This window comes from Nocardia sp. NPDC058114 (assembly GCF_042884695.1).
Taxonomy (GTDB): Bacteria; Actinomycetota; Actinomycetes; order Mycobacteriales; family Mycobacteriaceae; genus Nocardia.
Genome location: NZ_JBHVTK010000017.1, coordinates 1 through 56,465, shown reverse-complemented (window position 1 = coordinate 56,465; position 56,465 = coordinate 1). Strand labels below are relative to the sequence as shown.

Here is a 56,465-nt window from a genome sequence, read left to right as displayed (position 1 = left end):
ACCAGTGCGGTGGTGTTCTCACCGACACGCACGGGCGGACCGGTGTCGCCGGGCTCTACGCGGCGGGCGAGGTCGCCAGGACCGGGCTGCACGGTGCCAACCGGTTGGCCTCCAACAGCTTGCTCGAAGGGCTCGTGGTGGGTGAGCGGGCCGGTGCGGCGGCGGCCGAGCGGGTCGGGGTTCGTGCTCGGGTCGAGGAGATCTCCTCGTGGACAGTGGAATTCGCCGACCGTTCGGTGGTGCAACAGGCGATGACCGCGCATGCCTCCGTCGTGCGTGACGGCGACGGACTCGCGCGGGCACGCAGGCGGATCGACGGTGCGATGTCGGCAGTGTCGTCGCTCGACTCGGCTTCTGCTGATTCGCCGGCAGCGGCACAGCAACTGCGCCGGATCGAGGACGCGGCGCTCACCTTGACCGCGCGTGCGCTGCTCGGTGCGGCGGCGGCGCGCACCGAGAGCCGAGGGTGCCACACGCGCGCGGAGTCGCCGGGCGCGGTCGAGGATCAGCGGCACAGCACGGTGATTCGGCTCCGGCCGGAGGGCACGCTCGAACTGTCCACTATGCCCGCGGAATGCGGTTCGGTGCCCCTCGGCGTGCGTTGACCAGCGACGTTCCCGGCCGAGTTCACTCGAATCGGGTGGGTCGCAGCTGGAAATCACAGTCGGACAAGCAATATCGGTGGAGTGGTGATCTGCTCCGCCGCTTCGACCGAGGCGCACTGTGCGCCCGAGAATTAGGAGTGCGGTGATGGCTTTGGACGCCACTCTGGACCGTGACGAGCTGCTGACGCTGATCGGCAACGCCCTCGACGAGGACCTGCGCTACGGGCCCGACGTCACCACGATCGCCACCGTTGCCGAAGACGCGGTGAGCAAAGCCTCGGTCGTCTCGCGCCAGCACGGCACCGTCGCGGGCCTGGATGTCGGGCTGCTCGTGCTCGACGAGGTCCTCGGCGCGGGCACCTACGAGATCACCGCGCGGGTCGCCGACGGCACCCGGGTGGAGCCGGGCACCTCGGTGCTGAGCATCGTCGCCCCCACCCGCGGCCTGCTCACCGCCGAACGAACCATGCTCAACCTGGTGTGCCACCTGTCGGGCATCGCCACCGCCACCGCCGCCTGGGTCGACGCCGTCGACGGCACCGGATGCGAGATCCGCGACAGCCGCAAGACGCTGCCCGGCCTGCGCGCTCTGCAGAAGTACGCGGTCCGCGTCGGCGGCGGCGTCAACCACCGCATGGGGCTGGGCGATGCCGCCCTCATCAAGGACAACCACGTGGTGGCCGCCGGTTCGGTCGTCAACGCCCTGCGCGCGGTCCGCGCACTGGCACCCGACATCGCCTGCGAGGTGGAGGTCGACAGCCTCGAACAACTCGACGCTGTCCTCGCCGAAAACGTCGAACTCGTCCTGCTGGACAACTTTCCCCTCTGGCAGACCCAGGCCGCCGTCCAGCGCCGCGATGCCGCGGCCCCCGCGACGAAACTCGAGTCCTCCGGCGGACTTTCACTCGACCAAGCCGCCGAATACGCGGGCACCGGCGTCGACTACCTCGCCATCGGCGCCCTCACCCACTCGGTCCGCGTACTCGATCTCGGCCTGGACATGTGAGGTCATCTCGAAGCGATGCAGACCTGCGGACCGGCTCTCGTGGTCGGTCGACAGCTCAGGTCTGTGCCCAGGGGCTGCGGTCGGCGGCCGCATGCCACCAAGCCGGTGGTGACGGGTGTGTCGGCTGCGCGTCCGGTTGGTCGGGATGCAGGCCCAGGGGGGCGCAGGGCCGCGCTACGGATGGCGATACCGATGTACCCGTTACGAGTCGAGCGCCTGCTCCAACTCTGCGCGGCGCACGCGTAGCTCACGTCGAGTCCTGTTCAGCGGTGAACCGGTAAACGGAAGTCGGTCGAGATCGACGGCTGCGGCTGCGCGGAGCGCGAGTTGTTGTGCCGAGTTTGCAGCTTTGGGTGGCAGGCCGATTTCTGTGGCGAATTCAGCCCAGTGCGATGCTCGTAGGCGCATGGTTCGTCCAGCGATGGGTAGTGCCATCGAATCGTCGTCATAGATCAAGGTGCAGGGAACGTCGTAGAGGGGAGCGACATCCCAGCGTCCCTCGCTGTCCTGCAACACTCCGACATTCTTCCCGTGCAGGTCGTCGTTACCGGTCAACCATGCGAACAGGAACTGCAAGTAGAGATTTCGCGCTGCGATCAGAGGGGCGCGCACGATGCCGGTTATGGCTTCCACGATCTGAACCGCGTCGACGTTGTACTTTGCCGATGCAGCACCGTATCGGCAGGATATTGCCGAAATTGTTGCCGCTAGGCGGTGAGTTCGCGTTGTAAGGGGGTCCGGAAGCGGGGGATGGCGCGGATGTCGCCGAACCAGGTTGTGGTGCGGTCTGTTTCGGCGTCGATCAGCTTCTGGGTGTGGGGGTCCACGTCTTCGAGGAGGCGGGTGACCACTTCGCCGTCGGGGCGTTGGGCCCAGCCGCCTACTATGCGGCCGTCGGCCCAGATGGAGGGGCCGATATTGCCGTTGGTGTCGAAGAGGGCGGGGGCGTGGGGGCCGAGGAACCAGTCCCGGGATTGCCAGCCCATGGGGGTGGGGTCCAGGGCGGGGAGCAGGGCTGCCCAGGGTTCGGGGGTGGGGACGGGGGTGAGGTCGTCGGCGAGGATCAGGCCGGGGGTGCCGTCGAGGTCTACGTCGACTGTGTCGACTTCGGCCAGGGCCTTCCGGACTTCACCGAGGGTCCAACCGGTCCACCATTTCAGGTCGGTGATCGGGGCCGGGCCGAAGGCGTACAACCACTGACGTACCAGTTCGACGCGGGCCTCGGCGGCGGACAGCGGTGAAAACCCCTGGGGTAGCCAGGTTTCCACGGGGGCCCAGGTGTACTGGCTGCTGGTCCAGCTGCCGTTCGGGCGGCCGCGCACTATCCGGCCCTCCGCGCCGAGCACCACCAGTACCCAGGTGGTGATGCTCGTCGGTTTGGAATAGGACTTTCCGGGGGCGGTGTCGATCTGGGTGCGCAGCCGTGGCACATCTTTGCTCAGCTGGACACCGGTCGCCGCGCCACGGGTCAGCAGCGCCGCGTGCGTCTCGGCTTCGACCTCGGCCAGCCACGTCGAGATGTCACCGTCGACGACGCCCGCCTGCTCGATGAAGCGGCCGTACGTGCGGCGTTGCTTGTGGGCCAGCGCATCGCAGGTGGATGCCTGCAGAACCGGGAGCAACTCGGTCGGCGCGACGAACATCGTGCGGCGCATGGCCAGCATGCGAAGCAGAGCCCGGTCGTCGTAGAGCGCCTGCTCGACATGGGCCGGAGTGAGGTCGATGCCCCGAGCACCGACCGACAGGTACACCGTCGCCGGATCGGTGGCATGCAGAACCACCATCGAACGGGCGATGTCCACGGGGTCGGTCGAACGCGCCGACGGCGCGAGGCGATGTCTGGTGGCCACTCGGGCGCGACGCTGCGCGGTATCGATCGAGAGCATGAGCGGATCGTAGGCGGGGGCACCGACAATCGCGGGGCACGCCCGGTTGCGTGGGCAGTGACAGCCGAAGCGGTTACGTCGGCGGTGGTGCTCAGGCGAGACCGTCGAGGAACGCCGCGGCCTCGCGCCGGGAGCCCAGCCGGACGAAGGTGAGATCCCGGAATGCCGGATCATGCTGTGCCGCAAGGTAGCTCGCCCGGTTCTTCGCATGGGTCGTCCAGGCCCACATGATCACCGATCGTGCCGGGTCGAGCGAGATCATCTCGCGCCAGCGCTCCCGGTTGCCGTTCCACAGCTCGCGCCCGGTCAGCGCCCGGCCCACCGTCCGGCCGACGATCTGGCGCATGACCAGCGACCGTGGCAGATCGAACCAGGCCACCGTATCGGCACGTCGCCACACCAGATCGCCGAGTTTGCCCCGGTAGTTGCCGTCGACCACCCAGGCATCCCCGGCGATCCGCTCGGCGACCGCGGCCTGGAATTCGGGCGCGGCCATCGGTGTCCAGTTCGGCTGATGGTGGATCGAGTCGAGCTCGATGTGCGGGATGTCGAGCCGGTGCGAGATCTGGCGGGCCAGCGTGCTCTTGCCCGATCCCGAAGTCCCCACCACCACGATTCGTCGCATCACGGCCACCACGACATTATCCACGCCGGTTCGGCCTGGAACCACGGGTTATTCGGCCCGCCACGTGCGGACGAGGTCGAGGAGGCCGGGGAATCGGGCGTCGAGGTCGGCTACCCGGACCTGGCTGCGGCGTTCGAGGCCGTAGCGGTGCTGACGGGTGATGCCCGCTTCGCGGAGGGCGCGGAAGTGGTGGGTGAGGGTCGACTTGGGGCGGTCGATGCCGAACCAGCCGCAGGGGCGGTCGAGGTCGGGGGATTCGGTGAGCAGCTTCTGCACGATGCCGAGGCGGAGCGGATCGCTGAGTGCGCCGAGGACGACATCGAGGCGCAGGTCGGCGCGCGGTGGCTCGGGAAGTCGTTCGGCTTCGGTCGTTGCCTGCATGGGACACCTTCAGGTCGGGGCTTGTACGAATCTTATCGTACTGAGTATGTTCGACTTCTGTCGTACTGGTACGAGATAAGTCGAACTAAGGAGTGGGCATGACGATCCGGGCAGCGGCGCCACGGGTGCGCGATGGGGCGATCTGGGCGGCAGCGTGGCCGGTCCTTGCGGTGTTCGTGCTCTCGAACGCCGCCACGCCGCTCTACGTCGTGTGGCAGCGGGAGATGGGATTCTCCTCGGGCACGCTCACCCTCGTCTTCGCCTGCTACATCGCGGGATTGCTCGGGGCGCTGACCGTCGCCGGCGTGGTCTCCGATCGGGTGGGGCGTAAGCCGGTGCTGCTACCCGCGATCGTGCTGGCGATGGTGGCCTGCGTGCTGTTCGCCTGCGCCGGTTCGGTTCTCGTGCTCGCGCTGGCGCGATTGCTCACCGGCGTCGCGGTGGGCTGTGCGGTCTCGGCGGGGATGGCGGCGGTGACCGATATCGCGGGCCGAGAGCGCTCGGCGAAAGGAGCGTTGGCGGCTTCGGTGGCCATGGTGCTGGGCGCCGGTCTCGGTCCGCTGCTGGCCGGGGTCTTGTCGGAGGCCGCGCCCGGTGCGACGGTGACCGTGTTCGTGGTCGAAATCGCGCTACTGGCAGTGGCTTTCGTCGTGGTGTCGCGGCTGGATCTGCCGAGCGGGGTGGGCGGGCGCGGTCCGTGGATCCGAGTGCCCGCGGTACCGGCGCGGGGCAGGACGGCGGTGCTGCTCGGGATTGTCGCCTTCGCCCCCGGCATCACGGCCACGTCCTTCGTCCTGTCGCTGGGCCCGTCGGTTCTCGGGATGCTCGGATCGGCGAATCGGGTCGTGGCGGGTGCGCTGGCCTTCGTGATGTTTCTGGCCGCGACGGGGATCCAGTTCGCGGTGCGGCGCAGGAGTATTCGCGTGATCCTGCTCGGCAGCTCGGTGGCGACGGTGGGGAGTGCGGTCGCGCTGATCGGCGCGGTCGCGACGGCGGCGGTGCCGGTGTTCGGCGTCGCCGCGGTGCTGGCCGGGATGGGGCAGGGGCTCGGGCAACTCGGCGGTTTGACCGCGATCGGATCGGCGGTGCCGCCGGATCGGCTGGCCGAGGCCAACGCCGCGCAGAACGTGGGCGGTTATCTCCCCGCCGCGGTGTTGCCGCTGGCGACCGGTTTTCTCGGCGATGCGGCGGGGTTGGCCACGGCCACCGTGGTATTCGCGATCGTTGTCGCGGCCGCCGCCGCAGCGGGCGCCACCTTCGCGCTGCGCCGAGGTGCGGAAGTGGATCGTGGGACCACACAGCGGTGAGCGCCACCCGCGTAGTGTCCATTTTGTACAGACTGCCCGGTTGTCGATTTCGTCACCGGCCGTGAATCTCGTTGCTATCGTCCGCTCATGAACGCAGCGCCACCGGTTGTCACTGCGGCTGAGCTGGGGGTGGACGACGAGGAGCGGCCCGCGCGGGTGCTCTCCGGATTCCCCGGTCGGCTGGTCGGCGGCGTCGCGCTCGGGCTCGCGCTGCTGTCGGTGTGGCAGGTGTTTCGGCCGCTGGCGCAGGGCAGCCAGTACTACCTGGTCATCTTTCTGGCTGTCGCGCTGCCGCTGGTGTACCTGAGCTATCGGTCGTGGTGGGGTCCGCTCGATCGGGCCGACGGACCATCCGTTCTCGACTGGCTACTGGCGGCGATCACCCTGGTGGTGTGTCTGTATCCGGTGCTGCCGATTCGAATCGGTGACGCGGGTGGGGGATACGACGCGTTTCTCGATCGGCAAGGGATGCTCGCGCCGCTCGATGTCGTGATGGGCGGGTTGCTGCTGGTGCTCGTGCTCGAGGCGTGCAGACGCACCACCGGGGTGATCCTGCCGGTGGTGTGTCTGGTGTTCCTCGGGTACGGGTACTACGGCGGTCTGCTGCCGCAGGACTGGTCGATCGCGCACGCGGGCCTCGACGTCGATCAGATCGTCGACGCGCTGTACAACTCCGGCAGCGGCTTCTACGGCACGCCCCTCGACGTCGCCGCCAGTTACATCGTGTTGTTCACGCTCTACGGAGCGGTACTCGAATTCTCCGGCGCGGCACGGTTCTTCGTCGATCTGTCGGTGTCACTGTTCCGGCGCTCGCACAGCGCGGCAGGGCGCACGGCAGTGGCGTCGGGATTCCTGCTCGGGACCGTCTCGGGCTCGGGAACCGCGACCGCGGTGAGCACCGGCGCGGTGACCTGGCCGATTCTGCGTAAGGCCGGCTACCGGCCCGAACAGGCGGGTGGGATGCTCGCGGCGGCGGGCGTCGGTGCGATTCTGTCGCCGCCCACGCTGGGAGTGGCGGCATTCATCGTCGCCGAATATCTCGACGTGTCGTATGTGACGGTGCTGGGGTGGGCCCTGATCCCGACGCTGCTGTACTACCTGGGCATCCTGCTGTCGGTCGAGATCGACGCCCGCCGGATCCACGCGGACGGGCGCGCGCCCGTGGATCTGGCCGACGGTCCGCGGCCGACGCCGTGGTGGAAGCTGCTGGGGCGCTTCGGGTATCACTTCTCGTCGCTGATCGTGATCGTCGTGCTCTTGCTGGCCGACGTGAGCGCGACCCGCGCGGTGGTGTACGCGACGGCGCTCGCGCTGCTGCTCGCGATCCCGGACCGGATGCTGCGCAGTGCCGCGGCGACCGATGCGGCCTCGGCCACCGATCTCACGAAAACGCCCGCTGAACAGAGCACGACGGAATCAGTTGAGGGCGGCTCGGTGCGAGCGGAGGGGCACCGCTGGTCACGCAAGAGCGTGGGGCAGTTCGTGATCGAAGCCTTGCGCTCGCTGTCGTACGGGATGCGCTCGGCGCTGCCGGTGGTCGCGGTGTGTGCGGCGGCGGGCGTGATCACCGCGATGACCACCAAGACCGGCCTCGGTGCGCAACTGGCCGCGCTGCTGGTCAAGGCCGGATCGGCGCTGTCGGACGATCCCGCCGTCGTGCTGGCGACCACCGCGGTGCTGGCGGCGATCGCGTTGTCGCTGCTGGGTCTGGCGGTCCCGGTGACGGCGTCGTTCGTCATCGGCTGGGTGATCATCGGGCCCGCGCTGCTCGACCTGCACGTCGCCGCACCCGCCGCCGCCATGTTCGTCTTCTATTTCTCGGTGCTCTCGGAGGTGACGCCGCCGACCGCGCTGGCCGCCGTCGGCGCGGCCGCGGTGACCGGGGCGAAGGCGATGCCGACGATGTGGCACGCCCTGCGGTACGCGCTGCCCGCGTTCCTGGTGCCGCTGATGTTCGTGCTCACCGACTCCGGGGAGCATCTGCTCGGCCGCGGTGCGGTGCTCGACGTGCTGTGGGTCAGCGCGGCAGCCTGCGTCGGCGTCGCGGCGCTGGCGGCGGCGACCGGCGGGTGGCTGTTCGGAATCGGCGCGATCGGCCCGATCCCGCGCGTCATCGCCGCCGGCGCGGGACTGATTCTGCTGTACCCGAATCCGGTCGCCACCGGGCTCGGACTCGGGGTGCTGGTCGTCGCCGTGCTGGCGGGCCTTCTCGACCGGGCGAACAGAACATCCACGGACACACCGTGATCCGCGGGAATCGGCAGGCGGCCTGGCCGTCGACGGAAGGGGACCTGATGGTCAGAACAATTGTCGCGGTGGTCGCGGCCGCCGCGTTACTCACCGGCTGCGGTGGCCGGCAGGACACCCCGACCGCCGACGCGGGCGGCGAAGTGACCTGTGCAGTGAAGCAGGACACCAGGATCGGCATCGCCACCGGAAACGCGACCGGCGTGTACTTCGCGCTCGGCAACGCCTACGCCGAGCAGATCTCCGCCGCCACCGGCGGGACCGTGAAGGCCACCGCGGCCGAGACCGGCGCCTCCGTACAGAACATCCAGCAGGTGGTCGGCGGCACCTATCAGGTCGGCTTCTCGCTCGCCGACTCCGCGGCCGACGCGGTCGCGGGCACGGGCAGCTTCACCAGCGCGCAGCCGATCCGCGCGCTGGCTCGGCTCTACGACAACTACACCCAGGTCATCGTGCGCACCGACGCCGGCATCAACTCCCTCGCCGACCTGCGCGGCAAACGGGTCTCCACCGGCTCACCCAAATCGGGAACCGAGGTGATCGCCCAGCGCGTGCTGCAAGCCGCGGGGCTCAACCCCGACAGCGACGTCGCTGCCCAGCGCCTCGACCTGACCAAGACCGTCGACGGTCTCAAGGACGGCTCCATCGACGCGATGTTCTGGTCCGGCGGCCTGCCGACGCCGGGCATCACCGACCTGTTCACCACCGCCGAGGACAAGGTCCGCTTCCTCGACATCACCGGTGTGCTGCCGAAGCTGAAGCAGATCAACCCGGTCTATGAGACGGGCTCGATCCCGGCCGCCACCTATGGGCTGCCCGCCGACGCGCCGACCATCGTGGTGCCCAACCTGCTCGTGGTGCGCGACGATCTCGACGCGAACCTGGCCTGCGTGCTGACCAAGACGCTGCTGGATCGCAAACCTCAACTGGAACAGGCGAATCCGGCCGCCAAGGGAATCAACGCCGACACCGCGAGCAAGACGGCGCCGGTGTTGTTGCATCGCGGGTCGGAGGTCGCGCTGCGCTGACGTCACCACGAACGGATCCACGCCGACACGTGGGTTCCGGTGGTCCCCGCAACCCCTGCACTGTGGGGGCCGCGGGGACCGTGCCGTGTCGGCGTGGGAACGCGCGACGATGTGCTGGACCCCCGTCCACCGGTGGCGGACAATCGCGACATGAAGCGGGTCGGGGTCGTCGTGGCGGTGTGCGCGCTGCTGGTCGCGATATCGGCTGCGGCCGGACCCGCCCCGCACGGGCAACCGCCGTGCGCACCGGGTGTCGACCTGCGACAGGTCGCGATCACCGTGGACGGCGAGCGTGCGACCGGGCGCGTATACGAGCCGTTTCGCTGTGTTCCCGGCGATATCGCGGCCACGAAGCTGGTGGTCGCGGTGCACGGGCACGGTGGGTCGTCGGCCGATTTCGCCCCGTATATGTCCGCGCTCGCGCGCACGGGCGGGTCGCCGATTCTGCTCATGGATCTGCGCAGCGCCGACGGACCGTGGCGCACCGGCGACTGGAACCTGTGGACGGGCTGGCACGACCTGGTGGCAGCCACGCAGTGGTATCGCGGCGAGCATCCCGCTATCGCGTCCACCGTGCTGTGGGGGTGGAGTCAGGGCGGCATCACCAGCGGGCTCGCGGTGGCACACGGGCCGCCCGGGCTGTTCGACTACTGGGTCGACAACTACGGCCCCTCCGACGATTTCACGATGTGGGCGGCCGGTGGCTCGGTGGATCCCGCACTGCCCCGCCAGATCGAACGTGACGCGGGCGGCTGCGCGCCGATGATCTGCCCGCTCGCCTACATCGAGCGTTCGCCCGCGCTGCTCGCCGACCGGCTGACCATGCGCCGGGCCTTCCTGATCCACGGCACCGCCGACGCCATCGTGCCCTTCGTGACCAGTGTGGAACTGCGCGCGGCGCTGACTGCGGCAGGGCAAGCGTTCTCCTTCTACACCGTGGTCAGCGGGCGTGACCTGACCGGCGCCATCGTCGCGGGTGATCACTCGGTCGGACCCGCGCTGTTCGAGGGCGGATGTGTGGTGTTGCGCCTGCTCGCGGGAACCGAGCCGCTCGCGCCGCAGGTCATCGACTATGTCGTCGATGTCGAGCACGGTTCGGTCACCGCGCCCCCGGCCCCCGCGGGCGCGAAGTGCGCGGCCTGAGACACGCGGGAACAAGGTTCGGCGAACCGCGGTTGTGCGAGAAGACACCGACCGGAGCGAGGATGCGATGACCGACGTAGTGCCCGACGATCACGGCTGGCAGGGTGCCGAGCTCGATCTGGACGCCTATCTGTCCAGGATCGGCTACGACGGGCCGCGCACGGCATCGGTCGACACCTTGCGCGCCTTGGTGCGCGCCCACACGACCACCATCCCGTTCGAGAATCTGGAGATCATCCTCGGCCGCGGCATCCCGCTGGATCTGAACTCCTTGCAGGACAAGCTGATCCGTCGCAGGCGCGGCGGCTACTGCTACGAGAATGTGGGAATCTTCGCCGCCGCGCTCGAACGGTTCGGGTTCGGTGTCGCGGGACTCAGCGGCCGGGTCACCTACGGTGTGGCCGACACCGGCGCCCTGCGGCCGGCGACCCATGCCCTGCTGCGCGTGACCACGCCCGACGACGATCGCGTCTGGATCTGCGATGTCGGTTTCGGTTTCGGCCCCTTGGCGCCGTTCGAACTGGTCGACAGCAACGGCGAATTCGCGCTCGGTGACTGGCGCTACCGGCTGGAACGCCGGGCCGGTGACCTGTGGGTGCTGTTCCAGTTCAGCCGCGACGGCTGGATCGACCGCTACACCTTCACCGAGAACCCGCAGTTCCGTATCGACTACGCGGTCGGCAACCACTTCGTGTCGACCTCGCCACGTTCGCCGTTCACCACGCGACCCTTCCTCCAGCGATTCCTGCCCGGCGTCCACCACGTGCTCGATGACCTCACGCTGAGCTCGGAATACCCCGACGGCACTGCCACTTCGCGTGATCTCGATCCCACCGAGCTGCCCAAGGTGCTGGCGGAAGTCTTCGACATCGACCTCGGCGAAGACGACGCCGCCACTGTGACGACCACGCCCTGGCGAACCGGATAGCACCCTCCCCACACGGCACGGCGGTTTGCTTCCTGGGTGGCGCTACGGCAAATTGATGGTTACTTGCCGGGAAACAATTCCTTTGTGGGGGCCGATTCTGTGGGGTCGTTGGTGCCGAATGTTCGGACCGCATCGCCGGGTGCGGCGGTCCGTGGCACCGTCGAACGCCGCCGGGATCTGGACGGTCTGCGCGGGATAGCGATCGCGCTCGTGGTGGCGTTCCATGTGTGGGCCGGCCGCGTATCCGGCGGTGTCGATGTCTTTCTGGTGCTGTCGGGGTTCTTCTTCACCGGGGCCGTGGTGCGCGGGGTGGAGCGGCGCGGCGGGGTGTCCGCGGCAGAGACCGCGCGACGGACCGCGCGCAGGTTGATGCCGTCGTTGGTGGTGGTGTTAGCGGCGATTCTGCTCGCGACGGTGGTGTTGCGCCCGTACACCCAGCTGGGCGAAGCCGCCGCGCAGACGTTGGCGTCGATGTTCTACGGCCAGAACTGGTATCTGGCCACCGCCGAGCTCGACTATCTCTCGCCCGATCCGTCGGTGAGCCCGCTCCAGCACCTGTGGTCGATGTCGGTACAGGGGCAGTTCTACCTGGCGATCTTCGTACTGCTGGCGGGGTGGGCCTGGTTGCGCAGGCGCGGTTCGGCCGGGCGGCTCACCTTGCTGATCGTGCTGGCCGGGCTGGCGTCACTGTCGTTCTGGTACGCGGCGTCGGGCACCGCACAGCACCAGGCCTGGACCTATTACGACAGCGTCGCGCGCGGCTGGGAGTTGCTGGCCGGGGCGATGCTGGCCGTCGCGGCGCCCTGGCTGCGGATACCGAACCGGCTGCGGGGGCTCGCGGCCGCGCTCGGTCTGGCCATGGTGCTGTCGTGTGGGCCGCTGTTCGACGGCGCGAATCAGTTCCCCGGCGTCGCGGCGCTGTGGCCGGTGGCGGCCGCCTGCCTGGTGATCGCCTCCGGGTTCGGCGTGGCCGCGCGGTCGTGGCCGAACCGCCTGCTGGGCGGACGGTTCTGCACCGAACTCGGCGCGCTGGCCTACCCGCTGTACCTGTGGCACTGGCCGATCCTGATCTTCTACCTCGGCGAGACCGGGCGGGCGAATGCCGGCATCGTCGACGGTGTGGTGGTGATCGGCGCCTCGCTCGTCCTGGCCTACGCGACCACGCGTCTGATCGAGTCGCCCTTGCGCATGCCACCGCGCGGCCAGGAGGTCGAGAACCGCAGGCTGACCGGGGCACTGGTCACCGCCACCGCGGTCGCGGTGTTGATCGCCTCGCTGGGATGGCAGGTGGTGCTGGTGGCCAACCCGGCCGTGCCGCCGCAGGCGCTGGACACCCACCGCTATCCGGGCGCCGCCGCGTTGCTCTCCGGTGCCGAATACTCACCGGAACCCATGCGGCCCACCGTCTTCGAAGGACAGGCCGACACTCCGCCGCCGACCACCGACGGCTGCATCACCCCCAACCGGGAAGTCCGCGTCTGTACCTACGGCGACCCCACCGCCGCGCGCTCGATCGCGCTGGTCGGTGGGTCGCACTCCGAGCACTGGCTGCCCGCGCTGGAACCACTCGCCCTCGAGCACGGGTTCCGGGTGGTCTCCTACCTCAAGGAAGGCTGTCCGGTCGTCCTCGCCGATCAGCCGTCCTACGCCGAGTGGCCTTTCCCCGAGTGTCACGAATGGTCGGTCGAGGTGCTCGACCGGCTGGCCGCCGACCCCCCGAACTGGGTGCTGACCCTGTCCACCCGCTACCGCCAGAACGGCACGGGCGACGAGGTGCCCAACGAATACCTCGAAGTATGGACGGCGTTGCAGGACCGTGGCCTCAACGTGCTCGCCCTGCGTGACACGCCTCGATTACGCCGCGACGGCGTCCTCTACCGCGCCACCGACTGCCTCGCCCACCGCGGCGACCCCGACAGCTGCGGGCTCGATCGTGCCGATGTGCTCGACCCGCGCGATCCCGCCCAGGAGCCGGCGGCCGGCTACCCGAACGTCCATCCGCTCGACCTGTCCGACGCGGTCTGCCGACCGCAGCGCTGCCGGGTGGTCGAGGGCAATGTGCTCATCTATCGCGACGAGCACCACCTGACCGCCAGCTACGCCCGCTCGCTCGCCCCCGAACTCGGCCGCCAGATCGGGGCGATCACCGGCTGGTGGTAGCGGACGGGCTCGTCACAGCAGAAACGACAACCCCACCGGTACCACGGATCGAGCTAGTCTCGGACTCGTGCGCACACCACGGAAGGTATCGGTCCTGCTCGTCGCGCTCGCTGCGCTGCCCCTCGCGTGCTCCTCCGGACCCGACCAGCCCCAGACCGTCGCCGAGTCCTTCGCCGCCGCGCTCACCAGCGCAGACGCATCCGCCGCCGCCGCACTCACCGACGCACCGGAGCAGGCCCTGCCGGTCCTCACCGCGCTGTTCGAGAACCTCGGCAAGAACGACACGGTCCGGGTGTCGTCCACCGACGACAAGTCCTTCACGCTGGAATCCACCTGGAAATTCGGCCCCGACGGCCGCAACGCGTGGACCTACTCGAGCGCCGGAACCACCACCGGCGACGACGAGTGGAAGATCGCCTGGCAGCCGACCACCGTCGCGCCCGGCCTCGACCTCGGCGCGCTCAGCTACAGCCCGGTCGCGGCGAAACCGGCGCGGGTACTCGACGCCTCCGGCGGCGACCTGATGACCCAGCAGGTGGTGACGCTGGTGAACGTCGCGCCCGACGCCGACCTACCCGCCGCCGCCGCGCTGCTCGCGCCGCAGGGCGTCACCGAGACCACGCTGCGGACGGATCTCGCCGCGGCACAGGGTAAACCGATCACCGCCGTGGCACTGCGTGATGCCGACATCGCACCGGTGCAGCAGGCGCTGACGGGCGTGCGCGGGGTGACGCTCGCGCCACAGACCCGGTTGCTCACCGTCGACAAGACTCTCGCCGGACCCACCATCGGGGGATTGGCCGAGATCTGGCAGGAACAGGCCGACACCGCCGCGGGCTGGGCGATCCGCGCGCAGACCGCCGAGGGCACCCAGCGCATCGCCGGACCCGACGCGAAGCCCACCGCCGACATCGCCAGCACCCTCGACATCGATCTACAGCACGCGGCCGAGGACGCACTGACCCCGATCACCACTCCGGCCGCCATCGTCGCGCTGCGCCCCTCGACCGGGGAGGTGCTGGCCGTCGCCCAGAACGCGCCCGCCGACGCCCAGGGCCCGATCGCGCTCACCGGTCTCTACCCGCCGGGCTCCACGTTCAAGACCGTCACGGTCTCGGCGGCACTGCAAGCAGGCGGGGTCACGCCCGACACCGTGCTGCCGTGTCCCGGCCGCGCCACCATCGAGGGCCGCACGATTCCCAACGACAACGGCTTCGACCTGGGTATGGTGCCTCTGCACACCGCGTTCGCACGCTCGTGCAACACCACGATGGCCGAGCTGGGAGTGAAATTGCCTGCCGACGGACTCACCGCGGCGGCTCAGCAGCTGGGTCTCGGGGTGGACTATGTGACACCCGGCTTGACGACTGTCACAGGGAAAGTTCCACCCGCCGAAAGTCCGGCGCAACGGGTCGAATCGAGCATCGGACAGGGCACGGTGACGGCGTCGCCGTTCGGAATGGCGCTCGTCGCGGCCGCCCTCGCGCACGGTTCCGCGCCGGCTCCGAGCATCATCCGCGGCCGTCCCGGCACTCCCGACCGGCCTTCGGCGCCGGTGCCCGCGACGGTGACGTCGCAGCTAGAGACCATGATGGGGGAGACGGTGAGTGCGGGTACGGCCACCGCCCTGCGTGACATCCCCGGCCTGCTCGGCAAGACCGGTACCGCCGAGTACCTCGACGACACCCACGCCCACGGCTGGTTCGTCGGCATCGACGGTGACCGGGCGTTCGCGGTGTTCGTCGCGGACGCCGGAAGCTCCGGACCGGCGGTCGAGGCAGCGGGACGGATGCTACGTGTGACACCATGAGTCGTCTTTCCCCCCGCAGGCGAGCAATCCCCCCGCTGCCGCACGCGGTCATCACCCAGCCAGCTACACTCGGCGGCGGACCATACCCATGGTCAATACGCGGGATGTCACAATTTCGAGAAGGTTCGGAGTAGGCGCCATCGATACCGGTCAGAAGATCGCGGAGCATTACCGCCTGGTCGAGCGTATTGGTAGCGGCGGCACAGGCGTTGTATGGCGTGCTGTCGACGAACGCCTCCAACGCTCCGTGGCAGTGAAGCAGATCCACATCAAACCCAGCTTGCCCGAGGGCGAGCGGGATGTGTTGCGCCAGCGCGCGATTCGGGAAGCCCGCAACGCGGCACGCTTCCAGCACCCCAATGCCATCGTCGTATTCGACATCACCGAGCACAACGGTGATCCGTGCCTGGTGATGGAGTACCTCAAGTCGGTCAGCCTCGCGGGTGAGCTGGGCCAGAAGGGCCCGCTGCCGCTGCTCGAGGTCGCCCGCATCGGGGAGAAGGTCGCCTCCTCCCTGATCGCCGCCCACCAGGCCGGCCTGGTGCACCGCGACGTGAAACCGGGCAATATCCTGCTCGGCGACCACGGTGAGGTGAAGATCACCGACTTCGGCATCTCCCGCGCGGCCGGCGACGTGACGCTCACCGAGACCGGGCTGATCTGCGGCACCGCCGCCTATCTGGCACCCGAGGTCGCGCGCGGCTCCGATCCGACCCCTGCCGCCGACGTATTCGCCCTCGGCGCAACGCTCTTCCACGCGCTGGAAGGCGAACCCCCCTACGGTGCCAACGCCAACCCGCTCGCGGTGCTCTACGCCGCCGCCAACGGACAGGTACGCGAGCCCCACAACGCGGGCCCGGCCACCGACTTCCTGCTCGATCTGCTCAGCCCGGACCCCCTCGACCGTCCGACGATGACCGAGGCCCGCGACGCGCTGGCCGCGTTCGCCGAGGACGAGAACGCGGTGCCCGCCGGATTCGTCCCCGCCAGTGAGGCTTTCAACCGCCGTAACTCCGCGGCCACCACCCAGGTGATCCGGCAGTCCGGTCGCCGGGCCTCCCACGCGGGCGCGTCCACCGCCACGACCCGTCAGATTCGCTCGAACCCGCGTCCGCAGGTCCGTCAGGACACCGCGGCGCACCCGCACACCCAGGCTCAGCCGATGCCCGCCCCGCGCAAGCAGGCGGGCAAGGGCCGTGCGGTGCTGATCGGGTCCGCGGTGGGTGCGGTGGTCGCGGCGGTCGCCGTGGCGTTCAGTGCCTTCAACAGCTCCGACTCGGATTCGCCGCAGGTGCAGGCCGGTCCGCAGACCTCGGCGCAGTCGTCGGCGGCACCGAAGCCCAGCGCGGCGGTTCCGCCGCTCGGGCAGGCCAGCAATGTCGGCACCGTCGATATCGGATCGGCGGGTCTGCTGGTCGAGAACTTCTTCAGTGATCCGGCCGGTTCGTGGTCGCTGCTCACCCCTGCCGCACAGCAGGTCTACGGCAGCGAGTCCGCGTTCCGCGAGTACTGGAACGCCCGCACCGTCGACACCTTCGCCAGCATCACCGCGGTCAGCGGCAACAACGCCGACGGCTCCACGAATATGCGCCTGGCCAGCATCACCATCAACGGCTCGACCAAGGCCATGGTCATGCGCGTGGTGAGCTCCGGCGGCAGTCTGCGCATCGACGGGGATACCCGCTAGCTGGTGTTCGCGACGGATCCGCCGGTCGGGTCCGTCGCCTCGGTGGGATGTGGGTGGAAAAGCGATGGCGGCCGACCATTAGGCTGGTAGCTGACCTGAGCCCCAGCACAGAACAGGACCGTACCCCGATATGACTTCCCGCATCGAGCTCGCCCGCGTCGATCTGCGCGGTCGTACTCCTTCCGCTGCCGAGCTGCGCACCGCGCTGCCGCGCGGAGGGGTCGACGTGGACTCGGTGCTGCATCATGTGCGGCCGGTCGTCGAGGACATTCGGGACCGGGGCGCCGAGGCGGCGCTGGACTACAGCGAGAAGTTCGACGGCGTGCGGCCCGCCGTGGTGCGGGTACCGGCCGGCGAGCTGACCAAGGCGCTCGCCGAGCTGGACCCGGCGGTGCGCGCCGCACTCGAGGTGGCGATCGAGCGGACCAGGAAGGTGCACGCCGATCAGCGGCGCACCGACACGGTGACCGAGGTCGTGCCCGGTGGCACCGTCACCGAGAAGTGGCTGCCGGTGGAGCGGGTCGGGCTGTACGTGCCCGGCGGCAACGCCGTGTACCCGTCGTCGGTCGTCATGAACGTGGTGCCCGCGCAGGCCGCCGGTGTCGAGTCGCTGGTGGTGGCCTCGCCGCCGCAGGCGCAGTTCGGTGGGCTGCCGCACCCGACGATCATGGCGGCCGCCGCGCTGCTCGGCGTCGAGGAGGTGTGGGCGGTCGGCGGTGCGCAGGCGGTGGCGCTGCTGTCCTACGGCGGTGTCGATACCGATGGCGGGGCGCTCGAACCGGTCGACCTGATCACCGGGCCCGGCAATATCTATGTCACCGCGGCCAAGCGGCTGTGTCGTGGGCTGGTCGGCATCGATGCCGAGGCGGGCCCCACCGAGATCGCCGTGCTGGCCGACGCCACGGCCGATCCGGTGCACGTGGCCGCCGACCTGATCAGCCAGGCCGAGCACGATGTGCTCGCCGCCAGTGTGCTGGTCACCGATTCTCCCGCGCTGGCCGACGCGGTCGACGCTGCCGTGAACGCTCAGCTCGCCGTGGTCAAACACCACGATCGCGTGCGGGAAGCGTTGAGCGGCAAGCAGTCCGGGATCGTGCTCGTCGACAACATCGCGCAGGGTCTGCGGGTGGTCGACGCCTATGCCGCCGAGCACCTCGAGATCCAGACCATGGACGCCGCCGCTGTCGCCGCGCGGGTGCGCAGTGCCGGTGCGATCTTCGTCGGCCCGTGGGCGCCCGTCAGCCTGGGTGACTACTGCGCGGGTTCGAACCACGTGCTGCCGACCGCGGGGTGTGCGCGGCACTCCTCGGGACTGAGCGTGCAGACGTTCCTGCGTGGCATCCACATCGTGGAGTACACCGAGGCGGCGCTGAAGGATGTCGCCGGACACGTTGTCGCCCTGGCGAACGCGGAGGATCTGCCCGCGCACGGTCAGGCCGTGCAGGCGCGTTTCGAGGCGCTGTCATGAGTACTCCCACCGTGCCCGGCGCTTCGGCGACCCTGGACCAGCTACCGCTGCGCGACAACCTGCGGGGCAAATCGCCTTATGGCGCACCGCAATTGACGGTGCCGGTGCAGCTCAATACCAACGAGAACCCGCACCCGCCCAGCAAGGCGCTGATCGACGATGTCGCCGAGTCGGTGCGCGCCGCCGCCGCCGATCTGCACCGGTACCCGGATCGCGACGCTGTCGCGCTGCGCCACGACCTGGCCGAGTATCTGACCCGTCAGACCGGTGTCGCCGTCGACACCGCGAATGTGTGGGCGGCCAACGGCTCCAACGAGATCCTGCAGCAGCTGTTGCAGGCGTTCGGCGGACCGGGCCGCAGCGCGCTGGGTTTCGTGCCCTCGTACTCGATGCACCCGATCATCTCGGAGGGCATCGACACCGAGTGGGTCGAGGCCAAGCGCAGTGGTGACTTCTCGCTCGACATCGACTACGCGGTGGCCCAGATCGCCGAACGCCGACCCGACGTGGTGTTCGTGACGAGCCCGAACAACCCGACCGGGCACAGCATCCCGATCGCCGAGCTCGAGCGGATTCTCGAGGTCGCGCCCGGCATCGTCGTGGTGGACGAGGCGTACGGCGAGTTCTCCGCGGCGCCCAGCGCGATCACGTTGATCGACCGTTTCCCGACCAAGCTGGTGGTCACCCGCACCATGAGCAAGGCGTTCGCGTTCGCGGGTGGGCGCCTGGGCTACCTTGCCGCCTCGCCCGCGGTGATCGACGCGATTCTGCTGGTGCGCTTGCCGTATCACCTGTCGGTGGTCACCCAGGCCGCCGCGCGCGCGGCATTGCGTCACGCTGACGAAACCCTCGGCAGCGTGGCGGAATTGGCGGCTCAGCGTGATCGGGTCGCCGCCGCACTCGCCTCGCTCGGGTTCGACGTGATCCCCAGCGACGCCAACTTCGTGCTGTTCGGCCGGTTCACCGACGCGGGCGCCGCGTGGCAGCACTACCTCGACGCGGGTGTGCTGATCCGCGATGTCGGCATCCCCGGGTACCTGCGCGCCACCATCGGCCTCGCCGCCGAGAACGACGAATTCCTGCGCGTGAGCCGCGATATCGCGGGCACCGACCTTACTCACTGAATCCACCTGTGGAGGAACACAATCATGAGCAGAACAGCGCGGGTGGAACGCGTCACCAAAGAGTCCTCGATTCTGGTGGAGCTGAACCTCGACGGCACCGGGCAGACCGAGATCGCCACCGGAGTGCCGTTCTACGACCACATGCTGACCGCGCTCGGCGCGCACGCCGGGTTCGACCTAGTGGTACGGGCCGAGGGTGACATCGAGATCGAAGCGCACCACACGGTCGAGGACACCGCGATCGTGCTGGGACAGGCGCTCGGGCAGGCGCTGGGCGACAAGAAGGGGATCCGCCGCTTCGGCGACGCGTTCATCCCGATGGACGAAACCCTCGCGCACGCCGCCGTCGACGTGTCCGGCCGGCCGTACTGCGTGTTCACCGGCGAGCCCGAACACCTCGTGCACACCATCATCCCGAGCGCGGGCCCCGGCGCGTCGTACTCGACGGTGCTCAACAAGCACGTCTTCGAGTCGATCGCGCAGAACGCCCGCATCGCGCTGCACGTGCGGGTGCTCTACGGCCGCGACCAGCACCACATCACCGAGGCCGAGTTCAAGGCTGTCGCGCGGGCTCTGCGCGCCGCCGTGGAAATCGACCCCCGGGTCAGTGGTGTGCCGTCCACGAAGGGTGTGCTGTGAAATCCGTTGTGCTGCTGGACTACGGCTCCGGCAATCTGCACTCCGCCGAACGCGCGCTGGTGCGTGCCGGTGCGCAGGTGGAGGTCACGGCCGACCCCACCGCCGCCTTGGCCGCCGACGGGCTCGTCGTCCCCGGCGTCGGTGCGTACGCCGCCTGTATGGCCGGGCTGCTGTCGGTGCGCGGTGATCGCATGATCGGCCAGCGCCTCGCCGGTGGACGTCCCGTGCTCGGCATCTGCGTCGGCATGCAGATCATGTTCGACCGCGGCGTCGAGTTCGGTGTCGAGACCGAAGGCTGCGGCGAATGGCCCGGCACCGTCGCGGGACTGGACGCTCCCGTCCTTCCGCACATGGGCTGGAACACGGTCAAGGCACCCGCCGACAGCACGTTGTTCGCCGGTATGGACACCGACACCCGCTTCTATTTCGTCCACTCCTACGCGGCGCAGCAGTGGGAACTCCCGGACAACGAGCACATCGCACCCGCGAAGCTCACCTGGGCCGAGCACGGCGTCCCCTTCCTGGCCGCCGTCGAGAACGGACCGCTCTCGGCCACCCAGTTCCACCCGGAGAAGTCCGGCGACGCGGGTGCGCAACTGCTGCGCAACTGGATCGGTTCGCTATAGTCCGGCTGCCTCGGCTGACTGTCGTGCGGCAACCGTGGCTAGGCGCGGTGGCGTTCTCGTTCGCTTCCGGCGGTCAGCGGCTCGTCTGACAGGAACGCGCGGACCGGTGCCGCGCAGCGGACCGCGTCGTCGAACCACGGGCCGTGACCGCCGGGGACGACGACGAGTCGCGCGCCGGGGATCTTCGTCAGCGATGGTCGAGCCTGGTCAGGGGAGCTGAAAACGTCGTGCTCGCCCCAGACGAACAGCAGCGGCGTGGTGATCCGAGCCAGTTCGTCATCGGTCAGGACGTTGTCGGGGCGCGCGATACGTCCCCGCATCAGGCGACACAGCAGCGCGCGGTAGGACGCGGCCTGTCCGGGCAGTCGCAGCGGTAGCCGGTGCAGATCGAGCATGTCGTCGGACATGGCACGAGATGCTGTCGCCCCGAGCGCCTCGGTGAGGGCGAAGCGGGCGACGAACCGCGGGGACGGCAGTCGCATCAGCCTTTCATCGACAGGGCCGCGGAGCGGAGAGGTCAGTGACTCCATCTCGGCAATGCCGCGCATGTCGGGGAAGGCGGTGGCGGGGGTGGCGACAATCGCTGCTCGCGTGAGCCGTTTCGGCGCGTCCAGCGTGGCCCAGAGGGTGAACAAGCCGCCGAGGGAGCTGCCGACGAACGCGGCTCGATCCACGCCGAGCGCATCCAGTGTTCCGGTGAGCACACCCGTGGCCAGCTCGCGGACGGTACTTCCCTGCCAAGTGAAAGGGGGTGCGAGACTGTGACCCGGCAGGTCGACGAGGATATGCCGGAAGCCGGGCAGGTGGGCGATCAGCGGTGCCATGCCCATGGCGGGTGCCGAGATGCCGTTGATGTGGACGACGGGTTCGCCGGATCCGGCGGTCAGGACGCGGACCTGTACCGCGGGATCGCGCAGCGTGAACAGGTGCTCGCTGATCGTGAGTCCGTAGGCGTCGGCGACGCGCTGTTCGGCGGCGCGGATCCGGCGTTGCAGACCTCGGGAATTGCTCATGCACTCACTGTGGGCTGCGCCGGGGTGCGCTGTCTTGAACGAATGTTCCGGCGGTCAGAGCGCCGTGAGCGCACCCGGTGTGACACCGGCGAAGGCCGACACGTCGCGATGTAGGTGTGATTGATCCGAATAACCGCATGCCACAGCGGCATTCGCGGGTGAATGGCCGGTCGTCAGCAGGTCGAACGCGTGCCGGAACCGGGTGAGCATCGCGGCGCGTTTCGGTGTCACGCCGACCTGGTCGGTGAACCTCGACCACAGCCGTTTGCGGCTCCAGCCGGTGAGTTCGGTCAGTTCCCGTACCCGCACGCCGCCGTTGCCGGCGACGATGCGGTCCCACGCTGCGGCGACCTCCGGGTCGGCCGTCCTGGTCGATTCACGCAGGGTGAGAAACCGGGACGTCAGCGCGAATCGTTCTGCCCACGTCGCTGTTTCGGCCAGCTGTTCGCGCAGCAGTGGCGCCGCCGGACCCCAGACCTCGTCGAGGCCGATCATCGCGCCGCTCAGGGCGGCCGGCGCGACCCCGAGCAGGCGGTAGGCGGCGATCGGCGACATTCGCACCTCGACACATTCGACACGCGCCGCGTGCACACGGCGAACCCCCGGGTCGAGCCCGGCGACCAGGCCGTCGAACGTGAACTGCTGATCGGGGCCTTCGACACTGAGCCCACAGTCGCCGAACTGGATCACCACAGTGACTTCCGGTCGCGGGAAGATCCGCAGATCGCACCCCGCGGACACTCGATCGCGGAATCCTTCCATCACGACATCGGTGGCTGCCGCTCCGGTCGAGCGCGCCAACTCCCAGCCGTCGTCCAGCTCGTGTTCGGACATGATGGGCCGCACACATCGAGCGTACGGACGTCGTGACGATCGTGGGGCCTGTCGGTGATCAGGGGTTGTCGAAGTGGGCTCGGTCGGCGGCTTCGGTGCCTGCGGTCCAGCCTTCGGCGCTGCGGATGGTGATGCCTCGGGTACGGGCGGTGGGGAAGTAGGTGGCGAAGGCTTTGTCCACTCGTTGTCGGTGGGTGGCCAGGACGGGGAGTAGGTGGGTGGGGTCGGGGGAGTCGGCGATGGTTGCTCGGGCAGCCTCGGCGAGGCGTTCGCCGACTCGCGTGGCATAGGCGGTGAGGTAGGCCTTGCGGTAGTGGCGGGAGCGGGATTCCTCGGTGGTGGCGTTGTCGATCATGGTGCGGGTGGCTTGGACGAGCAGGGAAGTGGACAGGATCTCCACGGCATCGAGGTCGGGGTCGTCGCCGACGATCGTGACGAAACCCCAGTCGGCGACGAAGATCGCGCGGCAGCGGTTGGCTCGGGTCACCATGTCGATGAGCAGGGCTTTGGCGTCGGTGTAGGGGGTTTCCAGCCAGATGCGGCGGGCGGCGGGCAGGTCGGGGTCGGTGCGCTGGGTGTCGAGCAGGGCGCGGTCGATCGCGTACTTGGTCATGAGTTCTTGCGCCTTGGCGGACAGCGTTTCCGCTTCCTCGGCGAAGGACGTCGATTCGGCCTTGGCGAGGAGGCCACGGACTCGGCCGAGGGTCTTCTCGTCGACATGGTGGTGCGTGACGGTCTGCCTGCGGGTGCCGGGTAGTGCGACGATCTGCTCGAGTTTCGGGAGTTGGACGAGCAGGGACAGGGCGGTCAGAGCTGAGGTGAGGGCCTCTTCGCGGGTGAGAAGCGCGCGGTCGGCCCACTGATCGAGGTGGGGTTGCCCGGACGTCCACCAGACCGTGGCGCTCAGCTCGTCCAGTTGTGCCTGCCAGATCCCGTCGACGGACTCGGCGGGGAAATCGGACCGGTGCTCGGCCATCAGATCGGTCAGGTAGCTCACCGCGAACTCGTCCACCCGTCTGCGCGCTGCCTCATGAACATCGCGGGGCAACCAGCCGAACTCGAAGGCGCGGGCGATGATTCGCTCAGCGGCGAGCTGAACTCCGGCGCCCAGCCCGGTGCCCGCGACGTGTTCGGCGAATCGCCCGATCGCGTTCGTGTCGCCCTGGGCGGCGAGGAAGGCCACGGTCGCGATCGCGTCGGCCACCTGCGACCGGTCGCCCGACAACGCGGCATCGATCGGAAGTCCGGGAGCGGCTGCCGGTTTACGGCCTGTCCGGCGCCGACGATTCTGCTTGGCCAAGGGTTGCGCCGATCCTGTTCGTGGAGGTGCTACCCGTCACGGAGGGTAGGCAGTGTTCGCGGCGTCCATTGTCGCGCATCGCTCCCGTACGGCCGCGTCGTCATCGGGCCCGCGTCGAATCGTCGAAGGCAGCTCGGTTGTTTCCTGCCGATCCTGGGTTCGTAATCGCTACTCGCCCAAGGGAACTGCTGAAAGAGGGTGTCGGAAGTCGGTCGGTGAGCTTAGGCTGGCGGGATGAGTTATCGGGGGATGGTTCTCGACGAACGAGCCGAACTGGTCGACCTGCTGCGGGGGTTGAGCGAGCAGGAATGGGAGACGCCGTCGCTGTGCGCGGGGTGGCGGGTTCGTGACGTCGTCGGGCACCTGTTGCAGGACACCCTGAGCCCGCTGGGCTACGCGGCCGTCGTGGTGAAGAGCCGGGGCTCGGTCAGCCGCACCAATAACACGCTCGCGCAGTCGTTCGCGGAGCTGACGACCGCGCAGCTGGTGGACAAGCTCGAGACCGAGTCGGGTCGCCTGTCGAAGTACTCGCCCCGGTTGATGCTCTCCGACCTCGTCGTCCACCACCAGGACATCCGCCGTCCCCTCGGCCGCCCACGGACGATCCCCGCGGACCGTCTCATCGCGGTCCTGAACTACCCCGACCCCTTCGCCTTCCCGGCCAGGTACGCCAAGGGTCTGCGTTTCGTCGCCACCGACGTCGACTGGTCCTCCGGCGACGGTCCGGAAGTGCGCGGCCCCGGCGAGGCCATCGCCCTGGCCGTGGTCGGCCGCACGGCCGCGCTCGCCGACCTCACCGGCGGCGGACTCCCCGAACTCCGCCGCCGCCTCGGCTGACTACTTCAGCAGTGGGGAATCGAGTGCGCGCGCGAGCCGACGGCCCCCACCTCGGTCAGTTCGTCGGCGCAGGTCGGCCGGGTCAGCGCCGCAGTGTGGTCGCGGTATCCGTCCGCGACAGTTTGTCCGGATTGCGGACCGAGTAGAGGCCGGTGACGAGGCCGTCGTCGACGCGCACCGCGAAGACCGTGTCGATCACGCCGTCGAGTCGCAGGATCAGGGCCGGGTGGCCGTTGAGCTGTGCCGATTCGACAGTCATCGCCGCGCCGATCCTCGGCACACTGGCGGTGAGCAAGGCGGCGACCAGGTCGGCCCCGACAATGGGCGACAGCGCGGCCTGCTTGATTCCGCCGCCGTCGCCGAGGAACACGACATCCGGTGCGAGCAGGTCGAGCAGGTTCTGGAGATCGCCGGTCTCGATCGCCCGCTGGAATGCCGCGAGCGCATCGCGGGATTCGCTCGCCGACACGATGCCGCGCGGTCGGCGGGCTGCGACGTGGGCGCGCGCCCGGTATGCCAGCTGGCGGACGGCGGCCGGGCTCTTGTCGACGGCCTCGGCGATCTCGTCGTAGTCCAGATCGAATACTTCGCGCAGCACGAACACCGCCCTTTCGATCGGCGTCAGCGTCTCGAGGACGAGCAGCATCGCCATCGAGACGCTCTCGGCCAACTCGACGTCCTCGGCGATGTCAGGCGTGGTCAGCAGCGGTTCGGGCAGCCAGGGGCCGACATAGGACTCCCGGCGCCGACCCAGCGCGCGCAACCGATCGAGTGACCGGCGGGTCGTGATCCTGACCAGATACGCGCGCTGGTCGCGCACCGCGTCGAGATCGACGCCCACCCACCGCAGCCAGGTCTCCTGGAGCACGTCCTCGGCGTCGGCAGCCGAGCCGAGCATTTCGTAGGCGACCGTGAACAGCAGATTGCGATGGGCGACGAACACCTCCGTCGCCGGGTCCTTCGCTGTGCACTCGGGCTGCGGCGCCATGGGTAACTCCCTTTCCACTCGGATGTGTCGCCCATCAGACGCCGGCCGACGCCGTCGCGTAACACCGATCCGCAGTGTCGTGGATCACGTCGACGAGCTGTTACGGAGGTCCGGTCGCCGCCGTCTCATGGTCGTTCGATTCAGCACCAGCAGTGAGGAACACGTCATGGAACCCCGATTCAACCTTTTCGGCACCGAGGTCGGCGCCACGTTCGGCAAGCGGTTCGGCAACGCCAGCCTGGCACTGATCCGGTCGACCCTGCCGAAAGCCACCCAGGACCTGGTGATGCTGCGCGTCAGCCAGATCAACGGCTGTGGCTACTGCACCGACGCGCACAGCAAGGATCTGGCCCACTCCGGGCAGTCCGCGACGCGGATCAATCTCGTTGCCGCCTGGCGTGAGTCGACGGTGTTCACCGATGCGGAACGGGCGGCGCTGGCGCTGGCCGAGGAAGGTACCCGTGTCGCCGACGCCGCGCAGGGGGTGTCCGACGAGACCTGGGCCCAGGTGCGCGAGTACTACGACGACGAGCAGCTCGCCGCCTTGGTCGCCGTGGTGGCCCAGATCAACGCCGCCAACCGGCTCGGTGTCATCCTGCGCCAGCAGGGCGGTGCCTACGAGCCCGGCGCGTTCGACGTCGCGGCAGGCTGAGCGAATCGTGGCAGGCCCGGGTCCCCGGATCCGGGCCGACCCGCTCGACGCGCCGAGCGGTTGTGCGCGGGGTTCGCGTGACACGGGCCTCACCGTCGCGGACCGTTGCGGGAGCGGCGGCACAGACCTACTAGTCTGAATGCGTGAGTCTTGTGCTGTTGCCCGCTGTCGATGTCGCCAATGGTGAGGCCGTGCGCCTTGTGCAAGGGGAGGCCGGTAGCGAAACGAGCTATGGGTCGCCTCGGGACGCGGCGTTGGCGTGGCAGCAAGCGGGGGCCGAGTGGGTGCATCTGGTCGATCTCGACGCGGCCTTCGGCAAGGGGAGCAATCGCGAACTGATCGCTCAGGTCGTCGGTGAACTCGACGTGAAGGTCGAGCTGTCCGGTGGTATCCGCGACGACGATTCGCTGAAGGCGGCGCTGGCGACCGGCTGCGCGCGGGTGAACATCGGCACCGCGGCGATCGAGAACCCGCAGTGGTGCGCGCGAGTACTCGGCGAGTACGGCGACCGGATCGCGGTGGGACTCGACGTCAAGCAGATCGACGGCCAGTGGCGGTTGCGCGGTCGCGGCTGGGTGACCGACGGCGGCGACCTGTGGGAGGTGCTCGAACGCCTCGAGCGTGGCGGGTGCGCGCGCTATGTGGTCACCGACGTCTCCAAGGACGGCACGCTGACCGGCCCCAACCTCGAGCTGCTGAGCGAGGTCGCCAACGCCGCCGAGGCACCGGTGGTCGCCTCCGGCGGCATCTCGGTGCTCGACGACCTCGTCGCCATCGCCGGCCTGGCCGACGACGGTGTGGAGGGCGCGATCATCGGCAAGGCGTTGTACGCGGGGCGCTTCACGCTGCCCGAAGCTCTGGCCGCGGTGCGCTGACACCGCCGATGACCGCCGCGCCGAGCACCGCCGAACTGACCGACCTGCTGACCGTCGCCACCCAGATCCTGGACGGCGTGGTCCCGCGTTTCGTCGAAGGACTCGGCGCGCCGAGCGCGGTGACCAAGGGCCGCAACGACTTCGCCACCGAACTCGATCTCGAGCTGGAACGCACCATCTCCGCCGAACTCCAGCAGCGGACCGGCATCGCGGTGCACGGCGAGGAATTCGGCGGACCGGCGCTCACCTCGGGCACGGCCTGGGTGCTCGATCCGATCGACGGCACCTTCAACTACTCCTCGGGCCACCCGATGTCGGGCACCCTGCTGGCTCTGGTGCACGAAGGCGAGCCGGTGATCGGCCTGACCTGGCTGCCCATGCTGGGTCGCCGCTACGCCGCGGTGACCGGTGGACCGTTGTACCTCGACGGTGTGGCATTGCCACCGCTGGAACCGGGCAAGCTCGCCGACTCCATGATCGGATTCGGCGCCTTCAACCTCGACTCGGCCGGTCGCATCCCCGGCCAGTTCCGGTTCGACCTGCTCGGTGCGCTGAGCCGGTTGTCCTCGCGGGTGCGGATGCACGGCGCCACCGGCATCGACCTGGCGTTCACCGCCTCGGGGGTGCTCGGCGGCGCGGTCGTGTTCGGGCACCATCCGTGGGACAACGCGGCCGGGGTCGCGCTGGTGCGCGCTGCGGGTGGCGTGGTCACCGACCTCGCGGGCGCGCCGTGGACGATCACGTCCGGTTCGGTGCTGGCCGCCGCGCCGGGCGTGCACGAAGAACTGCTGGAAATGATTTGCACCGTCAGCGAAGAAGAACGAGGGTGAACCCCATGACACCGCGCACCGACGAACGACCCGGCACCACCGCGCCGAGCACCTTGGCGGTCCGCGTGATCCCGTGTCTGGATGTCGACGCGGGTCGCGTGGTCAAGGGCGTCAACTTCCAGAACCTGCGCGACGCGGGCGATCCGGTGGAACTGGCCGCGACCTACGACGCTCAGGGCGCCGACGAACTGACCTTCCTCGACGTCACCGCCTCCACCGGTGACCGCGGCACCATGCTCGACGTGGTGACCCGCACCGCCGAACAGATCTTCATCCCGCTCACTGTCGGCGGTGGGGTACGCACGGTCGAGGATGTCGACCGGCTGCTGCGCGCCGGCGCGGACAAGGTATCGGTGAACACCGCCGCCATCGCACGCCCCGAGGTGCTGTTCGAGATGTCGCAACGCTTCGGCGCCCAGTGCATCGTGCTCTCGGTCGACGCGCGCACCGTGCCCGACGGTCAGCCCGACACCCCGTCCGGCTGGGAGGTCACCACCCACGGCGGCAAGCGTGGCACCGGCATCGACGCTGTCGAATGGGCCGTCCGCGGCGCCGAACTCGGTGTGGGCGAGATCCTGCTGAACTCGATGGACGCCGACGGCACCAAGGCCGGTTTCGACCTGCCGATGATCACCGCCGTGCGCGCCGCGGTGCGCGTTCCGGTGATCGCCAGCGGCGGCGCGGGCGCGGTCGACCACTTCCCGCCCGCTGTCCACGCCGGCGCCGACGCGGTCCTCGCCGCGAGCGTCTTCCACTTCGGCGACCTCACCATCGGCCAGGTGAAGAACGCGATGCGCGCGGACGGCATCACCGTCCGCTGACACCGATTGCGGTGGCCAGCCGAATTCACCTGGCGCCGAACGAATTCGGCGTCACAGCACGATGATCCGACGGAACGCATCGACCGAGCGCCAACGGTGAGCTGGTCGCAGGCATTGGAATCATCGTGCGTGGATCGCGATGATCTCCGTTGCCGCCGACGTTGATGCGGGGATGAGCATCGGAATCGCGTTGTCCCCGTTCGTCCTCGACAACTCCGCCAACGCCGTGGACACGGCCGTCGACCTGGGCGGAGTCGCCGCCGAGGTCGGGCTGAGTTCGGTGTGGTTGGGACAGGCCTTCAGTAGTGACGCGATCGTGTTGGCGGCGTTGATCGGTCGGACGGTGCCCGGGATCGAAGTGGGGACGTCGGTCGTTCCGGTGCCGGGCAGGCATCCGCTGCTGGTGGCCGGTCAGGCACAGACCGCGCAGGCGGCGACCGGTGGACGGTTCGTGCTGGGTTTGGGGCTCGGCGCTCGGTCGCTGTCCGAACGCGCGTTCGGTGGGCCGTTCGACCGGCCCGGCCTCCGGCTGCGTGAATTCCTCACGGCGCTGCGGTCGATTCTCGACACCGGTGCGGTGGACTTCCGCGGTGAGACGGTGACCGCCGCCAGTCCGATGCCCGCGGCGGTGGCGGGTGCCGACCCGACGGTGCCGGTGCTGGTCGCGGCCATGGGGCCGCAGGCGCTGCGAGCCACCGGCGAACTGGCCGACGGCACGTTGCCCTTCCTGGTCGGTCCCGAGGCGCTGGCCGAACACATCGTCGCGCCGTTGACCGCCGCCGCGACGGCCGCGGGCAGGCCGCACCCCCGCATCGTGGCGATGGTGCCCGGCGTCGTGACCGCCGACGTCGCCGCGGCCCGGAGCATCGCCGAGACGAAAACCGCCTTCTACGACACGATTCCGTCGTATCAGCGAGTGGTCGCGCTGTCGGGCGCCCAGCGGGCCGCCGAACTCGTGGTGATCGGCGACGAGGAGACGGTCGCCGCCCGCGTGGCCGACTACTTCGCCGCGGGCGCCACCGATGTGGTGTTCTCCCAGACCGACCTCACCACACCCGAGGACCAGCAGCGCACCTGGCGGCTGCTCGGTGAGCTCAATCGCGCCCGCTGATCTGGCGTCACAACCCCATCTCGGCGGCGATGATCGTGCGCAGCACTTCGCTGGTGCCACCCACGATCCGATCGATGCGGTGGTCGGCGTAGAGGCGGGCGATGGGGGAGTCCGCGAGATAGCCGACCCCGCCGTGCAATTGGAGGCAGCGGTCGATCACCCGCCCGGCCGACTCGGTGCAGAACAGCTTCGCCGATGCCGCGTCGGCGGGGGTCAGGTCGCCGCGGTCGTGGGCGGCGAGCGCGCGGTCGACCACCGCCTCGATCGCGTCGACCTCGGCCCGGCAGGCGGCCAGCTCGAACGTGGTGTTCTGGAAGCTCGCCACCGAGTGGGTGAACGCGGTGCGCTCGGCGGTGAAGCGGCGCGCGAAACGCACCGCGGCCCTGGCCTGCGCGTGGGCGCCGACGGCGATGGTGAGCCGTTCGCGTGGCAGCTGTGCGGCGAGATGGTCGTCGCCACGGTGCGCGGCACCGAGCCGATCGGTCACCGGCACCCGCACATCGGTGAAGGTGAGTTGAACTATGTCGCAGACCTTTCGGCCGAGAGTGTCGAGGGCGCGCCCGACGCGGTAGCCGGGGGCGGCGCTGTCGACGACCAGCAGGGACAGGCCGTAGGTGGGGTCGTCCGCGCTCGGGGGCGCGGTACGCGCGCACACGATGACGCGGTCGGCGTGCACGCCCCCGATGACGTAGGTCTTCGAACCGTTGAGCAGGTATTCGCTGCCGTCCAGCGACAGGGGCGCGGTGGTACGCATGCCCGACGGCTCCGTGCCGGTGCCCGGTTCGGCGACCGCGAGCGCGAACATCGTTTCGCCGGTGACGAATCCGGGCAACCAGCGCTGCCGCTGTTCGGCGGTCGCCAGGTCGTTGATCAGGGGCAGACAGCGGGACACATGGGCGCTGGAGCCGCCGAAAGACACCGCGGCGCGCGCGATCTCCTCGGTGAGCACCGCCCGGTACCGGAACGAGTCCAGGCCGCGTCCGCCGTGTTCGACGGGCACCTCCATGCCGAGGATCCCGAGTTCGCCCAGCCGGTAATAGAATTCGCGCGGCACCAGCCCGTCGTCGTACCACTTGCCGAAACTCGGCACGACCTCGGCATCGATGAACGCGCGCATCGCCGCGCGGAAGGCGCGGTGCTCGGCATCGAAAACTGTTCTGCGCATGGGGAATCCTTACCGGCCGGAAACGGCCACGAGCCGGCCCGCCCGACGCGGTGATCGGGTGGGCCGGCGAGACGGCGGTGCGTACTACTTCGGCGGTGTGGGGACCGCGGGGTCCTTGCAGTAGGCGCCGAGTTCGGCCGGGCACGGCGCGAGAATGGTCGAGAAGTACTGGTAGGCCGAGAACAGCGCCAGCGGACCGCCGACGGTGACCAGACCGATCATCGTGCCGACCGCACCGAGCGTGGCCGCGCCGAGCACGCAACCAGCCACGGTGGCGCCGACCCACGGCACCAGCAGCACGATCACCGGGCTGGCGATGGTGGCGCCCGCGGCACCGCCGACCAGGCAACCGATGCCACCGCCGACCACCGCGCCGACGATGGCCGCCACGGCGCCACCGACGCCGAGGCGCTGGCTGAGGACCCCGAGCGCCGCCTGATCGCGCGGGGTGAAGGACTCGGCGATCTGCTGCGCGGCCACGTCCTGGGTGATCAGGTTCGTCGCCGGGGCCACCGGAGTGCCGCCCTCCTTGGACGGGGTCAGGGTCGCGGTACCGCCGTCGACGGTGGCGGCGATCGGGAACACCTTGTCGTCCATGCGGTAGGTCAGCGGCAGGGCGGCGACCGGGGTGTCGGCGGCGGTGGTGAGCACCAGCTGGCCGTCGACGACCTGCAGTTTGCCGTCGGTGGACAGCACCGCGGAGTCACCCTGCCTGCTCACCTCGTAGCGCACCTCGGTCTGTGGTGCGGGATCGGCGTTGCCGGTCCCGGTACTGACACACAGGGCCAATGCGGTCATCGCCGCCGTGGCCAGAGTGGTTGACATCTTCATCTGTGATCCTCATCGATCGGGGTACTTCGGACGAGCCGCGCACGCTGGGACGCGCTGCGCAACGAGGGAGGGGGTGACTACTTGCCCGCGGTGTCGATCAGACCGCCGTCGGTGAGCGACCAGTGCTCGCCGACGAAGGTCTGGATGCCGACCGCTTCGAGCGGATAGCCGTCGTTCGCACCGGTTTTCATCGCGATGCCGGGCAGCATCAGGTCGGCGGAGACGTTGTCCAGCGAGCGCATCGCGTCGCGCAGGCCCTCGCGGGTCGGGCACTTCGCCGCGTCCATGGTCTTGCGGAAGCTCTCGGCCATCGTCCAGCCGGCCATCGCGTGCTGGTTCTCGGGATCGGCGCCGGGGGCGTACTGCGTCAGCTTGGACCGGTAGGTCTGCATGCCCGCGTCCGTGGCCCAGCGCGGATCGGCGGCGTCCTTGAGGAACGCCGCGGTCACCGTGCCCTGGACGTTGGGCAGCCCCACCGGGCGCAGGGTGGCCATGGTGTTGGAGACCACGGCGAGTACGTGCAACGGATTCCAGTCAGCGTTGCGCACGTCGGCGGCCAGCGCCTGCGAGGCGAACTTCGGGGTCGAGAAGTTCAGCAGCACATCGGCTTTGGAGTTGGCGAGGTTGCGCACCTGGGCATCGACGGTGGGGTCGGTGACCTCGAAGCTCTGTTCGGCGATCACCTTCACCCCGCTGCCCGCGACGCCCTCGGTGAACGCCGCGAGGAGGTCCTTGCCGAAGTCGTCGTTCTGGTAGAGCACCGCCACGGTGGCGTTGGGCCGCTGCGCTTTCACGTACTGCGCGTAGGCCAGCCCCTCGGTGCGGTAGCTGGGCTGCCAGCCGATGGTCCACGGGTGCTCGGTGCCGGCACCGAATTTGTTCGCCCCGGTGGCGACGAAGACCTGGGGCACCTTGCGCTGGTTGAGGTAGTCGGTTACCGCCGACGAGGTTGCCGTGCCGAGGGTTTGGAAGACCGCGAACACCTGGTCCTGTTCGACCAGGCGACGGGTCTCTTCGACCGTCTTCGGCGGCTGGTAGCCGTCGTCGCGGACGATGTACTCGACCTTGCGTCCATCGATGCCGCCCTGCTCGGCGTTGATGTAGTCGAAGTAGGCCTTGGCGCCCTTGGGGACCTCGCTGTAGGCCGAGGCCGGACCCGACAGCGGGTACGCCCCGCCGAGTTTGATGGTGCTGTCGGTGATACCGGTGGTCTGTTGGCCCTGGCAGTCGCCTTGACCGACGGAGCCGGTCTCCTCGCCACGACCACCACACGCGGTGAGGGTCGCGAGAAGCGCGGCCGTCACACCGATGGAGCGGATTGCCCTAGTGCGCATGAGTTTTCCCTTTCCGGACACGATGTCCGAGCCATTGCGTCCACTGGGTGGCCAGGCCGGCCAAACCCTTCGGCGCGAGGTACATGACCGCGATGATCAGCAGTCCGAAGATGACGCCGGGTGCGGCCTGGTTGACGTCCTGGGCGAAACTGGGCACGAACATCACGAACAGTCCGCCCAGCAGCGGGCCCCAGGTGGTGCCGAGCCCGCCGACGACCAGTCCGGCCAGCAGCGTGATCGACAGCGTCAGCGCGAAGGAGTCGGGCGAGACGAACGCGATCACCCAGGTGTAGACACAGCCGGCCACACCGGCCAGCAGCGCGCTCCAGGCGAAGGCGAGCGTCTTGTAGTGCGCCAGGTTCACCCCGAGCACCTCGGCGGCGATCTCGTTGTCGCGCATCGCGTGCAGGGCCCGCCCGACTCGCGAGCGCAGCATTCCGGCGACCAGCACGAAGCCGATCACGGTGGTGGCCAGGGCCAGGAAATACAGCCACTGGTCCTCGGCGAGGCCGGTCCACGCGGGCGGCACCGGCTTGTCGACAACGAGTCCCATCGAGCCGCCGGTCAGGTCGTCGAACCGCTTGAGCAGGGGGACCAGGAAGATCGCGATGGCCAGGGTGACCAGCGCCAGGTACAGCCCGCGCAGTCGCAGCGCCGGGACGCCGAGGGCGAAACCGAGGACGAAGGTGATGGCCGCGGCGATCGGGATGGTCGCGAAATACGGTATGTCCCAGCGCTGCATCGCGATCGCGGCGGTGTAGGCGCCGACCGCGAACAACGCACCGTGGCCCAGTGAGATCTGGCCGGTGTGACCGACCAGCAGGTTCAGCCCGAGCAGGGTGACCGCGTAGATCATCGCCATGGCCAGCTGGAAGGTGTGGAACGGCACCAGCTGGAACGGGGCCGCGCAGGCGAGCAGCAGCAGCGCTGCCGTCGCGAGCAGTGGCCACCGGATGGCACTGATACGAGCTGAGACGGAAGTATTCTGTGGGACAGCCAGTTTCGTGGTCACTGGCTTTTCGGTGAGTTTCACTTCGCTCATACTCTTTCCACCGCCGCGTGTCCGAACAGACCTTGCGGGCGCAGCAAGAGCACGCCCAGGATGATCACCAGCGGCACGCCGATCTTGAGTTCGGTGCCGATCGCGTCGACGTAAGCGCCGGTGAGGGTTTCGGCGACGCCGACGATCAGACCGCCCGCCACCGCGCCGCCAGGGGAGTCGAACCCGCCCAGCGTCGCCGCCGCGAAGGCGTAGATGAGGACTCCGCCCATCATGTTGGGTTCGAGGAACAGCAGCGGCGCCGACAGCACGCCTGACACCGCCCCGACCAGCGCGGCCAGTCCCCAGCCGAGCGCGAGCACGGTGCCGACCCGGATACCGACGAGTTTGGCCGACTGCGGGTTACACGCCACCGCACGCATGGCGAGCCCGATCCTGGTGTAGCGGAACAGCAGATACAGCAGTGCCATGACCACGCCGACGACGAGCAGGACGCCGAGACTGCCGTAGCCCACACTCAGCCCGCCACCACGCAGAGCCCCCTCCGGGAAGGGATTCGGGAACGATTTGGTCTGATACGACCAGATCCAGCCCGCGGTGGCGTGGATGGTGAAGAACAGTCCGACGGTGACGATCACCAGGGTGATCTCGGGCGCGCCCTCGACCGGCCGGATCACCACTCGTTCGATCAGCATGCCGCCGGCGAACGAAATGGCGAGAGTGAGGATCAGCGCCGCCCAGAACGGCATGATCTGGCTCAGCTGCCAGGCCAGGAACGCCGAGAACATGGCCAGCTCACCCTGGGCGAAATTGACGATCCCGGTGAATCGGTAGATGAGCACCAGTGCCAGCGCGAGACCCGCGTAGATCGCGCCCGCGGACAGACCCTCGACGAGTTGCTGCAGGAATTCGATCACGGCTTCACCTGGATTCCCAGGTAGGAGCGGGTGACCTGCTCATCGGCCCTGATCTGCTCGGCGGTGCCCGACAAGACGATGCGCCCGGTTTCCAGGACGTGCGCCTGCTGGGCGACACCGAGCGCCAGGTGGGCGTTCTGTTCGACGACGATCACCGTGGTGCGTTCCTCCTCGTTGATGGTGGCGACGATCCCGAACAACTCCTGGGTGACCAGCGGTGAGAGGCCGAGCGAGGGTTCGTCGAGCAGCAGCATGCGTGGCCGCAGCATCAGCGCCCGGCCGATGGCGAGCATCTGCTGCTGGCCGCCGGACAGGCCGCCCGCGGCGTCGCGTTGTTTGTCGCGCAGGATCGGGAAGTAGTCGTAGACGCGGCGCAGGTCGGTTTCGACGGCGGCGCGGTCACGGCGGGGGTAGGCGCCCAGGCGCAGGTTCTCTTCGACGGTGAGCGGGGCGAAGGTGCCGCGCCCCTCGGGAACATGGGCCACGCCGAGGCGCGCCATCGATTCCGGTGCGCGACCGGATACTTCGTCACCGTCGAGGAGCAGGCTGCCGCGAACCTTGATCATCCCGCACAGGGCGCGCAGCAGGGTTGTCTTGCCGGCGCCGTTGGGGCCGAGGATCGCGCACACGGTGCCCTGCTGGACCGAGAAGCTGACGCCGTGCAGGACTTTCGCCGCACCGTAACCGGCATGCAGATCGGTGACTGTCAAGAACGCGTCGTCGGCCGTCGGCCAGTGCTCGCTCATGCCGAAGCCCCCAGATAGGCGCGAATGACGGCCGGATCCTGCTGTACCGCTTCGGGTTCGCCCTCGGCGATCACCTGGCCGAACTCGAGGCAGATCACCCGATCGCAGGTGCCCATCACGAAACCCATGTGGTGTTCGACGACGATCACGGTCAGCGCGAGGTCGGCTTGCAGGGTGCGCAGGCGGTGGGCGAATTCGTCGACTTCTCCGTGGCTCAAGCCGTTCACGGGTTCGTCGAGCAGCAGCAGTTGTGGCCGCACCGCCAGCGCTCTGGCGAGTTCGATGCGTTTGAGGGTGCCGAAAGGCAGACCGGAAGCCGGGTGGTCGGCGACCGCGGTCAGGTCGAGGCGCTCGAGCAGTTCATCGGCTTCGGCGCGCAGCAGCTTTTCCTCCCTGCGGATCTTCGGCAACCGCAGTCCGGCTGACACGAAGCCCGCGCAGGCTCGGTGGTGCGCACCCACGAGGACGTTCTCGCGCACCGAGAGACGGGGGAACAAGCCCAGGTTCTGGAAAGTGCGGGCGATGCCGAGCGCGGCCAGCGCGTCGGGCCGCACCGTGGACAGATCGGTGTCGAGGTAACGCATGGTGCCCGACGTCAGCCGGTTGCGCCGGGTCATGCAGTTGAACAGGGTGGTCTTGCCTGCGCCGTTGGGTCCGATCAGGCCGACCATCTCGCCGGAAGCGACCGTGAACCCGACGTCCTGTAAAGCGGTGATACCGCCGAAGCGCACCGTCAGGTTGGTTATCTCGAGCATGCGACGAACACTAAGACCGCAGGTCGGAGCCCACATCGGACGATGTGGACCAAGAACTCGACCGGTGCTCGTCCGCTGCGGACAGTGTGACGTGGTTGACACTGTGAGCGCGCGCATGCACACTCCCGGAACATGTCAGCTGGATCACGTTTATCCGTTTCGACCGAGTCTGATCAGGTGCGGGCCGAGCGTCACCGGATAGCGGGTGCGGCGTACGACCACGCCGATGAGATCGCCGACGACGTGATGGCCAAGATCCGCGCCGAGCTGCCCGGCTACGCCACCGCGGGCCCCGGTCTGCTCGACGATGTGCACGATCAGCTCGCCCGGCTGAGCCGCACCGGGCTCGGCGCCTTGCTCGAGCACCGACGCGTCTGCCCGTCCGACGTCGCCTACGCGCGGCAGGCGGCGGCGCGACGGGCCCGCACCGGGCTGCCGCTGGTCGACTACATCGCGGCGTTTCGCCTCGGCCAGCGTGCCATCTGGAAAACGCTGCTCGCGCACGCGGGCGATTCCGAGGCAGGTCAGGCGGCCGTGCTGTCACTGGCGGGGCCGCTGGCCCGCTACACCGATCTGATCAGCACCCAGGCCACCGACGCGTATCTGGAGTTCCAGCAGTACGTGGCCGCCGAATCCGGGCGCGACTCGCAGGCGCTGATGGACGCGCTGCTCGACGGCGCGCTGCCGGCGAGCGGTCCGCATCTGTCGGTGGCCACCGCGCACGGAATCGGGGCCGAACGTATCGCGCCGGTGGTGGTGATCACCGCGGTCGTGCTCGATCGGGCGGAACGCAACGAGGATTCGTCCGAAAGACTCGGTCAGGCAAGGCAATTGGTGTCCGCGGCGATGGCTCGGTGCACGGTCAACGGATTGCGGACGCTGTCGGTGGTCCGCGGATCCGAGATCGTCGCCGTGCCCGCGCTCGGTGCGGGCGACGCCGCCGACGGATTGTGCGAGCGGCTGCGCGTGATGCGCGACGAGCTGGGCGCCGAGGGCCTCACGTTGGCCGTCGGGGTGAGCACCGCGGTCACCGAGGTCGCCCAGATTCCACGTGCCTACCGGCAGGCGCAGGCCGCGCTCGAGCTCCTGCCCGAAGGCGGCGGGGTACTCGCGTTACCGCAGCTCACGCCGTTCAAATATCTGCTCCTGCGCGCCGATGACACCACCCGTCAGCTGGTGGACCCCCGCATCGGGAGCGCACTGGCCGAGGACCGCGTTCGTGGCGGGACATTGGCCGAGACGATCCGCGCGTTCGCCGCCGCCGACATGAATCTGCGCGAAGCCGCCGACACCCTCCACATCCACCTCAATACGGCCAAGTACCGGCTCGGCCGGATCCAGGAACTCACCGGTCGCAATGTGCGCAGCGTGAACGACCTGGTGGAACTGCTGGTGGCCATCGAACTGGCTGCTGTTATAAACGAGGCATGAGCCTCGACCCCGCCATCGCCGCCCGCCTCAAGCGCACCGAGGACGGACTGATCGCCGCGATCGCACAGGAAAAGGCCACCGGCGACGTGCTGATGATGGCCTGGATGGACGACGAGGCGCTGGCCCGCACGCTGGAAACCCGCAAGGCGACCTACTATTCGCGTTCGCGTCAGCAGTACTGGGTCAAGGGCGAGACCTCCGGGCACACCCAGTACGTGCACGAGGTGCGCCTGGATTGCGACGGCGACACGCTGCTGCTGATCGTCGATCAGGAGGGCGCGGCCTGCCACACCGGCACTCACACCTGCTTCGACACCGACGTACTGCTCGCCATCGGCTAGTCGCCGTCTTCGACGAGGATCCGGTTCAGCCGATCGGACAGGGATTCCCCGAGCACCGCGAGTTGCGCGGTCTGCTGATCGGTGAGACCGTCCAGAACGAGCCTGCGTACGGCGTCCACGTAGCCGGGGGCCGCCTCGATCACCTTCTCGAAACCGGCGTCGGTGAGAACCGCGTACACCCCGCGTCGGCCCGCGGTGGTGTCGCGGCGCACCCAGCCGATGCGTTCCAGCTTCGAGACCACGTGCGAGAGTCGCGATAGCGACGCATTTGCCTTGTGGGCGAGATCACTCAGTTGCAGCCGGTGTCCCGCCTCCTCGGAGAGCAGGCTGAGTACCCGGAACTCGAAATGGGTGAGGCCGGACTCGCGCTGCAACCGGGTGTCCAGTGCGCCGGGAATCCGGGTCATGAGCGCGACGATCGCCTGCCATGCGCGTTGTTCGACGGGGTCGAGCCACTGAGTCATCGCCGGTACTGCCTCGCGGCCGGACGGCGGACATGGTGGAGTGAGGCGCGCACACGAAAGAGTTTGCCACGACGTCGCTGTGGCGTCCGGGAGTTGGCGGTGGTCGTGAGGTCACTCACATCACCGCGGGGGTGTGGGCGAGGGCTACCGATCGCCGGTCATCGGCGGCGTAGCGGGCGCCGGTTCCTGCGCCGCGGCCTTGGCGGCCTTGTGACGGCTGAATCCGCGCTTGCCCATCAGTGCGATCACCAGCGCGAACACCACCGCCGCGATGATGGCGCCGACCAGGCAGGCGCCGCGGAACGCCGGCGCGTCGACGTCCAGAATTCGCTGACCCGCGTGTGCGGCATTGTTGCCGCCGAGCACGATCGTCAACGTCATCAGATTCGGCAGCGAGCAGGCCAGCGCGACGATCACCGCCGCGCCCGCCATGAACTTGCCGCCCTTGCGCTTCCACACCCGCACCGCGAATATCAGCAGCAACAGCGGCAGCAAGGTGAACACGAAGCCGTACACCAGCCCCCACCAGATGCCCGAGCTGAAACTGCCGTGCACGGTGCTGGCCAGCCGCTGTGCCCACCACCGGGGGATGAACGAGGACAGGATGAAGTAGGCGGCCACCAGCACCACCACCGTGGCGAGGGTCATGATCGCCCGGTTACGCCATACGACGGCCGTGGGCTTCTGACCGCTCGACTGCACCTCGCCGGTTGTCATCTGCCCAGCGTAAGTGCGTCGAGGTCGCCGGGCGCCGATCCGCCGCCCGGCGATTCGCCGACCGGTACTACTCGGGAGTGATGCTGCGCTTGCGCAGGAAGGCCAGCGCTTCGTCGGCATGCACGGCCGCCCGCAGCTCACCGGTGACGATCTCGAGAATCGTGCGGTCGGTGTCGATGACGAAGGTGTGTCGCTTGACCGGGGCGAGTTTGCCCAGCAGTCCACGCTTCACGCCGAACGCGGCGGCGACCGCGCCGTCGCTGTCGGACAGCACCGGGTAGTCGAGGCGCTGCTTGGTGGCGAAACCGGCCTGCACCTCGGTGCTGTCGGTGCTGATACCGACACACGAGGCGCCCAGCGCGGCGAACTCGCCGCTCAGATCACGGAAGTGGCAGGCCTCGGCGGTGCACACCGGAGTGTTGGCGGCGGGGTAGAAGAAGAGCACCACCGGGCCGTCGGCGAGCAAGCCGTCGAGCGAGCGGAGCTGGGCGGACTGATCGGGGAGCTCGAATTGCGGAGCGCGCTGGCCTGGCTGCATGCCCAGACAGTAACGACCGGCGGCCGAGTAAGGAAGATCCCCGTTCGCGTCCACGAACGGGGATCTGGGGTCCTATTGCCCGAGCAGTGCCGCGATGTCGGGATTGCGGATCTGCATCACGTCGAGGATGCCGTGCGCGCGCAAGAGTGGTTCCAGCTCGCGGATGCGATCGCTGTGCCCGGCGTACTCGTCGGGGAAATTCTTCTTGTCGAGGTCCTGGATGGCCTTGGCGTAGGTGACGAACGAATTGATCGCGCTCGTCGCCACCGCCTGCTGGCCGGGACCGAAGTGCTGCTGCGACGGGACGGCCAGCCGGCCGTCCTGTGCGCCCTGCTGCGAGGGGTACACCATTGCTCCTCTCGGAAAGGGGATTACCGCATGCGACATGGAACGCGCGCGAGTGTAGTGATGCCGGTCACCGCCCGATTCGGCGCGGGGTCGGGTCCGCGCGCGTCGGCGACGGCACGCCTGGGATGATGGGCCCATGCAGGGCGCGTCGATACCAACCACCACGACCCGCGAACAGTTCCGGCTGCTCGCCGCCGAGCACCGGGTCGTCCCGGTGACCCGAAAGGTGCTGGCGGACTCCGAAACTCCGCTCTCGGCCTACTCCAAACTGGCCGGCGACCGGCCGGGCACCTTCCTGTTCGAATCCGCGGAGAACGGGCGCTCGTGGTCGCGCTGGTCGTTCATCGGCGCGGGCAGCCCGTCGGCACTGACCGTGGTCGACGGCGAAGCCGCCTGGCTCGGCACGGTGCCCGTCGACGCACCCACCGGCGGTGACCCGCTGCGCGTGCTGCACGACACCCTCGAACTGCTGCGCACCGAACGGCTGCCCGGGCTGCCGCCGCTCACCGGCGGCATGGTCGGCTTCCTCGGCTACGACGCGGTGCGCCGGATCGAACGTCTGCCCGAGCTCGCCACCGACGATCTGCGGCTGCCCGAACTGGTCCTCATGCTGGCCACCGATCTGGCCGCGTTCGACCACCACGAAGGCGCGATCACCCTCATCGCCAACGCGGTGAACTGGGACGGCACCGACTCCCGGGTCGACGAGGCCTACGACGACGCGCTCGCCCGGCTCGACCGGATGACCGCCGCGCTGGCGACCCCCGCGTCCTCCACGGTATCGATCTTCGACCAGCCCGAACCGCAGTTCCTGCGCAGGCGCACCACTGAGGAATTCGGTACCGGCGTGCGCCGCCTGATCAAGGAGATCGAGGCGGGTGAGGCGTTCCAGGTGGTGCTCTCGCAGCGCTTCGAAATGGACTACACCGGCTCCCCGCTGGCGGTCTACCGCATGCTGCGGGCCTCGAACCCGAGTCCGTACATGTATCTGATGCACATCCCCGACGGCGAGGGCGGCACCGCGTTCTCGATCGTCGGCTCCAGTCCCGAATCGCTGGTCACCGTGAAAGACGGGGTAGCCACGACACACCCGATCGCGGGCACCCGCTGGCGTGGCGAGAGCGCCGAGGACGACATCCTGCTCGAGAAGGACCTGCTGGCCGACGAGAAGGAGAACGCCGAGCACCTGATGCTCGTCGACCTCGGTCGCAACGATCTGGGCCGGGTCTGCCGTCCCGGCACGGTGAAGGTGACCCAGTACCGCCACGTCGAGCGGTACAGCCACGTGATGCACCTGGTCTCGACGGTGTCCGGGCAGCTCGCCGAGGGCAAGATCGCACTCGACGCGGTGCGTGCCTGCTTCCCCGCCGGCACGTTGTCGGGTGCGCCGAAGGTGCGGGCGATGGAATTGATCGAGGAGCTGGAACCGACCCGGCGCGGCGTCTACGGCGGCGTGGTCGGCTACCTCGACTTCGCCGGCGACGCCGACACCGCCATCGCCATCCGCACCGCCCTGCTCAAGGACGGCACCGCCTACGTCCAGGCGGGCGCGGGCGTGGTCGCCGACTCCGATCCGGTCTACGAGGACACCGAGGCCCGCAACAAGGCCATGGCGGTGCTCAAGGCGATCGCGGCGGCGCAGACCCTGCGCACCTACGAAGGCGGGGACCTGTGACGGCCACGCCCGGAGCAGACCACACCGATTCCGTCGACCCGGCGGACTCCTCGAACGACGGCCCGAACTCGTCCGCCGCACGTCCCGCCGACGCGGCGAGCGTGCAGGCCGACCATTCCGCCAGAGCCACGGCGGCGAAGCCGATCGTGCCGGTTGTGTTGCTCGCGCTGGCGGCAGCGGGGCTGTGGGCGTCTTCGCGGATGACGTGGGTGACGGTGTACTCGGCCGACGGCCTCACCGAACCGCGCACCGACGACCTCAACGGTGGTGTGTGGTTCGGCGCGCTCACCCCGCTCGCGCTGGTGCTGGTCGCCTCGATCGCGGCGGTGTTCGCGGTCAAGGGTGTGCTGCGGCAGTTGCTCGGGGTAGTGATCTCGGTCGTGGCCGCGGCCGCCGCGGTGCCGGGGTTCGCGCTGGCCGTCGGCGCGGGCAGGACCGCCGACCGGGCGGGCACGCTGGCCGAGCTGCCGGTGCGCGCGGTGGTCAGCTCCGCCGACACGCACCTGGGTCCCGCGATCCTGTCGATCGTCGCGGCGAGCCTGGCACTGGCCGCGGGCATCCTGCTCACCCGGCGCACCGGCGAACGCACCGAGGAGGTCTCCGACCGATACGACAACCCGGTGTTCCGCAAGGCCGACGCCAGCGCCGCGGTGAGCAAGCAGAACGCGGAGACCGGATCCGCGGCGCCGCTGTCGGACCGGGTGCTGTGGGACGCGCTCGACGCGGGCACCGACCCGACCGATACCCCGGACACTCCCGGCGCCGACCGCGGTCCGGCCGGGGAGAACAAGTGACCGGCAGCACCCCCGCCGCAGTGACACGCGCGGCGGGCATTTATTCTTTACCAGCATCGGTGAGACAGCGCCCGAGGGGACTCTCGGGCGAGAAGTGCGTCTCCCCAGAAAGGATTCGAGCCAGATGACGGTACTCGACTCGATTCTCGACGGGGTCCGAGCGGATGTTGCCGCTCGCGAAGCCCTCCTCGATTTTCAAGCGATCAAAGCTGCTGCCGCCGCGGTCAAGGGACCGCTGGACGCACACGCCGCGCTGCACGAGGACGGAATCGGTGTCATCGCGGAAGTGAAGCGAGCCAGCCCCTCCAAGGGCGCGCTCGCCGACATTCCCGATCCCGCCGTGCTGGCCAAGGCCTACGAAGACGGGGGCGCGCGCATCATCAGCGTGCTCACCGAGGGCCGCCGCTTCGGTGGATCGCTCGACGATCTCGACGCCGTGCGCGCCGCCGTGAACATCCCGGTGCTGCGCAAGGACTTCGTCGTCGGCCCGTACCAGATCCACGAGGCCCGTGCCCACGGCGCCGATGTGATCCTGCTGATCGTGGCCGCGCTCGAACAGGACGTGCTCGCCTCGCTGATCGACCGCACCGAATCCCTCGGCATGACCGCCCTGGTGGAGGTGCACACCGAGGAAGAGGCCGATCGCGCCCTCGAAGCCGGTGCGACGGTGATCGGCATCAACGCGCGCAACCTCAAGACCCTCGAGGTCGACCGCGATGTGTTCGCGCGGATCGCGCCCGGCCTGCCCTCGGAGGTCATCCGGGTGGCCGAGTCCGGTATCCGCGGCACCGCCGACCTGCTGGCCTACGCCGGTGCGGGCGCCGATGCCGTGCTCGTCGGCGAAGGCCTGGTGACCAGCGGTAACCCGCGTTCGGCCGTGTCCGAACTGGTGACCGCCGGCACGCACCCGTCCTGCCCGAAGCCGGCCCGACGGAGCATCCGGTGACGGTGCTTCCCCCGGCGAGCGCCGGTGTCGCCCAGCACTCCGAGTACGAACCCGACGCGGGCGGCCACTTCGGCGTCTACGGCGGACGGCACGTCCCCGAGGCGCTGATGGCCGTGATCGAAGAGGTCACCGCCGAGTACGACAAGATCCGCACCGATCGCGGCTTCCTCGACGAGCTCGACCGGCTGCAGCGCGACTACACCGGCCGTCCGTCGCCGGTGTTCGAATGCACCCGGTTGGCCGCGCACGCGGGTGGCGCGCGGATCTTCCTCAAGCGTGAGGACCTCAACCACACCGGCTCGCACAAGATCAACAATGTGCTCGGTCAGGCGTTGCTCGCCAAGCGGATGGGCAAGACGCGCGTCATCGCCGAGACCGGAGCGGGCCAGCACGGCGTCGCGACGGCTACCGCGTGCGCGCTGCTCGGCCTCGACTGCGTGGTCTACATGGGTGCGGTCGACACCGCCCGCCAGGCGCTCAACGTGGCCCGCATGCGGCTGCTCGGCGCCGAGGTGATCCCGGTGACCTCGGGTTCGCAGACGCTCAAGGACGCGATCAACGAGGCGTTGCGCGACTGGGTGACCCACGCCGACGACACGTTCTACTGCTTCGGCACCGCCGCCGGTCCGCACCCGTTCCCGCTGCTGGTCCGTGATTTCCAGCGCGTGATCGGCTTGGAGGCGCGCGAGCAGATCCAGCTTCCGGCGCAAGCGGGCAGGCTGCCCGACGCCGTCGTGGCCTGCGTGGGCGGCGGTTCCAACGCCATCGGCATCTTCCATGCCTTCATCCCCGATGCGGGCGTGCGCCTCGTCGGTTTCGAGGCGGCCGGTGACGGCGTCGAAACCGGGCGCCACGCCGCCACCTTCACCGGTGGCACGCCCGGTGCGTTCCAGGGCGCCTACTCGTACCTGTTGCAGGACGAAGACGGCCAGACCATCGAATCGCATTCGATCTCGGCCGGACTCGACTACCCGGGCGTCGGCCCCGAGCACGCCCACCTCAAGGACATCGGCCGCGCCGAATACCGGCCGATCACCGACACCGAGGCGATGGACGCGCTGCTGCTGCTCTCGCGCACCGAGGGCATCATCCCGGCGATCGAGTCCGCGCACGCGGTGGCGGGCGCGCTGAAGCTGGGCGTGGAGCTCGGCGAGGGCGCGGTCATCCTGGTCAACCTGTCCGGTCGTGGTGACAAGGACATGGACACGGCGGGGCGCTGGTTCGGTCTGTTCGACGACGATGCCGAGGAGCACCAACAGTGAGTCAGCAGTCGCGTCTTGCGAACACCTTCGCCGCGGCCCGCAGCGAGGGCCGGGCCGCCCTGATCGGCTATCTGCCCGCCGGTTATCCCGATCTCGCCGGCTCCATCGCCGCGTGCCGTGCACTCGTCGAATCCGGCTGTGACATCGTCGAAGTCGGCGTCGCCTACTCCGATCCCGTGATGGACGGCCCGGTCATCCAGGCCGCCGCCGAGCAGGCGCTGCGCAGCGGGGTGCGGGTCCGCGATGTGTTCTCCGTCGTCGAGGCGATCGCCGATGCCGGTGGTCAGGCCGTGGTGATGAGCTACTGGAACCCGGTGCTCAAATACGGCGTCGACACCTTCGCCCGCGATCTCGCCGCGGCCGGTGGCGCCGGCATCATCACGCCGAACCTGATCCCCGACGAGGCCGACGACTGGTTCGTCGCCTCGGCCACGCACAATCTGGATCGCATCTTCCTGGTCGCGCCGTCGTCGACCGAAGAGCGTCTGGTCAAGACCCTCGAGGCCTCCCGCGGCTTCATCTACGCGGCCTCGACCATGGGTGTGACCGGTGCCCGCGACGCGGTCTCCTCGGCCGCGCCCGCGCTGTGCTCGCGCATCCGCGCGCACTCCGACATCCCGATCGGCGTCGGCCTCGGCGTGCGCTCGGGGGCGCAGGCCGCCGAGATCGCCGCGTACGCCGACGGCGTGATCGTCGGCTCGGCGCTGGTCTCGGCCGTGCCGGAGGGTCTCGACGCGGTGCGCGCACTGACCGCCGAACTGGCCGAGGGCGTGCGATCGGCGACCGTTCGCTCCTAGCAGTTCGCACGATGGGCCCGGCCGCTGATCCGCGGCCGGGCCCATCGCTCGTCACCGGCCCGTCGTCCACCGTCCGGGTCGCGGCAACACGCCCGTAGGGCTCTCCACTAACGTGGGCCGGGTGAACTCAGTCCTGGCCTATATTCCGAGTCCGCCCCAGGGGGTCTGGCAACTCGGACCCTTCCCGCTGCGGGCATACGCACTGTTCATCATTCTCGGCATCGTCGTCGCCATCTGGTGGGGTGAACGCCGGTGGCGCGAGCGCGGTGGTCAGCCGGGCGCCGTGCTCGATGTCGCGATGTTCGCGGTGCCGTTCGGCCTGGTCGGCGGCCGGATCTATCACGTGGCCACCGACTGGCAGAAGTACTTCGGCGAGGGCAAGCATCCCGTCGAGGCGCTCTACATCTGGCAGGGTGGCCTCGGCATCTGGGGCGCGGTGTTCTTCGGCGCCATCGGTGCCTGGATCGGCTGCCGGATGTACAAGATCCCGCTGCCCGCGCTCGGCGACGCCGTCGCGCCCGCTGTGCTGCTCGCCCAGGCCATCGGCCGGCTCGGCAACTACTTCAACCAGGAGCTGTACGGGCGCGCCACCGAGCTCCCGTGGGGCCTGGAGATCTATGAACGGTTCGACCCGGAGACCGGCGCGCGGGACATGATGAACGGGGTGTCGACCGGGCGGGTGCTCGAAGTCGTGCAGCCGACCTTCCTGTACGAGCTCGTCTGGAACGTGCTGGTCGTCATCGGTTTGGTGTTGCTCGACAAGCGCTACAAGATCGGCCACGGACGACTGTTCGCGCTCTATGTCGCGGGCTACAGCTTCGGCCGGTTCTTCGTCGAGCTGCTGCGCAGCGACGAGGCCACCCATATTCTCGGCATCAGGATCAACTCGTTCACCTCCGCACTTGTCTTCCTCGGCGCCATGGCCTACTTCGCCTTGGCGACCAAGGGCCGCGAAACCCCGGCCCAGTTGCAGCCCGACGGTGAGCCGCGCCCCTGGCCGTGGCAGTTCTCCGCGCTGCGCGCCGCCGGTGCGGCCGACAACGCGGCGGCGACGGACTCCGAGACCGCGGCCGTCGACGTCACGAAGAAGGCGGATTCCGCTGGGGTGGAAAAGGATTCGGCAGAAGCGGATGTCGTGTCCGAATCTGTCGGCGCCGCCGACGCGAAGGATGTCACCGACGCGAAGAAATCCTGATCCACGACAGTTTTCGTGGAATCGGCGGGCGTCCGGCAACATTGCGGACGCCCGCCGCGATATTCCACGGTATGGCGAGGGCAGCTCGGGGAAGCACCCGACAAGACAACGGTGGGCAGGACCGGCAACAATGACCCGTGATCGTCGCGGGCGCACCGCCGTTCGGCCGATCGCCACTGGCCGGGGGCCACGACGGGTACCCGCACGAATGATGGAGGACATGAGTGACCGACCCCTACAACCCCAATCCACAGTACGGCCCTGACCTGAGCAAGCAGCCCGACTCGGGTTCGCAGCCGCAGTACGGCCAGCCTGCCTACGGTCAGCCCTCTGATCCGTATGCCCAGCAGCCGCAGCAGCCCGGCTACGGTCAGCCGCAGTACGGTGCGCCGCAGCCGCAGTACGGTCAGCCTGCCGACCCGTACGCTCAGCAGCCGCAGCCGGGGTACGGCGCAGCGCCGTACGGGGCCATGCCGCAGGGCTACAACCCGAACGACCCGGAAGCCCCCTACGGCCGGGACATGTACGGCGTGCCGTTCTCGGACAAGCAGAAGCTGATGGCCGGTCTGCTGCAGATCTTCCTCGGCAGCTTCGGCGTCGGTCGCTTCTACCTCGGTTACACCGGTCTCGGCATCGCCCAGATCGCGGTGACCTGGCTGACCTGTGGTCTCGGCGCCATCTGGCCGCTGATCGACGGCATCATGATGCTCACCGGCAAGGTGCCCGACGCGCAGGGTCGCCCGCTGCGCGACTGATTCCTGCCCGCACGGGGATGAACGGGTGTTCTGCTACGGCGGGGCACCCGTTTCGTGTTTCCCCGCCGGTATTCCGATCACGGTGAGCGATACTCTGTGTCGGTCTGTGGCGGCGCCGTAGCGTCGCTTGGCCTGCGCGTGCCCCCTACGCGCAGCGGAGAAAGGGATGTCCGTGCGCAAATTCATTGCCGCCGCCGTACTCGCTGTGGTCGCCGCGACGGGCCTGTCGGCCTGCTCGTCCGCGTCCGACCCGAACGTGCTGAAGATCGGTACCGAGGGCACCTACGCGCCGTTCAGCTACCAGGAGGGCGGCACGCTCACCGGCTACGACGTCGAGGTCGCGCGCGCGGTCGGCGAGAAGCTCGGCAAGCAGGTGGAATTCGTGCAGACTCCCTGGGACTCGATCTTCGCCGGCCTCGAGTCCAAGCGCTTCGATCTGGTCGCCAACCAGGTCACCGTGAACCCCGAGCGCACGGCCAAGTACGCGCTGTCGCAGCCGTACACGACCTCCGAGGGCGTGATCGTCACCAAGTCCGACAACACCTCCATCACGTCGCTGGCGAGTCTGGCGGGCAAGACCACCGCGCAGTCGGCCACCAGCAACTGGAGCAAGGTCGCGTCGGGCGCGGGTGCGAAAGTCGAAGCGGTGGAAGGATTCGTGCAGGCGGTGCAGCTGCTGAAGGCCGGTCGGGTCGACGCCACCGTCAACGACACCCTCGCGGTCGGTGAGTACACCAAGAAGACCGGTGACACCGGCATCAAGATCGCCGCGCAGACCGGCGAGACCAGCAAGCAGGCCTTCGCCGCCCGCAAGGGCGACACCGCGCTCATCGCCGACGTCGACAAGGCGCTGGAGCAGTTGCGCGCCGACGGCACCCTGGCTCGTCTGTCGGAGAAGTACTTCGGCACCGACGTCAGCAAATAGCGGATGGATCCGGCTACCTGGGAGCTGATCCGGCACAACCTGGTACCGATGCTGAAGGCCGCGGTGACGGTGACGTTGCCGCTCACGGCCGTCAGCTTCGTCATCGGCCTGGCCATCGCGGTCGGTGTCGCGCTGGCGAGGATGTCGACGCGGCGGGTGCTCTCGGTGCCCGCCCGCTTCTACATCTCGATCATTCGCGGCACCCCGCTGCTGGTCCAGCTGTTCATCGTGTTCTACGCGCTGCCGCAATTCGGGGTCGTCATCGATCCGTTCCCGGCGGCGGTGATCGCGTTCAGCCTCAACGTCGGCGGGTACGCCGCGGAGGTGGTGCGCTCGTCGATCATGAGCGTGGCGCACGGGCAGTGGGAGGCGGCGGAATCGCTGGGCATGACCTATGTCCAGACGCTCTGGTACGTCGTGTTCCCGCAGGCCGCGCGGATCGCGGTGCCCCCACTGTCGAACACGCTGATCTCGCTGGTCAAGGACACCTCCCTGGCCTCGACCATCCTGGTCACCGAATTGCTGCGCACCGCCCAGCTGGCCGCCGCGCCCACCTTCGACTTCTTCGCCCTCTACGGCGTCGCGGCGCTCTACTACTGGGTGATCTGCCTGATCCTCGGCTTCGGCCAGAGTCGTTTGGAAACAAGACTTTCCAGACACGTCGCCGTTCGGTGACCACTGATTTCGTGAACACATGGGTAACTCATCGGGAACGCTCGGCCCCCGTTCCCGCCGAAACCGCCGGTCCGGTCGCTGGGTGACCACGACCCTCCGACCGGCCAAATTCACGGAGAGGCGGATGAGCATTAGGCTGGGGGCCGTGATGCGACGGACGAAGATTGTGTGCACCCTGGGCCCGGCCACTGCTACCCAGGATCGTATTCGTGAGCTCGTCGAAAGCGGCATGGATGTGGCCCGGCTGAACTTCAGCCACGGCGACCACGCCGACCATGCCGACAACTACAAGATGGTCCGCGCGGCCTCGGACGAGACCGGCCGCGCGGTCGGCATCCTCGCCGACCTCCAGGGCCCCAAGATTCGCCTCGGCCGGTTCGCCGACGGCAAGACCGTGTGGGCCAACGGCGAGCAGGTGCGGATCACCGTCGACGACGTCGACGGTACCCACGACCGCGTCTCGACCACCTACAAGGAGCTCGCGCAGGACGCCAAGGCCGGTGACCGGCTGCTGGTCGACGACGGCAAGGTCGGCCTCACGGTGGAATCGGTCGAGGGCAACGACGTCGTCTGCCGGGTCACCGAGGGCGGCCCGGTGAGCAACAACAAGGGCCTGTCGCTGCCCGGCATGAACGTGTCGGTGCCCGCCCTGTCCGAGAAGGACGTCGCCGACCTCGAATTCGCCCTGGAGCTGGGCGTCGACTTCATCGCGCTGTCGTTCGTGCGGTCGCCGTCCGACATCGAACTCGTGCACGACATCATGGACCGCGTCGGCCGCCGGGTGCCGGTGATCGCCAAGCTGGAGAAGCCCGAGGCGATCGACAACCTCGAGGCGATCGTGCTGGCCTTCGACGCGGTGATGGTCGCCCGTGGCGACCTCGGCGTCGAGCTGCCCCTGGAGCAGGTGCCGCTGGTGCAGAAGCGCGCGATCCAGATGGCGCGGGAGAACGCCAAGCCGGTCATCGTCGCCACCCAGATGCTCGAATCGATGATCGAGAACTCCCGGCCCACCCGCGCGGAAGCCTCCGACGTCGCCAACGCGGTGCTCGACGGCGCCGACGCGGTGATGCTGTCGGGGGAGACCTCGGTCGGGGCGTGGCCGATCGACGCGGTGCGTACCATGGCCCGCATCGTGACCGCGGTCGAGTCCGAGACGTCGCGGGTGCCACCCCTGACCCACGTGCCGCGCACCAAGCGCGGCGTGATCTCCTACGCCGCCCGTGACATCGGCGAGCGGCTCAACGCCAAGGCGCTCGTGGCGTTCACCCAGTCCGGTGACACCGTGCGTCGGCTGGCCCGCCTGCACACCCCGCTGCCGCTGCTGGCGTTCACCCCGATGCCGGAGGTCCGCAGTCAGCTCACGCTGACCTGGGGCACCGAAACGTTCATCGTGCCCATGGTGGACACCACCGACGCGATGATCCACCAGGTGGATCAGGCGCTATTGTCGCTGGAGCGTTATCGCAAGGGTGACCTGGTGGTCATCGTTGCCGGTTCCCCTCCGGGTACCGTCGGTTCCACCAACCTGATCCACGTGCACCGCATCGGCGAAGAGGACCACTAGTAGTGAGCATTTCGATCGGCATCGAGACCACACAGGGCGAGCCGACACCCGATCTGCGGGTGTTGCTCGACCTGCTCGACCTCGAGTCGATCGGCGAGGACACCTTCTTGGGCAACCACCCCGAGAAGGTGTGGAGCCGCACCTTCGGCGGGCAGCTGGTGTCGCAGGCGATCATCGCCGCCGGACGCACGGCGGGGGATCGGCCGCTGCACGCGATCAACGCGCATTTCGTGCGCGGCGGCGATGTGAAGAAGCCGATCGAATACCACGTGCAGCGCCACCGCGACGGCCGCGCGCTCGCCAACCGGACGGTGACCGCCAGCCAGGACGGCCAGGAGCTGTTCGTCATGCTGGCCGCGTTCCAGGACTGGGGCAAGGGCCTGGAGCACGCGCACGAGGGCCCGGATGTGCCGGATCCCGAAACCCTGCCCCGGGTGGAGGAGAGCTTCGTCGGCTTCGAGGACAAGCTGGAGATGTTCATCAAGGCGCCGCATCCGATCGACATGCGCTACACCAACGATCCGTCGTGGATCCTCAAGGGCACCGGCGAGAAGCTCAATCACAACCGGGTCTGGATGCGCACCGACGGGGCGTTGCCGGACGATCAACTGCTGCACGTGGCCGCGCTGGGCTACTCCTCCGACACCACCGTGCTCGATTCGATCATCACCACGCACGGTTTGTCGTGGGGGCTGGACCGGATTCTCGCGGCGACGGTGAACCACTCGATGTGGTTCCATCGCCCGTTCCGGTTCGACGACTGGGTGCTCTACGCCACGGAGTCGCCGGTCGCGGCCGGTTCGCGTGGTTTGGCGACGGGCCGGTTCTATTCGCGCACAGGCGAGTTGATCGCCACGACCGTGCAGGAAGGCGTCATCCGGCACTTCCCGGCCCGCTGAGCGCCGCGGTGTGGCCCCGCTGAGGTCATCCGGCCGGAGAGCTCAACGCAGTTCGTGGTCGAGTTCGGGTGCGACGACGTCGGTGCGCTGATGGGCGCGCAAGGTGAAGGGCACACCGTGCGCGTGATGCGGTGGGGCCGCTCCGTACACGGCCAGCGCCAGCCCACGCTCGAGGTCGGCGATGTCGGCGTCGGTGAGATCGGCCTGATCGCCGACCAGGCTCAGCGCGATCTCGTAGGTGCTCTCCGTGCTCGGCTCGAGGCCGGGATAGCTACCGCGCCACTGTGATTCGAGTTCGTGATGCACCGGATCGCTCGCGTCGACGGGCATGGTGAACCGCCATGCGTAGACGTCACGCTCGTGCACGTGGTCGTCGAGAACCGTCCGGACACTGGCGACGATGCGGTCGAGGATCTCCGGCGTCACATACACATGGAGCGAAACATCCGAAATGCGTTTCGGCAAGTCTGTAGTCCCGTCGTGTGTCGAACCTGCAAGGGGTAACCACCCACGTCCGCGCCGAAGTCTAATCCCTGCGCGCCGTGGCGAACAGCCCTAGCTCAGCGTCTGCGTTGCGCGGCGAGAAAGGCCGACAGTGGGGCGCCGGGTCCACTGGGAGCTATCACCAGGCCGGGCCGATCGGTGTCGCCGGCCCGTTTCGTCTGCTCGTGGGGGGCGAGCGCGCCCAGCACGGGAAACAGCAATTCGGCGATTCGATCGCCGACCTCGAGGAACGCCGCGGGCGAGAGGCCGATCGGGTCGGCGATGTTCTCGCGGCCCACATAGGCCAGGTTGTTGCGCGCGTGGTGCAGTGCGGCAATGGATTTCGCACCGGTGACCTTGGCGATGCGATGGGCCTCGGCGAGGGTGAAGGTGCGCGGGGCGGTGCCGAAGGCCAGTTCGCCGACCTGGTCGCGTAAGGAATCGGTCATCGTCAGCACCAGATCGGCGCGATCGACCATCTCGGGCTTGAGCTTTCGGGCCTTGAAGCCGGCGGTGTCCCCGCCGAGGCCCTGGATGGTCTCGGCGGCCATCGGATCGGGCGGAAAGCCGACCAGGGCCCTGGTGCCCGCGCTCTCCGCGGTGAGGCCGGGTAGAGCGTGCTCCGTCGCGAACGCCCGGGTGAGCCGTTCGGCGATCACCGACCGGCAGACATTGGAGTTGCAGACGAAGAGCACGTGCATACCGACACCGTAATCGGGTCGATTGTCACGGAGTAGGCCGGAATTGTAACCATCACAAGCGCGGTACTACTTATTCACCTTTCGGTTGAACGCCGTACATCATTCACGATGCGCAAATCTGTTGTGTGTGACCGTGATACCCGCGAGATAGGGGGAAGAAACCTCGCGGTGATATGTGTCGGTTGTCACTCTTTTCGGTCATAATAATTCGATTCGGAAATGACCGGCGGCACGGCCGGTGGAGTGCCGTGCACGCGGCCCCTGGTGGAGAACATCGGCCCACGCGCGGGGACGACCGGTGCGAACGCCGCCAGCCCCGTCGATGTCGACATGTCGTCGTAGACCGCGTCGATGCCGCCACGGCGGAAGTAGGCCTCGTGCCAGAAGCCGGTGCCGCCGGAATCGCGCAGGAATTCGCCCCACCACTGCCGGTGCGGTTCCGATCGCGTCCAGCGCTCGAGCGAATCCAGATCGCGCCAGTACTGCCGGGCGCCCCAATGCGGTGGAAACATCGACCACACGATGTCCTCGTGCAGCAGCAAACCGTCGGGCCGGTCGGCATGTGAGCGATACAACTTCGGGCCGACGCCGAGCAGCCGCAGCATCCCGCGCGGGGTGCGGACACGCATGCCGAGCAGGATCATCACCAGGTCGGGGTAGGCATTCAGGTCGACCGTAGTTCTGTGCACGCGCATGATCGCAGCCCCTTCCAAGGTGCTCTTTCGAGGTACTACGGGGCAGGTGGACGTCCGGTTCGACCGGCGGTTCGCTTCCCGGCGCGCCGAGACGCTATAGTGACCGCGGTGCGCCGGGTTGGCGGAACTGGCAGACGCGACGGTCTCAAAAACCGTTGTCCGGAAGGACGTGTGGGTTCGAGTCCCACACTCGGCACCACGGCGGAAGCGCGGCGTACGTAGCCGCGCTCCGCGGGGGAGTATCCGGCGCAGGGTGTGCGCGATCTCATCGCAGGCGCATTCTCTGCGCGGAAGCAAAAGGTACTCTTTACATCGCCAGTCGTGGTGTGATCGACAGGCATCGGAATCCAGAGGGGTCGAACCTATGAGCACGAATGCAGCCGGCGCCACGCGTGAGGCCGCGGCCAAGCGGGTCGTCGTCGCCGAGGATGAGGCCTTGATCCGGATGGATCTCGTCGAGATGCTCAAGGAAGAGGGCTACGACGTCGTCGGCGAAGCGGGCGACGGACAGCAGGCTGTGGAGCTCGCCGAGGAACTGCGCCCCGATCTGGTCATCATGGACGTGAAGATGCCGCGCCGTGACGGTATCGACGCGGCCGCCGAGATCGCGTCGAAACGTGTTGCGCCCGTGGTGATCCTGACCGCGTTCAGTCAGCGCGATCTGGTGGAGCGCGCGCGTGACGCGGGTGCGATGGCCTATCTCGTGAAGCCGTTCACCAAATCCGACCTGGTCCCCGCGATCGAACTGGCGGCCAGTCGTTTTCACGAAATCACGGCGCTGGAAACCGAAGTCGCGAATCTCTCGGACCGTTTGGAGACGCGCAAACTGGTCGAGCGGGCCAAGGGTGTGCTCATGCAGACCCAGGGGCTCTCGGAGCCGCAGGCGTTCAAATGGATTCAGCGCACGGCGATGGATCGCCGCACGACGATGAAGGCGGTCGCCGAAGTCGTGCTGGAGAACCTCACCCCGCAGTGACGCGGTTCGGCTCTTACCGCCGCGTGGGCCGAAAGCAGAAAATGTTTACGTAAGCGAAACAATAATGTGAACTATTGCTGGACAACCGACCTCCGACATGATGCGAATGTGATGCGGATCTAACAAAGCGGCGATATGTTCTCTGCGGGCTGAACGTGGTCGGCCCCCTCGGTGAACCCGGGGAGCACAGGACATAGAGGTGAGACGTGCTCAGTTCGACATGGCGCAGTCGGTCGACGCGGGGAGTTCTGGTAATCGGAGCTGCCGCGTCGTTGGTGTTGTCCGGATGCAGTGACAAGTCGTCGGATGGCGGCGGTGGCGGCAACACCGATCTCTCCATCCAGTCGGTTGTTCAGCTCGATACCCAGGGTAAGGCCGTCGCGACGACCGACGCCGGTGCGGCCGCGGACCCCGCAGGCGACGGCAAGGCCAAGTGCGCGCCCCTGACCCTCGGCATGGCGGGCCCGCTGACCGGCGGCAATGCCGCCCTCGGCATCAACATCATCATGGGCGTGAAGCTGGCGCTCGACCAGCACAACAAGGCCAATCCGGACTGTCAGGTCTCGGTGAAGCAGTTCGACACCGAGGGCAAGCCGCAGATCGCCAGCCAGGTGGTTCCGACGATCGTCGCCGATCCGAACATCGTGGCCCTGGTCGGCCCGACCTTCTCGGGTGAGACCAAGGCGACCGGCCAGATCCTCAGCGAGGCGGGCATGCCCACGCTGACGGCGTCGGCCACCAACCCCACGCTCACCCAGAACGGCTGGAAGACCTTCTTCCGCGGCCTCGGCAACGACGACTCGCAGGGTCCGGCCGTGGCCAACTACCTGACCGGTGAGAAGGGCTTCAAGAAGATCTGCGTCGTGCAGGACAACACCGACTACGGTGCCGGCCTGGCGAAGGCCTTCATCACCGCCGCGGGTCCCGCGGCCGACGCCTCCTGCGCCACGAGCGTCAAGGAAGGTGACAAGGACTTCTCGGCAGCGGTCTCGAAGCTGTCCGCGGCCAAGCCCGACGCCATCTTCTACGCCGGTTACTACGCCGAGGCGGCACCGTTCGTGCAGCAGCTGCGTTCCGGTGGCGTGACCGCGGCCTTCGTTTCCGCCGACGGCACCAACGATCCCGAGTTCGTCCGGCAGGCCGGTTCCTCGTCCAAGGACGCGCTGCTGTCGTGCCCGTGCAGCCCCGCGCCGGAGAAGTTCTCCGCCGATTACAAGGCGCTCAACGGCCAGGCGCCCGGCGTCTACTCCGTCGAGGGCTACGACCTGACCACGATCCTGCTCAAGGGAATCGATGCCGGCAAGGTCACCCGCGCCGAGCTGGTCGACTACGTCCGTAACTACAACGGCACCGGCGTCGCCCGCCAGTACAAGTGGGGCGAGACCGGCGAGCTGGCCAACATCCAGATCTGGATGTACCAGGTCAAGTAGTTCAGATGATGTGTGCAGCGGTGGGCGGGGGGGGGTTGGGAACCCCCCCCCCCCCCGCCCCCGCTCCGGCGTCGCCCGCCTCCACCGCTGCCCGAACCGCGCCACCTCGACCTCGCTGCGAGGCTGATCGTGCAGCAGCAGCGCGGCGTCCTGACGCACGTTCAGCAGTTTCGCC

Annotated in this window: 57 protein-coding genes and 1 tRNA gene (1 of these 58 running past the window's edge); 36 read left to right on the top strand and 22 right to left on the bottom strand. The window is 68.6% G+C overall.

Translation table 11 applies throughout. From position 1 onward, the window contains the following. A protein-coding gene (locus ACFVVI_RS34100; RefSeq protein WP_387448934.1) for an L-aspartate oxidase crosses the window boundary here: on the top strand, window positions 1-605 show its 3' end. Its footprint begins 1,009 nt before the window's first position; only the last 605 of its 1,614 coding nucleotides appear in the window; its start codon lies off the left edge, out of view; the stop codon is at window positions 603-605. 145 nt (window positions 606-750) lie between these two features. Continuing rightward, window positions 751-1,611, top strand: coding sequence for a carboxylating nicotinate-nucleotide diphosphorylase (nadC, locus tag ACFVVI_RS34095; protein WP_378995760.1), 861 nt, complete (start codon window positions 751-753; stop codon window positions 1,609-1,611). Between the two features lie 201 nt (window positions 1,612-1,812). Here nadC and ACFVVI_RS34090 read toward each other — a convergent pair whose 3' ends face one another. The 4 genes from ACFVVI_RS34090 to ACFVVI_RS34075 form a co-directional block, all read right to left on the bottom strand. After that, window positions 1,813-2,385 carry a HipA domain-containing protein gene (locus ACFVVI_RS34090; RefSeq protein WP_387448971.1) on the bottom strand — a complete coding sequence of 191 codons (573 nt, stop codon included), beginning with the start codon at window positions 2,383-2,385 and terminating at the stop codon, window positions 1,813-1,815. Beyond that, entirely contained in the window at window positions 2,319-3,497 is a 1,179-nt protein-coding gene (locus ACFVVI_RS34085) for a winged helix DNA-binding domain-containing protein (RefSeq protein WP_387448931.1), read from the bottom strand. The genes ACFVVI_RS34090 and ACFVVI_RS34085 overlap by 67 nt, the downstream gene beginning before the upstream one ends. 91 nt (window positions 3,498-3,588) lie before the next feature. Then, on the bottom strand, window positions 3,589-4,122 hold the full coding sequence (locus ACFVVI_RS34080) for a hypothetical protein (RefSeq protein ID WP_378995752.1): 534 nt from the start codon (window positions 4,120-4,122) through the stop codon (window positions 3,589-3,591). 48 nt (window positions 4,123-4,170) lie between these two features. Then, window positions 4,171-4,503 carry an ArsR/SmtB family transcription factor gene (locus ACFVVI_RS34075; protein WP_379314100.1) on the bottom strand — a complete coding sequence of 111 codons (333 nt, stop codon included), beginning with the start codon at window positions 4,501-4,503 and terminating at the stop codon, window positions 4,171-4,173. A 98-nt stretch (window positions 4,504-4,601) separates the two neighbouring features. Here ACFVVI_RS34075 and ACFVVI_RS34070 point away from each other — a divergent pair, with 98 nt between their 5' ends. From ACFVVI_RS34070 to hisH, 12 genes are all read left to right on the top strand, one after another. Next, window positions 4,602-5,810: an MFS transporter gene (locus tag ACFVVI_RS34070; RefSeq protein ID WP_387448926.1), complete on the top strand. Its 1,209-nt coding sequence runs from the start codon at window positions 4,602-4,604 to the stop codon at window positions 5,808-5,810. Between the two features lie 87 nt (window positions 5,811-5,897). Further along, window positions 5,898-8,057, top strand: coding sequence for a TRAP transporter permease (locus ACFVVI_RS34065; protein WP_387448923.1), 2,160 nt, complete (start codon window positions 5,898-5,900; stop codon window positions 8,055-8,057). 47 nt (window positions 8,058-8,104) lie between these two features. Next, complete coding sequence (locus ACFVVI_RS34060; RefSeq protein WP_379314102.1) at window positions 8,105-9,085, top strand: TAXI family TRAP transporter solute-binding subunit; 981 nt, start codon at window positions 8,105-8,107, stop codon at window positions 9,083-9,085. A 150-nt stretch (window positions 9,086-9,235) separates the two neighbouring features. After that, entirely contained in the window at window positions 9,236-10,228 is a 993-nt protein-coding gene (locus ACFVVI_RS34055; RefSeq protein WP_387448919.1) for an alpha/beta hydrolase family protein, read from the top strand. A gap of 67 nt (window positions 10,229-10,295) precedes the next feature. Beyond that, window positions 10,296-11,156, top strand: coding sequence for an arylamine N-acetyltransferase (locus ACFVVI_RS34050; RefSeq protein ID WP_387448916.1), 861 nt, complete (start codon window positions 10,296-10,298; stop codon window positions 11,154-11,156). A gap of 111 nt (window positions 11,157-11,267) precedes the next feature. Further along, window positions 11,268-13,316: an acyltransferase family protein gene (locus ACFVVI_RS34045; protein WP_379314388.1), complete on the top strand. Its 2,049-nt coding sequence runs from the start codon at window positions 11,268-11,270 to the stop codon at window positions 13,314-13,316. Window positions 13,317-13,383: 67 nt separating this feature from the next. Beyond that, the gene (locus tag ACFVVI_RS34040) at window positions 13,384-15,126 is read left to right on the top strand and encodes a penicillin-binding transpeptidase domain-containing protein (RefSeq protein ID WP_387448913.1); all 1,743 of its coding nucleotides are present in this window, start codon (window positions 13,384-13,386) and stop codon (window positions 15,124-15,126) included. 88 nt (window positions 15,127-15,214) lie between these two features. Further along, on the top strand, window positions 15,215-16,813 hold the full coding sequence (locus ACFVVI_RS34035) for a protein kinase (RefSeq protein WP_379314386.1): 1,599 nt from the start codon (window positions 15,215-15,217) through the stop codon (window positions 16,811-16,813). Between the two features lie 130 nt (window positions 16,814-16,943). Beyond that, the gene (hisD, locus tag ACFVVI_RS34030; RefSeq protein WP_387448908.1) at window positions 16,944-18,281 is read left to right on the top strand and encodes a histidinol dehydrogenase; all 1,338 of its coding nucleotides are present in this window, start codon (window positions 16,944-16,946) and stop codon (window positions 18,279-18,281) included. Beyond that, window positions 18,278-19,405, top strand: coding sequence for a histidinol-phosphate transaminase (locus tag ACFVVI_RS34025; protein ID WP_387448905.1), 1,128 nt, complete (start codon window positions 18,278-18,280; stop codon window positions 19,403-19,405). The genes hisD and ACFVVI_RS34025 overlap by 4 nt, the downstream gene beginning before the upstream one ends. Window positions 19,406-19,429: 24 nt before the next feature. Beyond that, a complete protein-coding gene (hisB, locus tag ACFVVI_RS34020) occupies window positions 19,430-20,044 on the top strand; it encodes an imidazoleglycerol-phosphate dehydratase HisB (protein WP_328661055.1) in 615 nt (204 codons plus the stop codon). Beyond that, complete coding sequence (gene hisH, locus ACFVVI_RS34015) at window positions 20,041-20,670, top strand: imidazole glycerol phosphate synthase subunit HisH (RefSeq protein WP_387448901.1); 630 nt, start codon at window positions 20,041-20,043, stop codon at window positions 20,668-20,670. Before hisB ends, hisH begins: the two co-directional genes overlap by 4 nt. Before the next feature lie 38 nt (window positions 20,671-20,708). Here hisH and ACFVVI_RS34010 read toward each other — a convergent pair whose 3' ends face one another. From ACFVVI_RS34010 to ACFVVI_RS34000, 3 genes are read right to left on the bottom strand one after another with little or no spacing between them, the layout of a single operon-like run. Then, the gene (locus ACFVVI_RS34010) at window positions 20,709-21,683 is read right to left on the bottom strand and encodes an alpha/beta fold hydrolase (protein ID WP_387448898.1); all 975 of its coding nucleotides are present in this window, start codon (window positions 21,681-21,683) and stop codon (window positions 20,709-20,711) included. A 54-nt stretch (window positions 21,684-21,737) separates the two neighbouring features. Further along, window positions 21,738-22,529, bottom strand: coding sequence for a helix-turn-helix domain-containing protein (locus ACFVVI_RS34005; protein WP_378995722.1), 792 nt, complete (start codon window positions 22,527-22,529; stop codon window positions 21,738-21,740). Between the two features lie 46 nt (window positions 22,530-22,575). Next, window positions 22,576-23,817, bottom strand: a complete 1,242-nt coding sequence (locus ACFVVI_RS34000) for a DUF2786 domain-containing protein (protein ID WP_387448895.1) — start codon at window positions 23,815-23,817, stop codon at window positions 22,576-22,578. Window positions 23,818-24,051: 234 nt separating this feature from the next. Between ACFVVI_RS34000 and ACFVVI_RS33995 the strand changes: the two genes are divergently transcribed. Continuing rightward, complete coding sequence (locus ACFVVI_RS33995) at window positions 24,052-24,654, top strand: maleylpyruvate isomerase family mycothiol-dependent enzyme (RefSeq protein WP_387448893.1); 603 nt, start codon at window positions 24,052-24,054, stop codon at window positions 24,652-24,654. An 82-nt stretch (window positions 24,655-24,736) separates the two neighbouring features. On the opposite strand, the gene ACFVVI_RS33990 is transcribed toward ACFVVI_RS33995, so the two are convergent. Then, entirely contained in the window at window positions 24,737-25,642 is a 906-nt protein-coding gene (locus ACFVVI_RS33990) for an RNA polymerase sigma-70 factor (RefSeq protein ID WP_387448891.1), read from the bottom strand. A 166-nt stretch (window positions 25,643-25,808) separates the two neighbouring features. Here ACFVVI_RS33990 and ACFVVI_RS33985 point away from each other — a divergent pair, with 166 nt between their 5' ends. From ACFVVI_RS33985 to ACFVVI_RS33965, 5 genes are all read left to right on the top strand, one after another. Beyond that, window positions 25,809-26,294 (top strand): carboxymuconolactone decarboxylase family protein, encoded by a 486-nt coding sequence (locus ACFVVI_RS33985; protein WP_387448888.1) that lies wholly within the window; start codon window positions 25,809-25,811, stop codon window positions 26,292-26,294. 143 nt (window positions 26,295-26,437) lie between these two features. Continuing rightward, a complete protein-coding gene (priA, locus tag ACFVVI_RS33980) occupies window positions 26,438-27,169 on the top strand; it encodes a bifunctional 1-(5-phosphoribosyl)-5-((5-phosphoribosylamino)methylideneamino)imidazole-4-carboxamide isomerase/phosphoribosylanthranilate isomerase PriA (RefSeq protein WP_387448885.1) in 732 nt (243 codons plus the stop codon). An 8-nt stretch (window positions 27,170-27,177) separates the two neighbouring features. Then, on the top strand, window positions 27,178-27,999 hold the full coding sequence (locus ACFVVI_RS33975; RefSeq protein ID WP_378995711.1) for an inositol monophosphatase family protein: 822 nt from the start codon (window positions 27,178-27,180) through the stop codon (window positions 27,997-27,999). 5 nt (window positions 28,000-28,004) lie between these two features. Continuing rightward, window positions 28,005-28,820 carry an imidazole glycerol phosphate synthase subunit HisF gene (gene hisF / locus ACFVVI_RS33970; protein ID WP_378995708.1) on the top strand — a complete coding sequence of 272 codons (816 nt, stop codon included), beginning with the start codon at window positions 28,005-28,007 and terminating at the stop codon, window positions 28,818-28,820. Between the two features lie 172 nt (window positions 28,821-28,992). Continuing rightward, window positions 28,993-29,931: a TIGR03564 family F420-dependent LLM class oxidoreductase gene (locus tag ACFVVI_RS33965; RefSeq protein ID WP_387448881.1), complete on the top strand. Its 939-nt coding sequence runs from the start codon at window positions 28,993-28,995 to the stop codon at window positions 29,929-29,931. 7 nt (window positions 29,932-29,938) lie between these two features. On the opposite strand, the gene ACFVVI_RS33960 is transcribed toward ACFVVI_RS33965, so the two are convergent. The 7 genes from ACFVVI_RS33960 to ACFVVI_RS33930 form a co-directional block, all read right to left on the bottom strand. Next, window positions 29,939-31,096, bottom strand: coding sequence for an acyl-CoA dehydrogenase family protein (locus ACFVVI_RS33960; protein ID WP_387448878.1), 1,158 nt, complete (start codon window positions 31,094-31,096; stop codon window positions 29,939-29,941). A gap of 84 nt (window positions 31,097-31,180) precedes the next feature. Beyond that, window positions 31,181-31,927, bottom strand: coding sequence for a hypothetical protein (locus ACFVVI_RS33955; protein WP_378995702.1), 747 nt, complete (start codon window positions 31,925-31,927; stop codon window positions 31,181-31,183). A gap of 77 nt (window positions 31,928-32,004) precedes the next feature. Next, on the bottom strand, window positions 32,005-33,261 hold the full coding sequence (locus tag ACFVVI_RS33950) for an ABC transporter substrate-binding protein (protein WP_378995700.1): 1,257 nt from the start codon (window positions 33,259-33,261) through the stop codon (window positions 32,005-32,007). Next, on the bottom strand, window positions 33,251-34,303 hold the full coding sequence (locus tag ACFVVI_RS33945) for a branched-chain amino acid ABC transporter permease (protein ID WP_387448874.1): 1,053 nt from the start codon (window positions 34,301-34,303) through the stop codon (window positions 33,251-33,253). Before ACFVVI_RS33945 ends, ACFVVI_RS33950 begins: the two co-directional genes overlap by 11 nt. Beyond that, on the bottom strand, window positions 34,300-35,178 hold the full coding sequence (locus tag ACFVVI_RS33940) for a branched-chain amino acid ABC transporter permease (RefSeq protein WP_378995695.1): 879 nt from the start codon (window positions 35,176-35,178) through the stop codon (window positions 34,300-34,302). The genes ACFVVI_RS33945 and ACFVVI_RS33940 overlap by 4 nt, the downstream gene beginning before the upstream one ends. Then, window positions 35,175-35,924 carry an ABC transporter ATP-binding protein gene (locus ACFVVI_RS33935; RefSeq protein ID WP_379311899.1) on the bottom strand — a complete coding sequence of 250 codons (750 nt, stop codon included), beginning with the start codon at window positions 35,922-35,924 and terminating at the stop codon, window positions 35,175-35,177. The genes ACFVVI_RS33940 and ACFVVI_RS33935 overlap by 4 nt, the downstream gene beginning before the upstream one ends. Then, window positions 35,921-36,679, bottom strand: coding sequence for an ABC transporter ATP-binding protein (locus tag ACFVVI_RS33930; protein ID WP_379311898.1), 759 nt, complete (start codon window positions 36,677-36,679; stop codon window positions 35,921-35,923). Before ACFVVI_RS33930 ends, ACFVVI_RS33935 begins: the two co-directional genes overlap by 4 nt. A 177-nt stretch (window positions 36,680-36,856) precedes the next feature. On the opposite strand from ACFVVI_RS33930, the gene ACFVVI_RS33925 reads away from it, so the two are divergent. After that, the gene (locus tag ACFVVI_RS33925; RefSeq protein ID WP_387448870.1) at window positions 36,857-38,110 is read left to right on the top strand and encodes a PucR family transcriptional regulator; all 1,254 of its coding nucleotides are present in this window, start codon (window positions 36,857-36,859) and stop codon (window positions 38,108-38,110) included. Continuing rightward, entirely contained in the window at window positions 38,107-38,451 is a 345-nt protein-coding gene (gene hisI / locus ACFVVI_RS33920) for a phosphoribosyl-AMP cyclohydrolase (RefSeq protein ID WP_378995685.1), read from the top strand. The genes ACFVVI_RS33925 and hisI overlap by 4 nt, the downstream gene beginning before the upstream one ends. Here the strand turns inward: hisI and ACFVVI_RS33915 are convergent. From ACFVVI_RS33915 to ACFVVI_RS33900, 4 genes are all read right to left on the bottom strand, one after another. Beyond that, entirely contained in the window at window positions 38,448-38,915 is a 468-nt protein-coding gene (locus ACFVVI_RS33915; protein ID WP_378995683.1) for a MarR family winged helix-turn-helix transcriptional regulator, read from the bottom strand. The two genes, hisI and ACFVVI_RS33915, sit on opposite strands and share 4 nt — an antisense overlap. A 144-nt stretch (window positions 38,916-39,059) precedes the next feature. Further along, a complete protein-coding gene (locus tag ACFVVI_RS33910) occupies window positions 39,060-39,632 on the bottom strand; it encodes a permease (RefSeq protein WP_379311896.1) in 573 nt (190 codons plus the stop codon). A gap of 67 nt (window positions 39,633-39,699) precedes the next feature. After that, window positions 39,700-40,170: a peroxiredoxin gene (locus ACFVVI_RS33905; RefSeq protein WP_387448865.1), complete on the bottom strand. Its 471-nt coding sequence runs from the start codon at window positions 40,168-40,170 to the stop codon at window positions 39,700-39,702. 72 nt (window positions 40,171-40,242) lie between these two features. After that, window positions 40,243-40,521 carry a hypothetical protein gene (locus ACFVVI_RS33900; protein ID WP_378995677.1) on the bottom strand — a complete coding sequence of 93 codons (279 nt, stop codon included), beginning with the start codon at window positions 40,519-40,521 and terminating at the stop codon, window positions 40,243-40,245. Between the two features lie 133 nt (window positions 40,522-40,654). On the opposite strand from ACFVVI_RS33900, the gene ACFVVI_RS33895 reads away from it, so the two are divergent. The 11 genes from ACFVVI_RS33895 to ACFVVI_RS33845 all read left to right on the top strand — a co-directional run bounded on the left by ACFVVI_RS33895 (window position 40,655) and on the right by ACFVVI_RS33845 (window position 52,005). After that, window positions 40,655-42,193, top strand: coding sequence for an anthranilate synthase component I (locus ACFVVI_RS33895; RefSeq protein WP_387448862.1), 1,539 nt, complete (start codon window positions 40,655-40,657; stop codon window positions 42,191-42,193). Continuing rightward, window positions 42,190-42,987, top strand: coding sequence for a TIGR02234 family membrane protein (locus tag ACFVVI_RS33890; protein ID WP_378995673.1), 798 nt, complete (start codon window positions 42,190-42,192; stop codon window positions 42,985-42,987). Before ACFVVI_RS33895 ends, ACFVVI_RS33890 begins: the two co-directional genes overlap by 4 nt. Before the next feature lie 124 nt (window positions 42,988-43,111). Next, window positions 43,112-43,933 (top strand): indole-3-glycerol phosphate synthase TrpC, encoded by an 822-nt coding sequence (gene trpC, locus ACFVVI_RS33885; protein WP_056824640.1) that lies wholly within the window; start codon window positions 43,112-43,114, stop codon window positions 43,931-43,933. After that, the gene (gene trpB / locus ACFVVI_RS33880) at window positions 43,930-45,195 is read left to right on the top strand and encodes a tryptophan synthase subunit beta (protein WP_378637181.1); all 1,266 of its coding nucleotides are present in this window, start codon (window positions 43,930-43,932) and stop codon (window positions 45,193-45,195) included. The genes trpC and trpB overlap by 4 nt, the downstream gene beginning before the upstream one ends. Then, entirely contained in the window at window positions 45,192-45,992 is an 801-nt protein-coding gene (gene trpA / locus ACFVVI_RS33875; RefSeq protein ID WP_378637179.1) for a tryptophan synthase subunit alpha, read from the top strand. The genes trpB and trpA overlap by 4 nt, the downstream gene beginning before the upstream one ends. A 112-nt stretch (window positions 45,993-46,104) precedes the next feature. Beyond that, window positions 46,105-47,187, top strand: a complete 1,083-nt coding sequence (lgt, locus tag ACFVVI_RS33870) for a prolipoprotein diacylglyceryl transferase (protein ID WP_387448856.1) — start codon at window positions 46,105-46,107, stop codon at window positions 47,185-47,187. Between the two features lie 224 nt (window positions 47,188-47,411). Next, window positions 47,412-47,942 (top strand): NINE protein, encoded by a 531-nt coding sequence (locus tag ACFVVI_RS33865; protein ID WP_378995669.1) that lies wholly within the window; start codon window positions 47,412-47,414, stop codon window positions 47,940-47,942. A gap of 172 nt (window positions 47,943-48,114) precedes the next feature. Continuing rightward, window positions 48,115-48,867 (top strand): amino acid ABC transporter substrate-binding protein, encoded by a 753-nt coding sequence (locus ACFVVI_RS33860; RefSeq protein WP_387448968.1) that lies wholly within the window; start codon window positions 48,115-48,117, stop codon window positions 48,865-48,867. 3 nt (window positions 48,868-48,870) lie between these two features. Then, window positions 48,871-49,542 (top strand): amino acid ABC transporter permease, encoded by a 672-nt coding sequence (locus ACFVVI_RS33855; protein ID WP_387448853.1) that lies wholly within the window; start codon window positions 48,871-48,873, stop codon window positions 49,540-49,542. A gap of 145 nt (window positions 49,543-49,687) precedes the next feature. Continuing rightward, window positions 49,688-51,106 carry a pyruvate kinase gene (pyk, locus tag ACFVVI_RS33850; RefSeq protein WP_387448966.1) on the top strand — a complete coding sequence of 473 codons (1,419 nt, stop codon included), beginning with the start codon at window positions 49,688-49,690 and terminating at the stop codon, window positions 51,104-51,106. 2 nt (window positions 51,107-51,108) lie between these two features. Continuing rightward, a complete protein-coding gene (locus ACFVVI_RS33845; protein WP_378995663.1) occupies window positions 51,109-52,005 on the top strand; it encodes an acyl-CoA thioesterase in 897 nt (298 codons plus the stop codon). A 42-nt stretch (window positions 52,006-52,047) separates the two neighbouring features. On the opposite strand, the gene ACFVVI_RS33840 is transcribed toward ACFVVI_RS33845, so the two are convergent. The 3 genes from ACFVVI_RS33840 to ACFVVI_RS33830 all read right to left on the bottom strand — a co-directional run bounded on the left by ACFVVI_RS33840 (window position 52,048) and on the right by ACFVVI_RS33830 (window position 53,884). Further along, a complete protein-coding gene (locus ACFVVI_RS33840; protein ID WP_379316948.1) occupies window positions 52,048-52,431 on the bottom strand; it encodes a hypothetical protein in 384 nt (127 codons plus the stop codon). A gap of 134 nt (window positions 52,432-52,565) precedes the next feature. Next, window positions 52,566-53,189, bottom strand: coding sequence for a low molecular weight phosphatase family protein (locus ACFVVI_RS33835; RefSeq protein WP_378995659.1), 624 nt, complete (start codon window positions 53,187-53,189; stop codon window positions 52,566-52,568). Between the two features lie 185 nt (window positions 53,190-53,374). Then, the gene (locus ACFVVI_RS33830; protein WP_378995656.1) at window positions 53,375-53,884 is read right to left on the bottom strand and encodes a monooxygenase family protein; all 510 of its coding nucleotides are present in this window, start codon (window positions 53,882-53,884) and stop codon (window positions 53,375-53,377) included. A gap of 112 nt (window positions 53,885-53,996) precedes the next feature. On the opposite strand from ACFVVI_RS33830, the gene ACFVVI_RS33825 reads away from it, so the two are divergent. From ACFVVI_RS33825 to ACFVVI_RS33815, 3 genes are all read left to right on the top strand, one after another. Beyond that, a tRNA-Leu gene (locus tag ACFVVI_RS33825) sits at window positions 53,997-54,083 on the top strand. Between the two features lie 165 nt (window positions 54,084-54,248). After that, a complete protein-coding gene (locus tag ACFVVI_RS33820; RefSeq protein WP_056824610.1) occupies window positions 54,249-54,860 on the top strand; it encodes an ANTAR domain-containing response regulator in 612 nt (203 codons plus the stop codon). A 272-nt stretch (window positions 54,861-55,132) separates the two neighbouring features. Then, entirely contained in the window at window positions 55,133-56,290 is a 1,158-nt protein-coding gene (locus ACFVVI_RS33815) for a branched-chain amino acid ABC transporter substrate-binding protein (protein ID WP_378995653.1), read from the top strand. Window positions 56,291-56,465 lie beyond the last annotated feature (175 nt).

Coding starts and splice junctions, on each gene's coding strand:
- hisI (WP_378995685.1), top strand. CDS start 38,107: ATGAGCCTCGACCCCGCCATCGCCGCCCGCCTCAAGCGCACCGAGGAC.
- ACFVVI_RS34065 (WP_387448923.1), top strand. CDS start 5,898: ATGAACGCAGCGCCACCGGTTGTCACTGCGGCTGAGCTGGGGGTGGAC.
- ACFVVI_RS34070 (WP_387448926.1), top strand. CDS start 4,602: ATGACGATCCGGGCAGCGGCGCCACGGGTGCGCGATGGGGCGATCTGG.
- ACFVVI_RS33895 (WP_387448862.1), top strand. CDS start 40,655: ATGCAGGGCGCGTCGATACCAACCACCACGACCCGCGAACAGTTCCGG.
- ACFVVI_RS33965 (WP_387448881.1), top strand. CDS start 28,993: ATGAGCATCGGAATCGCGTTGTCCCCGTTCGTCCTCGACAACTCCGCC.
- ACFVVI_RS34085 (WP_387448931.1), bottom strand. CDS start 3,497: ATGCTCTCGATCGATACCGCGCAGCGTCGCGCCCGAGTGGCCACCAGA.
- ACFVVI_RS34025 (WP_387448905.1), top strand. CDS start 18,278: ATGAGTACTCCCACCGTGCCCGGCGCTTCGGCGACCCTGGACCAGCTA.
- ACFVVI_RS33835 (WP_378995659.1), bottom strand. CDS start 53,189: ATGCACGTGCTCTTCGTCTGCAACTCCAATGTCTGCCGGTCGGTGATC.
- ACFVVI_RS33830 (WP_378995656.1), bottom strand. CDS start 53,884: ATGCGCGTGCACAGAACTACGGTCGACCTGAATGCCTACCCCGACCTG.
- ACFVVI_RS34010 (WP_387448898.1), bottom strand. CDS start 21,683: ATGAGCAATTCCCGAGGTCTGCAACGCCGGATCCGCGCCGCCGAACAG.
- ACFVVI_RS33990 (WP_387448891.1), bottom strand. CDS start 25,642: ATGGCGCCGCAGCCCGAGTGCACAGCGAAGGACCCGGCGACGGAGGTG.
- ACFVVI_RS33985 (WP_387448888.1), top strand. CDS start 25,809: ATGGAACCCCGATTCAACCTTTTCGGCACCGAGGTCGGCGCCACGTTC.
- ACFVVI_RS33915 (WP_378995683.1), bottom strand. CDS start 38,915: ATGACTCAGTGGCTCGACCCCGTCGAACAACGCGCATGGCAGGCGATC.
- ACFVVI_RS34055 (WP_387448919.1), top strand. CDS start 9,236: ATGAAGCGGGTCGGGGTCGTCGTGGCGGTGTGCGCGCTGCTGGTCGCG.
- hisD (WP_387448908.1), top strand. CDS start 16,944: ATGACTTCCCGCATCGAGCTCGCCCGCGTCGATCTGCGCGGTCGTACT.
- hisB (WP_328661055.1), top strand. CDS start 19,430: ATGAGCAGAACAGCGCGGGTGGAACGCGTCACCAAAGAGTCCTCGATT.
- ACFVVI_RS33820 (WP_056824610.1), top strand. CDS start 54,249: ATGAGCACGAATGCAGCCGGCGCCACGCGTGAGGCCGCGGCCAAGCGG.
- ACFVVI_RS33910 (WP_379311896.1), bottom strand. CDS start 39,632: ATGACAACCGGCGAGGTGCAGTCGAGCGGTCAGAAGCCCACGGCCGTC.
- ACFVVI_RS34050 (WP_387448916.1), top strand. CDS start 10,296: ATGACCGACGTAGTGCCCGACGATCACGGCTGGCAGGGTGCCGAGCTC.
- ACFVVI_RS33960 (WP_387448878.1), bottom strand. CDS start 31,096: ATGCGCAGAACAGTTTTCGATGCCGAGCACCGCGCCTTCCGCGCGGCG.
- nadC (WP_378995760.1), top strand. CDS start 751: ATGGCTTTGGACGCCACTCTGGACCGTGACGAGCTGCTGACGCTGATC.
- ACFVVI_RS34075 (WP_379314100.1), bottom strand. CDS start 4,503: ATGCAGGCAACGACCGAAGCCGAACGACTTCCCGAGCCACCGCGCGCC.
- ACFVVI_RS33950 (WP_378995700.1), bottom strand. CDS start 33,261: ATGCGCACTAGGGCAATCCGCTCCATCGGTGTGACGGCCGCGCTTCTC.
- ACFVVI_RS33955 (WP_378995702.1), bottom strand. CDS start 31,927: ATGAAGATGTCAACCACTCTGGCCACGGCGGCGATGACCGCATTGGCC.
- ACFVVI_RS33945 (WP_387448874.1), bottom strand. CDS start 34,303: ATGAGCGAAGTGAAACTCACCGAAAAGCCAGTGACCACGAAACTGGCT.
- ACFVVI_RS34035 (WP_379314386.1), top strand. CDS start 15,215: ATGGTCAATACGCGGGATGTCACAATTTCGAGAAGGTTCGGAGTAGGC.
- ACFVVI_RS34080 (WP_378995752.1), bottom strand. CDS start 4,122: ATGCGACGAATCGTGGTGGTGGGGACTTCGGGATCGGGCAAGAGCACG.
- ACFVVI_RS33905 (WP_387448865.1), bottom strand. CDS start 40,170: ATGCAGCCAGGCCAGCGCGCTCCGCAATTCGAGCTCCCCGATCAGTCC.
- ACFVVI_RS33975 (WP_378995711.1), top strand. CDS start 27,178: ATGACCGCCGCGCCGAGCACCGCCGAACTGACCGACCTGCTGACCGTC.
- trpC (WP_056824640.1), top strand. CDS start 43,112: ATGACGGTACTCGACTCGATTCTCGACGGGGTCCGAGCGGATGTTGCC.
- ACFVVI_RS33855 (WP_387448853.1), top strand. CDS start 48,871: ATGGATCCGGCTACCTGGGAGCTGATCCGGCACAACCTGGTACCGATG.
- ACFVVI_RS33995 (WP_387448893.1), top strand. CDS start 24,052: ATGAGTTATCGGGGGATGGTTCTCGACGAACGAGCCGAACTGGTCGAC.
- ACFVVI_RS33935 (WP_379311899.1), bottom strand. CDS start 35,924: ATGAGCGAGCACTGGCCGACGGCCGACGACGCGTTCTTGACAGTCACC.
- ACFVVI_RS33900 (WP_378995677.1), bottom strand. CDS start 40,521: ATGGTGTACCCCTCGCAGCAGGGCGCACAGGACGGCCGGCTGGCCGTC.
- hisF (WP_378995708.1), top strand. CDS start 28,005: ATGACACCGCGCACCGACGAACGACCCGGCACCACCGCGCCGAGCACC.
- ACFVVI_RS33930 (WP_379311898.1), bottom strand. CDS start 36,679: ATGCTCGAGATAACCAACCTGACGGTGCGCTTCGGCGGTATCACCGCT.
- ACFVVI_RS34060 (WP_379314102.1), top strand. CDS start 8,105: ATGGTCAGAACAATTGTCGCGGTGGTCGCGGCCGCCGCGTTACTCACC.